This window comes from Actinomadura rubrobrunea NBRC 15275 (genome assembly GCF_001552235.1).
GTDB lineage: Bacteria > Actinomycetota > Actinomycetes > Streptosporangiales > Streptosporangiaceae > Spirillospora > Spirillospora viridilutea.
On sequence record NZ_BCQU01000025.1, the window covers coordinates 1 to 54,531 of the forward strand.

The window sequence follows — 54,531 nt, forward strand, 5'->3', positions numbered from 1 at the left end:
TCTGGACGAGCGGGGGATCATCCGGATCGGCGCGGATGTGGTGCCGGGTGACATCCTGGTCGGCAAGGTCACGCCGAAGGGTGAGACGGAGCTGACCCCGGAGGAGCGGCTGCTGCGGGCGATCTTCGGTGAGAAGGCGCGTGAGGTGCGCGACACGTCGCTGAAGGTGCCGCACGGTGAGCAGGGCAAGGTCATCGGTGTGCGGGTGTTCTCCCGGGAGGACGGGGACGAGCTGCCGCCGGGGGTCAACGAGCTGGTCCGCGTCTACGTGGCGCAGAAGCGCAAGATCACCGACGGGGACAAGCTGGCCGGGCGGCACGGCAACAAGGGCGTGATCGCCAAGGTGCTGCCGATCGAGGACATGCCGTTCCTGGAGGACGGCACCCCGGTCGACATCATCCTCAACCCGCTGGGCGTGCCCGGTCGCATGAACGTCGGCCAGGTCCTCGAAACCCACCTCGGCTGGGTGGCCAGCCAGGGCTGGAAGATCGAGGGCGACGACGCCGAGTGGAAGCGGACGCTGAAGGCGCTCGGCGCCGGCGAGGCGCCGCCGTGGACGCACACCGCCACGCCGGTGTTCGACGGCGCCCGCGAGGACGACGTCACCGGGCTCATCGAGAGCACGCTGCCCAACCGGGACGGGATGCGCCTGGTCGGCCCCGGCGGCAAGGCCCGCCTGTTCGACGGCCGCACCGGCGAGCCCTACAAGGACCCGATCTCGGTCGGCTACATCTACATCCTCAAGCTGCTCCACCTGGTCGACGACAAGATCCACGCCCGCTCGACCGGCCCCTACTCCATGATCACCCAGCAGCCGCTGGGCGGTAAGGCCCAGTTCGGCGGCCAGCGCTTCGGTGAGATGGAGGTGTGGGCGCTGGAGGCGTACGGCGCCGCCTACGCCCTCCAGGAGCTGCTCACCATCAAGTCCGACGACGTCCTCGGCCGCGTCAAGGTCTACGAGGCCATCGTCAAGGGCGAGAACATCCCCGAGCCCGGCATTCCCGAGTCCTTCAAGGTGCTCATCAAGGAGATGCAGTCGCTGTGCCTCAACGTCGAGGTCCTCTCCAGCGACGGCATGTCCATCGAGATGCGCGACACCGACGAGGACGTCTTCCGCGCCGCGGAGGAGCTCGGCATCGACCTGTCCCGGCGTGAGCCGAGCAGTGTCGAAGAGGTCTGATCAACTCAAGGGGAAAACTGTTGCTTGACGTCAACTTCTTCGACGAGCTTCGCATCGGTCTGGCGACCGCCGACGACATCCGCCAGTGGTCCCACGGTGAGGTGAAGAAGCCGGAGACCATCAACTACCGGACCCTCAAGCCGGAGAAGGACGGGCTCTTCTGCGAGAAGATCTTCGGTCCGACCCGGGACTGGGAGTGCTACTGCGGCAAGTACAAGCGCGTCCGGTTCAAGGGCATCATCTGCGAGCGCTGCGGCGTCGAGGTGACCCGCGCCAAGGTGCGGCGTGAGCGGATGGGCCACATCGAGCTGGCCGCGCCGGTCACCCACATCTGGTACTTCAAGGGCGTTCCGTCCCGGCTGGGCTACCTGCTGGACCTGGCGCCCAAGGACCTCGAGAAGATCATCTACTTCGCCGCGTACATGATCACCAGCGTGGACACCGAGCGCCGCGAGCGCGACCTGCCCACGCTGGAGGCGCACATCTCGGTCGAGCGCCAGCAGATCGAGCAGGCCCGCGACGCCCAGATCGAGGCCCGCCAGCAGAAGCTGGAGGCCGACCTGGCCGAGCTGGAGGCGGCCGGCGCCAAGGCCGACCAGAAGCGCAAGCTGCGCGACAGCGCCGAGCGCGAGATCAAGCAGCTGCGCGACCGGGCGCAGCGGGAGCTGGACCGCCTGGAGGAGGTCTGGACGAGGTTCAAGAACCTCAAGGTCCAGGACCTGGAGGGCGACGAGCTCCTCTACCGCGAGATGCGCGAGCGCTTCGGCAAGTACTTCGAGGGCGGCATGGGCGCCGCGGCCATCCAGAAGCGGCTGGAGAACTTCGACCTGGAGGCCGAGGCCGAGAAGCTGCGCGAGACGATCCGCACCGGCAAGGGCCAGAAGAAGGCCCGCGCCCTCAAGCGGCTGAAGGTCGTGTCGGCGTTCCTCAACACCCGCAACAGCCCGCTGGGCATGGTGCTGGACTGCATCCCGGTGATCCCGCCGGACCTGCGTCCCATGGTCCAGCTGGACGGCGGCCGGTTCGCCACCAGTGACCTGAACGACCTGTACCGGCGCGTGATCAACCGGAACAACCGGCTCAAGCGGCTGCTCGACCTGGGCGCGCCCGAGATCATCGTCAACAACGAGAAGCGGATGCTGCAGGAGGCCGTCGACGCGCTGTTCGACAACGGCCGCCGCGGCCGCCCGGTCACCGGGCCGGGCAACCGTCCGCTCAAGTCGCTGTCCGACATGCTCAAGGGCAAGCAGGGCCGGTTCCGGCAGAACCTGCTGGGCAAGCGCGTCGACTACTCCGGCCGTTCGGTCATCGTGGTCGGCCCGCAGCTGAAGCTGCACCAGTGCGGCCTGCCCAAGCAGATGGCGCTGGAGCTGTTCAAGCCGTTCGTGATGAAGCGGCTGGTCGACCTGAACCACGCCCAGAACATCAAGTCCGCCAAGCGGATGGTCGAGCGCGCCCGTCCGGTGGTGTGGGACGTGCTGGAAGAGGTCATCACCGAGCACCCGGTGCTGCTCAACCGCGCGCCCACCCTGCACCGCCTGGGCATCCAGGCGTTCGAGCCGCAGCTGGTGGAGGGCAAGGCGATCCAGATCCACCCGCTGGTCTGCACGGCGTTCAACGCCGACTTCGACGGCGACCAGATGGCGGTGCACCTGCCGCTGTCGGCCGAGGCGCAGGCCGAGGCGCGGATCCTGATGCTGTCCACCAACAACATCCTCAAGCCGTCGGACGGCAAGCCGGTCACCATGCCCACCCAGGACATGGTCATCGGCCTGTACTGGCTGACCACCGAGTCCGAGGGCGCGCTCGGCGAGGGCCGCGCGTTCTCCTCGGTCGCCGAGGCGATCATGGCCTACGACCGGGGCGAGCTGGACCTGCAGGCCAAGATCACGGTACGGCTCAAGGACGTCCCGCCGCCGCGCGGCTGGCAGGCGCCCGAGGGCTACGAGCCGGGCCGGCCGTACCGGCTGGAGACCACGCTCGGCCGCTGCCTGTTCAACGAGACGCTCCCGGACGACTTCCCGTTCGTCAACTACGAGGTCGGCAAGAAGCAGCTGTCGGCGATCGTCAACCAGCTGGCCGAGAACTACCCGAAGGTCGAGGTGGCGGCGGCGCTGGACGAGCTGAAGACCGCCGGCTTCCACTGGGCGACCCGGTCCGGGACGACCATCGCGATCGAGGACGTGGTGGTCCCGCCGAACAAGCAGGAGATCCTGGTCACCTACGAAAAGCGTGCCGAGAAGGTGCAGCGGGAGTTCAACCGCGGCCTGATCACCGACGAGGAGCGCCGCCAGGAGCTCATCGAGATCTGGAACAAGGCGACCGCGGACGTGGCCGCCGACATGGAGGCGGCGTTCCCCAAGACCAACCCGGTCTGGATGATGATCCAGTCGGGCGCCCGAGGGAACCCGCTGCAGCTGCGCCAGATCGCCGGCATGCGCGGCCTGGTCTCCAACCCGAAGGGCGAGACCATCCCGCGGCCGATCAAGTCGTCCTACCGCGAGGGCCTGTCGGTGGTGGAGTTCTTCATCTCCACCCACGGCACCCGCAAGGGTCTGGCCGACACCGCGCTGCGCACCGCCGACTCCGGTTACCTGACCCGGCGTCTGGTGGACGTGGCGCAGGACGTCATCGTCCGCGAGGAGGACTGCGGCACCGACCGCACCATCCCGATGCGGGTGGCCGAGCGGGACGCCGCGGGCAACCTGGTCCGGCCGGCCCACGCCGAGACCAGCCTGATCGGCCGGACCGTCGCCGAGGACGTCGAGGTCGACGGCACGGTGCTCGTGCAGGCCGGCGCCGACCTGTCCGACGCGGTGCTGACCCGGCTGATCGAGGCGGGCGTGGAGGAGGTGCGCACCCGCAGCGCCCTGGTCTGCGAGGCCAAGATCGGCGTGTGCGCCGCCTGCTACGGCCGCAGCCTGGCCACCGGCAAGCGGGTGGACGTCGGCGAGGCCGTCGGCATCATCGCCGCGCAGTCCATCGGCGAGCCCGGCACCCAGCTGACCATGCGGACCTTCCACACCGGTGGCGTCGCCGGCGCGGACATCACGCACGGTCTGCCCCGTGTGCAGGAGCTGTTCGAGGCCCGCGTCCCCAAGGGCGTGGCCCCGATCAGCGAGGTCGCCGGCCGGGTCAAGATCGACGAGACGGAGAAGACCCGCAAGGTCGTCATCGTCCCCGACGACGGCTCCGACGAGGTCGCCTACCCGGTGCCGATGCGCTCGCGTCTGATGGTCAAGGAGGGCGAGCACGTCGAGGTCGGCCAGCAGCTGATCCACGGTGTGGTCAACCCGCACGAGGTGCTGCGCATCCTCGGCCCGCGCGCCGTGCAGCTGCACCTGGTGCAGGAGGTCCAGGAGGTCTACCGCTCGCAGGGCGTGTCGATCCACGACAAGCACATCGAGGTGATCGTCCGCCAGATGCTCAAGCGGGTGAACATCCTGGAGTCGGGCGACACCGAGCTGCTGCCGGGCGACCTGGTGGAGCGTCCGGTGTTCGAGGAGACCAACCGCAAGGTGGTCGCCGAGGGCGGCACGCCCGCCGCGGGCCGTCCCGTGCTCATGGGCATCACCAAGGCCTCGCTGGCCACCGAGTCGTGGCTGTCGGCGGCCTCCTTCCAGGAGACCACCCGGGTCCTCACCGAGGCGGCCATGCACGCCAAGAGCGACCCGCTGCTGGGCCTGAAGGAGAACGTCATCATCGGCAAGCTCATCCCGGCCGGTACCGGCATGCCGCAGTACCGCAACGTCCGGGTCGAGCCGACCGAGGAGGCCAAGGCGGCGGTGTACTCCGTCGGCTCCTACGACGACGGCGCCGAGTACGCCTTCGGTCAGGGCTCCGGCGAGGCCGTCCCGCTGGAGGAGTACGACTTCGGCCAGTACAACCGCTAGTCGGTCGGTCAGGGGACGCGCGGTCCGCCGCGCGCCCCTGAGCGGTCCGCCCTCTTAGCAGCGCGAAGGCCCCTTCCGAGCGATCGGAAGGGGCCTTTCGCGTTCGCGGCGCACGCCCGCGCGCAGCGGCCACGGGGGCGACGCGCCGCCGTCTTCGAACGATCGGCGCGTGGTGGTGAAGCGGTGAGAGTCGAACCCGCCGTGCGACTCGGTGACCGCGAACGCCGTCGTCGCCGACCCGTCGGCGAACCGCGGCGGCCAGTGCTCCTTCTGCTCGGCCGTGCCGAACCGGGTGCGCGGTCACGGCGAGATCCCGGTTCGGGGTGCGCCCGGCCGTCGTCCGCTTTTATCGGCGCCGTGCGGGACTTTTCGGCGCCGTGCGGGCGCCCGGAGGCGGCGAGAGATGAGAAGATGGTCACGTTGCGCGCCCCGTCGTCGGCGGGCATGCGCACGGCCACGGACTCCGGGGCGCTGTTTGCTCGCGGCGCGGCGCCCCGGTTCCGCCAGGTCGCGGCGGTGCTCCGGTCGGCCGTCGCCCGCCGCCGGTGGCCGTGTGCGACGCCACTGCCACCACGCGTGGCGGTGATTTGCGATAGAGCGGCCGATCGGGGCAGGCTGTGGGCGGAAAGACCCGGCGCGGGCCGATGGTCACGTCCGGGAGAAGGCAGGTCCGGGCGTGGTCAGGTCCGGGACGACGGCACCGAAGGAGCCCCCCACGATGACCGAGCATGACGGCACGCAGGGACCGCAGCCGCCGTCGTCCGGCGAGGACGAGGCGCCCGAGGCGCCGGGCGGGCGGCCCGACCGGCAGGAACCGTTGCGGCCGATGGGCGACCGGACGGTGGTGTTCGGCGCTCCGCAGCCCGCGCCGCCCGGCGGCGCCGGCGGTCGGCACGCCGCGCCCCAGCCCTCGGACCAGGGACCCCAGCAGCAGCCTCCCGTGCAGCCGCAGCAGGGCGGCACGCCGCCGCCCCCTCCGCCGACCATGGTGGAGCCCATGCAGCAGTTCGCGCAGGGGCAGGAGGCCGCGCAGGGGCAGTGGGGCCAGCCGCAGCAGCCGCCCCAGCAGGCGCCGTACGGGCAGTCGGCCCAGGGGCCCGGCGGGTTCACCCCGCCCCAGGAGCCGCCGCAGCCTCCCTTCGGCCAGCAGCCGCCGTACCCGCAGCAGCCGTACACCCAGCAGGGTTACGGCCAGCAGGGCTACCCGCAGCAGGGGTACGGTCAGCAGGGCTACCCGCAGCAGCCCGCGCAGTCCCAGTTCGGCCAGCAGCAGGGCCAGCAGCCGGAGCAGCAGCAGGGTCAGCAGCAGGCGCCGTACAACCCCGCGCAGGACCTGTACTCTCCGCCGCCCGAGGTTCAGCAGGCGCAGCAGAAGCAGCAACAGCAGCAGGCGGACAGCGGTGAGGGCGCCGCGGACCGCACCTTGATCGTTCCAGGTCCGGGCACCGGCGTGCCCGAGGCCGACAAGCCGCGGCCCGCCGTCGACGACCAGGCCACCACGGCGTGGTCGCCCGGCACCGACATCCCGGTGGCGACCGGACCGGAGCGCAAGCCGTCGGAGCCGCAGGGCGAGCCGTGGCAGGCGCCGACGCCGCCGTCCACGCCCGAGCCCTGGCCGGCCCCCGGCGACCAGCAGGGCGTCGACGCCGACCGCACCATGACGGTGCCGCCGCCCGAGGCCGCCGGTGCGGGCGCCGCCTCCTCGGGCGAGGAGCCCCGGTACGGCGCGCCCCAGGGGCAGGAGCAGGCCGGCGGCGACGCGCAGGCGACGCAGGCGTTCGCCAACCCGCCCGGCGGCGGCAGCGAAGGCGCCACGCGCCTGGACCTCGGCCAGCAGCCGTGGGGGCAGCAGGCGCAGCAGGGCCAGCAGGGCTTCCCGCCGCAGGGGTACGGGCAGCCCGAGCAGCAGCAGTACGGCCAGCAGGCTCCGTACGGGCAGCAGCAGGGCGCCTTCGGGGGCCAGCCGCAGGCCCCCTACGGCCAGCCGGAAGGGCAGCAGCAGTACGGGCAGCCCGCGTACGGTCAGCAGCCGGGCCAGCCGGGCCAGTACGGCCAGCAGGCTCCCGCGCCGTACGGGCAGCAGGCTCCGTACGGCCAGCAGCAGGGCGGCTACCCCGGATACGGCGCCGCCTCGCCCGCCGGCGGGTCCGGGGAGAAGAGCGGCAAGAACGGCAAGGTGCTGTACATCGCCGTCGGCGCCGTGGTCCTCGTGGTGCTCCTCGCGGTGATCTACCTGGCGTTCCTGCGGTGACCGATCCGGCCGAGCCCCGCGCCCGGTGACGGGCGCCGGGCGAGACCGCCCGCGGAAGGACGACCGCAGCCCCCGGAGTCCGCGCCAGGCGGACCCGGGGGTTGATGGGGTGCGGGACCGTGATGCGGAGGGCGAGCGCCCCCACCCTGGTCTTTTGCGAGCCGGTCGGTCAAAATGAACGCACGGGAACAACTCCCGGACGGTCGGACGTCTTAACTGCGGGCGGATGATTTCCGCCTCGCGGACGCCGCCGTACAAGTCACACCGGTTCCCAGCCCTCGGTGCTTGCGCCGAATGGGGTCGGCGCGGTAGTGCGGTACTCGCTTTGCACTTTGCTCCGCGGGTGGGTAACCTCTTTCTTCGCGCCCGCCGGTGTGCGGGCCGAATCCGCGTGCGCTCCGGCAAGGCCCAGGTGCCAGGGCCGGCGCCGCGAATTTACTCCCCGGCTTGATTCGGCCCGGTTGGGCCGGGCGGTCACGTGTGGCCGAGCAGAGTGCGACACGCCCGACCGCGGGGGTCGGAGAGGTCGGGAAACCGGCAGGTCACAGCCTCGTCAGAGGTGGTGATGACGGGTCTCGCGCACGCGGGATCCAGCCCAGGAAGAACACTTACCGGCTCGGTACGAGGAAGACGGAGACGCGGTGCCCACGATCCAGCAGCTGGTCCGCAAGGGCCGCCAGGACAAGGTGACCAAGAACAAGACGCCCGCGCTGAAGGGCAGCCCGCAGCGCCGAGGGGTCTGCACGCGCGTCTACACCACGACGCCCAAGAAGCCGAACTCCGCGCTTCGCAAGGTCGCTCGTGTCCGGCTGACCAGCGGGATCGAGGTCACTGCCTACATCCCCGGCGTCGGCCACAACCTGCAGGAGCACTCCATCGTGCTCGTGCGCGGCGGCCGTGTGAAGGACCTCCCGGGCGTTCGGTACAAGATCATCCGCGGCTCGCTGGACACCCAGGGCGTGCGGAACCGCAAGCAGGCGCGCAGCCGCTACGGCGCGAAGAAGGAGAAGAGCTGATGCCGCGCAAGGGCCCTGCTGGCAAGCGCCAGCTCATCGCCGACCCGGTGTACAACTCGCCGCTGGTCACCGCGCTGATCAACAAGGTGCTGCTGGACGGCAAGCGCTCGCTGGCCCAGCGCATCGTGTACGGCGCGCTCGAAGGCTGCCGCGAGAAGACCGGCAACGACCCGGTCGTCACGCTCAAGCGCGCGCTGGACAACGTCAAGCCGACCATCGAGGTCAAGAGCCGCCGCGTCGGCGGTGCGACCTACCAGGTGCCGGTGGAGGTGCGGCCCGCGCGCAGCACCACCCTGGCCCTGCGCTGGCTGGTGCAGTACGCCCGGCAGCGCCGTGAGAAGACCATGACCGAGCGGCTGATGAACGAGCTGCTCGACGCGAGCAACGGCCTCGGCGCTTCGGTGAAGAAGCGCGAGGACACCCACAAGATGGCGGAGTCCAACAAGGCGTTCGCCCATTACCGCTGGTGACCCCGGTCACCGACCTACGACGACTTACGCGAGGACGAGAGTGGCTACCAAGACCGGTGTAGACCTGGCCAAGGTCCGCAACATCGGGATCATGGCCCATATCGACGCGGGCAAGACCACGACGACCGAGCGGATCCTGTACTACACGGGCATCAGCTACAAGATCGGCGAGGTCCACGACGGCGCCGCCACCATGGACTGGATGGAGCAGGAGCAGGAGCGGGGGATCACCATCACCTCCGCCGCCACCACCTGCACCTGGCCGGTCGACAACGTCAAGCACACCATCAACATCATCGACACACCGGGCCACGTCGACTTCACCATCGAGGTGGAGCGCTCGCTTCGCGTGCTGGACGGCGCAGTGGCGGTCTTCGACGGTGTTGCGGGAGTCGAGCCGCAGTCCGAGACCGTCTGGCGTCAGGCCGACCGCTACGGCGTCCCGCGGATCTGCTTCGTCAACAAGATGGACCGCGTCGGCGCCGAGTTCCACCGCTGCGTCGACATGATCAGGGACCGCCTCCAGGCCACCCCGCTGGCCATGCAGCTGCCGGTCGGGGCCGAGGCGGACTTCAAGGGCGTCATCGACCTGGTCACGATGAAGGCCCTGCTGTGGAACGACGAGGCCAAGCTCGGCGAGATGTACGACGTCGTCGACATCCCCGACACCCACGTCGAGGCGGCGCGAGAGTGGCACGACAAGCTCGTCGAGACGCTCGCCGAGAACGACGACGAGATCATGGAGCTGTACCTGGAGGGCAACGAGCCCACCGTGGAGCAGCTCTACCCGGCCATCCGGCGCGCCACCATCGCCGGCAAGGTGACCCCGGTGCTGTGCGGCACCGCCTTCAAGAACAAGGGCGTGCAGCCGCTGCTGGACGCGATCGTGCGGTACCTGCCCTCGCCGCTGGACGTGGAGGCCATCGAGGGCCACGCGATGCGGGACGAGGAGACCCAGCTGGCGCGCAAGCCCAGCGAGGACGAGCCGTTCGCCGCGCTGGCCTTCAAGATCGCCTCTGACCCGCACCTGGGCAAGCTGACCTTCATCCGCGTCTACTCGGGCGTGCTGGAGTCCGGCTCCCAGGTCCTGAACTCCGTCAAGGAGCGCAAGGAGCGGGTCGGCAAGATCTACCGGATGCACGCCAACAAGCGCGAGGAGATCGACCGCGTCGGCGCCGGCGACATCGTCGCGGTGATGGGCCTCAAGCAGACCACCACCGGCGAGACGCTGTGCGACGAGCGCGAGCCCATCGTCCTGGAGTCGATGAGCTTCCCCGCGCCGGTCATCCACGTGGCGATCGAGCCGAAGACCAAGGCCGACCAGCAGAAGCTGTCCACGGCGATCCAGCGGCTGGCCGAGGAGGACCCCTCCTTCCAGGTCCGCACCGACGAGGACACCGGCCAGACCGTGATCTCCGGCATGGGCGAGCTGCACCTGGAGATCCTGGTCGACCGCATGAAGCGGGAGTTCAAGGTCGACGCCAACGTCGGCAAGCCCCAGGTGGCCTACCGCGAGACGATCACCAAGAAGGTCGAGCGCGTCGAGTACACCCACAAGAAGCAGACCGGTGGCGCCGGCCAGTTCGGCCGGGTCATCATCGACTTGGAGCCGTTGGGCGAGGGCAACGACGGCTACGAGTTCGAGAACAAGATCACCGGTGGGCGCATCCCGCGCGAGTACATCCCGTCGGTGGACGCCGGATGCCAGGAGGCCGCCGAGTTCGGCGTGCTGGCCGGCTACCCCATGGTGGGGGTGAAGGTCACCCTGCAGGACGGCGCCTACCACGAGGTCGACTCCTCGGAGATGGCCTTCAAGGTCGCCGGTTCCATGGCGTTCAAGGAGGCCGCCAGGCGGGCGGCGCCGACGCTGCTGGAGCCGCTGATGGCCGTCGAGGTCACCACGCCCGAGGAGAACATGGGCGACGTCATCGGCGACCTCAACAGCCGCCGCGGGCAGGTCCAGTCGATGGACGAGCGCGCGGGGATGCGGGTCGTCAGGGCGCTCGTCCCCCTCTCGGAGATGTTCGGCTACGTGGGCGACCTGCGCAGCAAGACCCAGGGCCGGGCGGTCTTCACGATGCAGTTCGACTCCTACGCGGAGGTGCCCAGCAACGTCGCGCAGGAGATCATCGCCAAGGCGAGGGGCGAGTAGCACCCGAGCCCGAGGCCACCAGCCAGCAGCATCAGGCGGCCGGTCCAGCCGGCCGAGGATCGCAACAAGGAGCAACCAGTGGCGAAGGCCAAGTTCGAGCGGACCAAGCCGCACGTGAACATCGGCACCATCGGGCACATCGACCACGGTAAGACCACCCTTACCGCGGCGATCACGAAGGTGCTGCACGACGAGTACCCCGACCTCAACCCGTTCACGCCCTTCGAGGACATCGACAAGGCCCCCGAGGAGCGCGAGCGCGGTATCACCATCTCCATCGCGCACGTCGAGTACCAGACCGAGACTCGGCACTACGCGCACGTGGACTGCCCGGGTCACGCGGACTACATCAAGAACATGATCACCGGTGCCGCCCAGATGGACGGCGCGATCCTGGTCGTGGCCGCCACCGACGGCCCGATGCCGCAGACCAAGGAGCACGTGCTGCTGGCCCGTCAGGTCGGCGTGCCCTACATCGTCGTCGCCCTGAACAAGTGCGACATGGTCGACGACGAGGAGATCCTGGAGCTGGTCGAGCTCGAGGTCCGCGAGCTGCTCAACGAGTACGAGTTCCCCGGCGACGAGGTCCCGGTCGTCCGCGTCTCGGCCTTCCAGGCCCTGCAGGGCGACGCCAAGTGGGCCGAGTCCATCAAGGAGCTCATGAAGGCCGTGGACGAGAACGTCCCCGAGCCGCAGCGCGACACCGACAAGCCGTTCCTGATGCCGATCGAGGACGTGTTCTCGATCACCGGTCGCGGCACCGTGGTGACCGGCCGCATCGAGCGCGGCGTGATCAGCGTCAACGAGGAAGTCGAGATCATCGGCATCAAGGACGAGTCGCTCAAGACCACCGTCACCGGTGTCGAGATGTTCCGCAAGCTCCTCGACCAGGGCCAGGCGGGCGACAACGTCGGCCTCCTGCTGCGCGGCGTCAAGCGCGAGGAGGTCGAGCGCGGTCAGTGCGTCATCAAGCCGGGCACCAACACCCCGCACACCGAGTTCGAGGCGCAGGTCTACGTCCTGTCCAAGGACGAGGGCGGTCGGCACACGCCGTTCTTCAACAACTACCGTCCGCAGTTCTACTTCCGGACCACGGACGTCACCGGCGTCGTCAACCTGCCTGAGGGCACCGAGATGGTGATGCCGGGCGACAACACCGAGATGCGCGTCCAGCTGATCCAGCCCGTCGCCATGGAGGAGGGCCTGAAGTTCGCCATCCGTGAGGGTGGTCGGACCGTCGGCGCCGGTCGCGTCACCAAGATCATCAAGTAACACCACTCGTCGCGCGGCGGCCCGGCCGCGGACCCCCGTCACCGGGGGGCCCGGGGGCCCGTCCCCCGGGCAGGAACCACGCCGGGCCGCCGCGTCACGACTCCACCGATCCCCACGCACGTGGGGGTGGACCAGACACACTCAGCGGCACTACCAGCAAAGGACACCGAGGCCACCATGGCGGGACAGAAGATCCGCATCCGGCTCAAGGCCTACGACCACGAGGTCATCGACACCTCCGCGAAGAAGATCGTTGAGACGGTGACGCGGACGGGCGCCAAGGTCGCGGGCCCGGTGCCGCTGCCGACCGAGAAGAACGTGTACTGCGTCATCCGCTCGCCGCACAAGTACAAGGACTCGCGCGAGCACTTCGAGATGCGCACGCACAAGCGGCTGATCGACATCATCGATCCCACGCCCAAGACGGTCGACTCGCTGATGCGGCTCGACCTTCCGGCCGGCGTTGACATCGAGATCAAGCTCTGAGGGACGCACCGAAGATGAGTAGGACAAGGAAGGGCGTCCTGGGCGAGAAGCTCGGCATGACCCAGGTCTTCGACGATGAGGGCCGGATCGTTCCGGTGACCGTCGTCCAGGCCGGGCCGTGCGTCGTCACCCAGATCCGCACCCAGGACAAGGACGGCTACAGCGCCGTGCAGCTGGGGTACGGCCAGATCGACCCGCGCAAGGTGAACAAGCCGCGCGCCGGGCACTTCGAGAAGGCCGGCGTGACCCCCCGCCGCTACCTGGCCGAGATCCGGACCGACGACGCCTCCGAGTACGAACTCGGCCAGGAGATCACTGTCTCGGTCTTCGAGGCCGGGCAGAAGGTCGACGTCACCGGCACCAGCAAGGGCAAGGGCACCGCGGGTGTGATGAAGCGTCACGGCTTCGGCGGCCTGGGCGCCTCGCACGGTACCCAGCGCAAGCACCGCTCGCCGGGCTCGATCGGCGGCTGCGCGACCCCCGGTCGCGTCTTCAAGGGCCTCCGCATGGCGGGGCGGCACGGCAACGCCCGGACCACCGTGCAGAACCTGACCATCCACGCCATCGATCCGGAGAAGAACCTGCTGCTCATCAAGGGCGCGGTTCCCGGTCCGAACGGCGGCCTGGTCATGGTGCGCGACGCAGTGAAGGGAGCGGGCAAGTGACCAGCAAGCTGGACGTCGACCTGCCTGCCGAGATCTTCGACGCCAAGACCAACGTGCCGCTGATCCACCAGGTCGTGGTGGCGCAGCAGGCCGCGGCGCGGCAGGGCACCCACGCCACCAAGACCCGCGGCGACGTGCGCGGCGGCGGCAAGAAGCCGTACCGGCAGAAGGGCACCGGCCGGGCCCGCCAGGGCTCGACGCGGGCCCCGCAGTTCGTCGGCGGCGGCACCGTCCACGGCCCGCAGCCGCGGGACTACACCCAGCGGACCCCGAAGAAGATGAAGGCCGCCGCGCTGCGCGGCGCCCTGTCGGACCGGGCCCGCCACGGCCGCGTCCACGTGGTCGACCACCTCATCGAGGGCGACACGCCCAAGACCAAGACCGCGCTGGCCGCGCTGCGCAGCGTGACCGACGCCAAGCGGGTCCTGGTGGTCCTGGACCGCGACGACGAGGTCACCTGGAAGAGCCTGCGCAACGAGCCCAGCGTCCACCTTTTGGTGTCCGACCAGCTCAACACCTACGACGTGCTGGTGAACGACGACGTGGTCTTCACGAAGGCCGCGTACGACGAGTTCATCGCACGCGCGACCAAGAAGACCAGCGCTTCCCGCAACGGCGGGGGTGCTTCGGAGGCGGTGGACCAGTGAACAAGATCGCCGATCCTCGCGACATCATCATCGCGCCGGTCGTCTCGGAGAAGAGCTACGGGCTGCTGGACGAGAACAAGTACACGTTCATCGTCCGCCCGGACGCCAACAAGACGCAGATCAAGCAGGCCGTGGAAGAGGTGTTCAACGTCAAGGTGACGAACGTGAACACCCTGAACCGGCCGGGCAAGCGCAAGCGCACGCGGTACGGCTGGGGCAAGCGCAAGGACACCAAGCGCGCCATCGTCAGCCTCGCCGAGGGCGACCGGATCGACATCTTCGGGACGCCGGCCTGACGGCCGGGGCCGCCGGAGCAGACAAGGGATGAACGAAAGAGATGGGCATCCGTAAGTACAAGCCGACGACGCCCGGCCGTCGCGGCGCGAGCGTGGCCGACTTCGTCGAGATCACGCGCTCCGAGCCGGAGAAGTCGCTGCTGCGCCCGCTGCCGAAGAAGGGCGGCCGCAACAACCGCGGCCGCATCACCACGCGGCACCAGGGCGGCGGCCACAAGCGCGCCTACCGGATCATCGACTTCCGGCGGGACGACAAGGACGGCGTGCCGGCGAAGGTCGCGCACATCGAGTACGACCCGAACCGCACCGCGCGCATCGCGCTGCTGCACTACGTCGACGGCGAGAAGCGCTACATCCTGGCCCCCAACGGCCTCAAGCAGGGCGACCGGGTCGAGAACGGCCCGGGCGCCGACATCAAGCCGGGCAACTGCCTGCCGCTGCGCAACATCCCGACCGGTACCGTCATCCACGCCATCGAGCTGCGGCCGGGCGGCGGCGCCAAGATCGCTCGCAGCGCGGGCGCGGGTGTGCAGCTGCTGGCCAAGGAGGGCAAGTACGCCACGCTGCGCATGCCCTCCGGCGAGATGCGGATGGTGGACCTGCGGTGCCGCGCCACGGTCGGCGAGGTGGGCAACGCCGAGCAGTCCAACATCAACTGGGGCAAGGCGGGCCGCATGCGGTGGAAGGGCCGTCGCCCGACCGTCCGCGGTGTGGCGATGAACCCGATCGACCACCCGCACGGTGGTGGTGAGGGCAAGACCTCCGGCGGCCGGCACCCGGTCAACCCCAAGGGCAAGAAGGAAGGCCGCACGCGCCGGGCCAACAAGCCCAGCGACCGGCTGATCGTCCGTCGGCGCACGAAGAAGAAGCGGTAGGAGTCGCTGGTCATGCCACGTAGCCTTAAGAAGGGCCCCTTCGTGGACGACCACCTTCTGAAGAAGGTGGAGGAGCAGAACGAGAAGGGGACCAAGAACGTCATCAAGACGTGGTCGCGGCGCTCCATGATCATTCCCGAGATGATCGGGCACACGATCGCGGTGCACGACGGCCGCAAGCACGTCCCGGTGTTCATCACCGAGGCCATGGTGGGGCACAAGCTCGGCGAGTTCGCGCCGACGCGCACGTTCCGCAGCCACGTCAAGGAAGACCGCCGCAGCCGTCGCGGCTGAGCACCGGCAGATAACGGAGAGAGGAACTAGCGATGGAAGCCAGGGCCCAGGCGCGGTACATCCGCGTCACGCCCAGGAAGGCCCGCCGCGTGGTGGACCTCATCCGCGGCCTGCCGGCCACGGAGGCTCAGGCGGTGCTGCGGTTCGCCCCTCAGGCTGCGAGTGAGCCGGTGGGCAAGGTGCTGGCGAGCGCCATCGCCAACGCCGAGCACAACTTCAAGCTCGACACCGACACGCTGGTCGTGAGCCGCGCGTGGGTGGACGAGGGGCCGACCCTGAAGCGTTTCCGGCCCCGCGCCCAGGGCCGGGCTTACCGCATCAACAAGCGCACGAGCCACATCACCGTGGTGCTGGAGCCGCGTGACGAGGCTTCGGCGGGCGGCAGGAAGCAGAGGAGGGCCCGGTAGTGGGGCAGAAGATCAACCCGCACGGGTTCCGGCTCGGCGTCACCACCGACCACAAGAGCGTGTGGTTCGCCGACAAGCTCTACAAGGACTACGTCAAGGAGGACGTCCAGATCCGGCGCATGCTCTCCAAGGGCATGGACCGGGCGGGCATCTCCAAGGTGGAGATCGAGCGGACCCGTGACCGCGTCGAGGTCAACATCCACACCGCCCGGCCGGGCATCGTCATCGGCCGGCGCGGCGCCGAGGCCGAGCGCCTGCGCGGCGACCTGGAGAAGCTGACCGGCAAGCAGGTCCGGCTGAACATCCTCGAGGTCAAGAACCCCGAGGTGGACGCGCAGCTGGTCGCGCAGGGCGTGGCCGAGCAGCTGTCCAGCCGGGTGGCGTTCCGCCGCGCGATGCGCAAGGCCATCCAGTCGGCGATGAAGTCCGGCGCGAAGGGCATCAAGGTGCAGTGCTCCGGCCGCCTCGGCGGCGCGGAGATGTCGCGGTCGGAGTTCTACCGCGAGGGCCAGGTGCCGCTGCACACGCTGCGGGCCGACATCGACTACGGGTTCTACGAGGCCCGGACGACGTTCGGCCGGATCGGCGTCAAGGTGTGGATCTACAAGGGCGAGGCCGCGCAGACCCGCGCCGAGCGCGAGCAGCAGGCCGCCCAGCAGCGCGCCGCCGGCGGCGGCCGGGAGCGTCGCGAGCGCCGCGGGCGCGGCGGCCGGGGCCGCGGCGGCGGTCAGGGCCAGGGCGGCGGCGAGCGCGCGTCCAAGCAGCAGCAGAGCCAGGAGCAGTCGGCGTCGGCCGCCGAGTCCGCTCCCAGCGGTGAGGGGAGCTGATCGACCATGCTGATCCCCCGCAAGGTCAAGCACCGCAAGCAGCACCACCCCAAGCGCAAGGGGATGGCCAAGGGCGGTACGAAGGTGGCCTTCGGCGAGTGGGGCATCCAGGCCCTGGAGGGCTCGTACGTCACCAACCGGCAGATCGAGGCCGCGCGTATCGCCATGACCCGGCACATCCGGCGTGGCGGCAAGGTGTGGATCAACATCTTCCCGGACCGCCCGCTGACCAAGAAGCCCGCCGAGACCCGGATGGGTTCCGGTAAGGGCTCGGTCGAGTGGTGGGTGGCCAACGTCAAGCCGGGCCGGGTGGTGTTCGAGATCTCCTACCCGAACGAGCAGGTGGCCCGTGAGGCGCTGCAGCGCGCCATCCACAAGCTGCCGATGAAGTGCAGGATCGTGAAGCGAGAGGCCGGTGAGGGCTGATGGCCAAGGGTCTTACCGCCGACGAGCTGCGCACCGAGCCCCACGAAGAGCTGGTCAAGAAGCTCAAGGAGGCCAAGGAGGAGCTTTTCAACCTCCGCTTCCAGGCCGCGACCGGTCAGCTGGAGAGCCACGGGCGGCTGCGCACCGTCAAGCGTGAGATCGCCCGCATCTACACCGTGATGCGGGAGCGCGAGCTCGGCATCGTCACGGTCACCGAGGAGACGGAGTCCGCGGAAGGCAAGGGCGGCGATGACTGAAACCACGACCGGGCAGACGAAGCCGCGCGGCACCCGTAAGGTGCTGGAGGGCCTTGTGGTCAGCGACAAGATGGACAAGACCGTGGTCGTGTCCGTCGAGGACCGCGTCAAGCACCCCAAGTACCACAAGGTGATCCGCCGCACGAAGAAGTACAAGGCGCACGACGAGGCGAACGCGTGCGGCGTCGGCGATCGCGTCCGCCTCATGGAGACCCGCCCGCTGTCGGCGACCAAGCGCTGGCGCGTGGTGGAGATCCTCGAAAAGGCCAAGTGATCGAGGCCAGGTAAACCCATTGGTTCCGCCAGGCTCCTCCGGGCGCGTCCTGGAGGAGAACCGGTGTGACGAACAGGAGTTGACGTGATCCAGCAGGAGTCGCGACTCAAGGTCGCCGACAACACGGGTGCGAAGGAGATCCTGTGCATCCGCGTGCTCGGCGGCTCGGGTCGGCGCTACGCGGGAGTCGGCGACGTCATCGTCGCGACGGTGAAGGACGCCCTTCCCGGCGCGGGCGTGAAGAAGGGCGACGTCGTCAAGGCGGTCGTCGTGCGCACCCGCAAGGAGCGCCGGCGCCCGGACGGCTCCTACATCCGCTTCGACGAGAACGCGGCCGTGCTCATCAGGGACGGCGGCGACCCCCGCGGCACCCGAATCTTCGGCCCGGTGGGCCGCGAGCTGCGCGAGAAGAAGTTCATGCGAATCATCTCCCTCGCGCCGGAGGTGCTGTGATGAAGATCAGGAAGGGCGACGAGGTCATCGTCATCGCCGGCAAGGACAAGGGCGCGACCGGCAAGGTGCTGCGCGTCCTCCCGCGCGAGCAGCGCGTCGTCGTCGAGGGCGTCAACCTCGTCACCAAGCACATCAAGGCCGACCAGGCGCGTCCGGGCAAGCAGACCGGCCGCGTGACGGTCGAAGCGCCGCTGCACGTCAGCAATGTCGCGCTCGTCGAGGACGGCAAGCCGGTCCGGGTCGGATACCGCATCAACGAGGACGGCACGAAGGTCCGGATCTCGCGCCGCACCGGTAAGGAGATCTGATTTCGATGACCGAGACCGTTACCGAGCGGCCCGTGCCCAAGCCGCGGCTGAAGCTGCGGTACCGGGACGAGATCGCCCCGGCGATGCGCGAGCGCTTCGGCTACAAGAACGTCATGCAGATCCCCACGCTGACCAAGATCACGGTCAACATGGGGGTGGGCGAAGCGGCGCGCGACGCCAAGGTGATCGAGGGCGCGATCCGCGACCTGTCGATGATCACCGGCCAGAAGCCGAAGGTGAACCGGGCCCGCAAGTCGATCGCGCAGTTCAAGCTGCGCGAGGGCATGCCGATCGGGGCGCACTGCACGCTGCGCGGCGACCGGATGTGGGAGTTCCTCGACCGGCTGCTGACGCTGGCGCTGCCGCGCATCCGCGACTTCCGCGGGCTGTCCCCCCGGCAGTTCGACGGCAACGGCAACTACACCTTCGGGCTGACCGAGCAGGTGATGTTCCACGAGGTCGACCCCGACAAGGTGGACCGCCAGCGGGGCATGGACATCACCATCGTGACCACCGCCAAGACCGACGAGGAGGGCCGCGAGCTGCTCAAGCTCTTGGGCTTCCCGTTCAAGGAGGCCTGAGCTTCCGAGGCAGCCGGGCGTCCGGCTGAGGATCGCAACAAGGAGAGCTGAGCGATATGGCGAAGAAGGCGCTGATCGCCAAGGCGGCCCGCAAGCCCAAGTTCGCGGTGCGCGCGTACACCCGCTGCTCGCGCTGCGGGCGTCCGCGCTCGGTCTACCGGAAGTTCGGCCTGTGCCGGATCTGCTTCCGGGAGATGGCGCACCGGGGCGAGCTGCCCGGCATCACCAAGTCCAGCTGGTGACAGGCACCAGTTCGTAATAGCCACCGGGCGCCCGCGGCGAGCGGGTGCCCACGACCACGCCAAAGGTCCGCGGAGGAAACCGTGGCGAGGGAGGGCCACTAGGCCATGACGATGACCGACCCGATCGCAGACATGCTGACGCGTCTGCGCAACGCGAATGCGGCGTACCACGACACCGTGGCGATGCCGTACTCGAAGATCAAGGCGCACATCGCCGAGATCCTGCAGCAGGAGGGCTACATCTCCAGCTGGCACGTGGAGGACGCCGAGGTCGGCAAGAAGCTCGTGATCGAGCTGAAGTTCGGTCCGACCCGGGAGCGTTCGATCGCCGGCATCAAGCGGGTGTCGAAGCCGGGGCTGCGGGTGTACGCCAAGAAGGACAACCTGCCGAAGGTCCTGGGCGGCCTGGGCGTCGCGATCATCTCGACGTCCATGGGCCTGATGACCGACCGGCAGGCGGCTAAGCGCGGCGTGGGCGGCGAAGTCCTCGCCTACGTGTGGTGAGGGGGGTACACGGATCATGTCGCGTATCGGACGTCTCCCCATCACCGTGCCCAGCGGCGTCGACGTCAGGATCGACGGCCGGGAGGTCACCGTCAAGGGGCCCAAGGGCGAGCTGCGGCACACCGTCGCCGAGCCCATCGAGGTGAAGCTGGAGGACGGCAAGGTCACCGTGACCCGGCCGAACGACGTCAACACCGTTCGGGCGCTGCACGGCCTGACCCGCACGCTGATCAACAACATGGTGATCGGCGTCACCGAGGGCTACCGCAAGACCCTGGTCATCCAGGGCGTCGGTTACCGGGTGCAGCAGAAGGGCAAGGACCTGGAGTTCTCCCTGGGCTACAGCCACCCGATCACGGTCTCCCCGCCGGAGGGCATCACCTTCCGCGTGGAGAAGCCGACCCAGCTGGTCGTCGAGGGCATCGACAAGCAGAAGGTCGGCGAGGTCGCCGCCAACATCCGCAAGCTGCGCAAGCCCGACCCGTACAAGGGCAAGGGCGTGCGCTACGAGGGCGAGCAGATCCGCCGCAAGGTCGGAAAGGCTGGTAAGTAGTCGTGGCAGGCACCAAGCTCCTGGCCAGGAAGGCCACCTCGCCGCGGGTGAAGGCGCGCCGGCGCCGGCACCTGCGGGTCCGCAAGAAGGTCTTCGGCACCGCCGCGAGGCCTCGGCTGGTCGTGACCCGCTCCAACATGCACATCCGTGCGCAGGTCATCGACGACGAGCGGGGCCACACCTTGGTGTCGGCGTCCTCCATGGAGGCCGACCTGCGGGCCTTCGACGGCGACAAGACCGCCAAGGCCCGCAAGGTGGGCGAGCTGGTCGCCGCCCGTGCCAAGCAGGCCGGGATCTCCGCCGTGGTGTTCGACCGCGGCGGCAACAAGTACCACGGCCGCATCGCCGCCCTGGCGGACGGTGCGCGCGAGGGCGGGCTGGAGTTCTGAGACTCATGGCCCACGAACCGCAAGACGAGAAGAGGTACCACTGATGGCAGCGCAGAGGCGCGGTGGCGGTCAGGGTGGCGACCGTCGCGACGGCCGCCGCGACGACCGCCGCGGTGGCGCCGACAAGGGCCAGTCGTACATCGAGAAGGTCGTGGCGATCAACCGGGTCGCCAAGGTCGTCAAGGGCGGCCGGCGCTTCAGCTTCACCGCTCTGGTGATCGTCGGTGACGGCAACGGCACGGTCGGCGTCGGATACGGAAAGGCCAAGGAGGTGCCCGCGGCGATCGCCAAGGGCGTCGAGGAGGCCAAGAAGCACTTCTTCAAGGTGCCGCGCATCCAGGGCACGATCCCGCACGCGGTGCAGGGCGAGGAGGCCGCGGGCGTGGTCCTGCTGCGTCCGGCCAGCCCCGGTACCGGTGTGATCGCCGGCGGCCCGGTGCGCGCGGTGCTGGAGTGCGCGGGCATCCACGACGTGCTGTCCAAGTCGCTGGGCACCGACAACGCGATCAACATCGTGCACGCCACGGTGGCCGGGCTCAAGCAGCTCAAGCGTCCGGAGGAGATCGCGGCCAAGCGCGGTCTGCCGCTGGAGGACGTGGCCCCCGCCGCCATGCTGCGGGCGCGCGCCGCCGGCAGCGAGCCGCGGGCGGAGGTGGCGTCGTAATGGCTCGGCTGAAGATCACCCAGGTCAAGTCGGTGATCAGCGAGAAGCAGAACCAGCGTGACACGCTGCGCACGCTCGGCCTGAAGAAGATCGGGCAGAGCGTGGTCCGCGAGGACTCGCGGCAGGTGCGCGGCATGATCCGGACGGTGGACCACCTGGTCACCGTCGAGGAGGTCGACTGACCATGGCGACCGATCTGAGCAAGGACACGGCCGGCGCCGAGGGCGCTCCGCTCAAGGTGCACGACCTGCGTCCGGCCCCCGGCGCCAACCGCCGCAAGACCCGCAAGGGCCGCGGCGAGGCGTCCAAGGGCAAGACCGCCGGTCGCGGCACCAAGGGCACCAAGGCCCGCGACACCGTGCCCGTCGGGTTCGAGGGCGGTCAGATGCCGCTGATCCGCCGGGTGCCGAAGCTCAAGGGGTTCAAGAACCCCAACCGGGTCGAGTACCAGGTGGTGAACCTGGACAAGCTCGCCGAGCTGTACCCGCAGGGCGGCGAGGTGACCGCCGAGGACCTGGCCGCCAAGGGCGCGGTGCGCCGCGGCCGTCCGGTCAAGGTGCTGGGCCAGGGCGACATCTCCGTGGCCGTGCAGGTCAAGGCGCACGCCTTCTCCGCGTCGGCCAAGGAGAAGATCGAGGCGGCCGGCGGAAGCGCCGAGCAGCTGTAAAGAAGGACACCGTCACAGTGACACCGGGGCCGTCGACGGCACGGCCGAGCACTCGTGGAGGAGAGGCCCTCCACGGCCCCCTCGCCTCCGCGGGAGGGGCGACCTTCGGGTCGGTGTGGTCGGCGACACGGCCCCGGTGTCCTGTGCTGTTAGAGTCGGGGCGACGGTGGGTGGTATCTTTCGGCGTCCGCCGTCTACGACCTGAAACCGGCCCCTCGGCGGCCATGGATTCACCAGTCGCGCAGGAGGAATGGTGCTGACCGCGTTCGCTCGGGCATTTCGTACGCCTGACCTGCGTAAGAAGATACTGTTCACGCTGTTCATCATCGTGATCTTCCGCATCGGGTCGGTGCTGCCGTCCCCGGGCGTGAACACGGAGGTCCTGCGCGAGACCGCCGACAAGGCCAAGGAGAGCAACCAGCTCTACGGGCTGGTCGACCTGTTCAGCGGCGGCGCGCTGCTGAAGCTGTCGGTGTTCGCGCTGGGCATCATGCCCTACATCACCGCCAGCATCATCCTGCAGCTGCTGACCGTGGTGATCCCCAAGCTGGAGGCCCTGAAGAAGGAGGGCCAGGCCGGCACCACGAAGATCACACAGTACACCCGGTACCTGACGGTCGGGCTGGCGATCCTGCAGGCGACCGGCATCGTGGCCATGGCCGCCACCGGGCAGCTGTTCCAGGGCGTGGCCGGCGGCGGCGACGTCCTGTACAACAACGACCTCACCACGATCATCACGATCGTGATCTGCATGACCGCGGGCACCACGGTCATCATGTGGCTGGGCGAGCTGATCACCGACCGCGGCGTCGGCAACGGCATGTCCATCCTGATCTTCACCCAGGTGGTCGCGGTGTTCCCGGCCCAGTTCTGGGCGATCTACCAGGGGCAGCCGGAGGACCGCCGGGTCTTCGTGTTCTCGCTGGTGATCCTGGTGGGTCTGGCGATCATGGCGGGCGTGGTGTTCGTCGAGCAGGCCCAGCGCCGCATCCCGGTGCAGTACGCCAAGCGGATGGTGGGCCGGCGGATGTACGGCGGCACCTCCACCTACATCCCGCTCAAGGTCAACCAGGCCGGCATCATCCCGCTGATCTTCGCCTCGTCCCTGCTGTACCTGCCGGTGCTGGCCACCCAGCTGTGGCCCGAGAACAAGTGGCTGCAGAAGATCCAGCCCTACCTGCAGCAGGACAACCCCTGGCACATGGCGGTCTTCTTCGGCTTCATCATCTTCTTCACGTACTTCTACGTGGCCATCACCTTCAACCCCACTGAAGTGGCCGACAACATGAAGAAGTATGGTGGGTTCATCCCGGGTATCCGTCCGGGCCGGCCGACCGCCGAGTACCTCGACTACGTACTCACCCGGATCACCACGCCCGGCGCGTTGTACCTGGGGTTCGTGTCCCTCATTCCGATGGTGGCGTTCGCGCTGCTGAACGCCACGCAGGACTTCCCGTTCGGGGGCGCGAGCATCCTCATCGTCGTCGGCGTGGGACTGGATACCGTGAAGCAGATCGAAAGTCAGCTCCAGCAGCGCAACTACGAGGGCTTCCTCCGGTAGTGCGTATCGTCCTGGTGGGCCCCCCGGGCGCGGGCAAGGGGACGCAGGCCCAGTTCATCGCATCGCATCTGTCCATCCCGAAGATCTCGACAGGTGACATCTTCCGGGCCAACGTCAGCAGCGGCACGGAGCTGGGCCGTCGGGCCAAGGCGTACATGGACCGCGGCGACCTGGTGCCGGACGAGATCACCATCGCGATGGTGCGCGATCGGCTGGCCGCCGAGGACGCGCGCGACGGGTTCCTGCTGGACGGTTTCCCGCGCAACGTCCCGCAGGCCGAGACGCTCAAGAAGATCCTCGCGGAGTGGGACGCTCGGCTGGACATCGTGCTCGAGCTCGTGGTCGACGAGGACGAGGTGGTGCGGCGCCTGTCGGGCCGGCGCACCTGCTCGCGCTGCGGCCGCATCTGGCACGTCGACTTCGACGAGAAGCAGGACGACATCTGCGACGACTGCGGCGGCGAGCTGTTCCAGCGCGACGACGACCGCGAGGAGGTCGTCCGGCACCGGCTGGAGGTGTACCAGCAGCAGACCGCGCCGCTGGTGCAGTTCTACGCCGACGAGGGCGTCTTGGTGGGCATCGACGCGACCGGGCCGATCGAAGAGGTGACCAACCGGGCGCTGGCGGCGCTGCGTCCGCTGCAGCGCTGATCCGGGCGTCCGGCGCGGTCGCCGCGCCCGCGTAGGCTGGAGGCGCGGCCCCGGTGTGCCCGGGGCCGGTGGACGGGGCCGCGTTCCAGCACGGCCGGGGACCGCACGGCCGAGGACCGTCCGTCCCCGAAGGTCAGCCCGGCGCGCTTGGCGGTCCCTGCGCGCGGCACAGGGAGTGGAATGTTCCGACGGCGTAGGCCCGCGATTCAGATCAAGACGCCCGAGCAGGTCGAGCTGATGCGCGAGGCGGGCCTGCTGGTGGCCCGCACGCTGGAGCTGCTGCGCGAGGCGGTCAAGCCGGGCATCACCACGATGGACCTGGACGCGCTGGCCGAGGCGCACATCCGCGACCACGGCGGCGTGCCCTCGTTCAAGGGCTACCACGGGTACCCGGCGACGATCTGCGCGTCGGTGAACGAGGAGGTCGTGCACGGCATCCCGCGGGCCGACAAGGAGCTGCGGGACGGCGACGTGATCTCCATCGACTGCGGCGCGATCGTGCGGGGCTGGCACGGCGACGCGGCGATCACCGTTCCGGTGGGGGAGATCTCCGCCGAGCGGCGCCGGCTGCTGGAGGTCACCGAGGCGGCCCTGTGGGCCGGTCTGGCGGCCGGAGTGGTGGGGGCGCACCTGACCGACATCTCCCACGCGATCGAGTCCCATATTCGCTCTCAGGGCCGCTACGGCATCGTCGAGGGCTACGGGGGCCACGGCATCGGCACTGAGATGCACATGGACCCGCTCATCGCCAACCACGGCGAGCCGGGGTACGGGCCGGTGCTGGAGGCGGGGATGTGCTTCGCGGTGGAGCCGATGGTCAACCTCGGCGGCAAGGAGACCCGGGAGCTGGCCGACGGCTGGACGGTGGTCACCGTGGACGGCAGCGTCTCGGCGCACTTCGAGCACACCTTCGCGGTGACGCCGCAGGGGCCGCGCGTGCTCACGGCCATTGACGAGGGCCGGGAGTGGTTGACGAAGCTGAGGGGTAAGACTTCCTCCTGACCGCCGTAAAGGGGCTGGCATGCCGCCGAACCCTGACATCCGCGCCTCCGACGCCGACCGCGACCGCGTCGCCGAACTGCTGCGCGAGCACTGCGCGCAGGGGCGGATCACCGTGGACGAGCTGAACGAGCGCTTGGAGGCCGTCTACGCGTCCCGGACGCTGGGGCAGCTGCAGGAGGTCACCGCGGACCTGCCCGAGGAGGACCTGTACGAGCTGCCCGTCCCCGCCTCGCAACGGGCCTCCGTGGAGCCCGTGCGCGTCCCGCCGGGCGTGCCGGCGCGCAAGCTCGACCGGACGCTGTGGGGGACGTGGGCCGTCGTCAGCGCCGTCAACTTCGTCGTCTGGCTGATCCTCGCGGTGACGGGGAACACCGTGTACCCGTGGTGGATCTGGGTGGCGGGGCCGTGGGGCGCGGTGCTGCTCGTCAACGGCCTCCTGCGCGGCCGCGGGCGCTGAGGCGCGCCCGCGGGCTCAGTCGACCTGCATGAGGGGCCGGTAGTCGCCCGAGGGGGCGAAGTGCGTGGTGGCCATGCCGTCGGAGACCAGGTGCACGGCGAACCCGGCGGGTTCCCCGGTGACCGCGGCGCGTCCGGGGCGGGTCATGTCGAGGTAGAGCTGCCGGTAGGTGCTGGGGCAGGTGGTGCTGACCGTGCCCGCCAGCGATCCGACCGTCCCGCGGTGCACGAGCCCGCTGATGACGCGCACGACCTGCCGGTGCCGGGCGATGACGTCGGCGAACGCGGCCGCGTCGGTGAACCCGATGTCGTCGACGAACCGGATGCCGACCGGGTGCGGCGGGTGGTACGTGGCGACGATGGTGGGCGTGTCGGGGGCCTCGGCGAGGGTGCGGTCGAGCCAGTCCAGCCGCCCGCCGTCCATGGCCCCGTACGACTGGCCGGGGACGGTGGTGTCGCAGCACACCAGGCGGGTTCCGGCCACGTCGACGGCGTACTGCACGGGGTCCTGCGGCCTGCGGCCGCTCGCGGCGATCGCCGGGTGGTCGCGGAACGCGGCGCGCAGGGCGTCGCGGTCGTCGTGGGCGCCGGGGAGCGGGTAGACGGCCATCGGCAGGGGGGACAGCAGCGCGTGCAGCCGTTCGTATTCGGCGGGCCGGCCGCCGTCGGCCAGGTCGCCGGTGAGCACCACGGCGTCGGGACGCGCGGGCAGCGACAGCAGGCTCGACACCGCCGCCCGCAGCGCCCGGACGGGCCCCGAGGCGTCGTCGACCGCGCCGTCCCGCCCGGCCGCCAGGTGGATGTCGCTGAGCTGCGCGATGATCGCCACTGATCTCCCCCTCCTTCCGGCACCCCGCGAGACGCCCGGACCGCCCGACGGGGTCCAGGCTCCCGTACCGGACACTTGTTGATCTTCGCCGCCGTCCGGGCGTTCTGTCGACTCGCTCTCGGGAGAGCTGAGTCACCCGCGGCGCGCTCCCGCGCCCGGGCCCGTAGGGGCGGCGCCGGCCGCGCCGAGCGCCCGGGGACGGCGCGCGACCCGCCGTCGGCGGGCGGGCGTCAGGGCGGCCGCGGCCGGTCGGACGGGGGCGCTCTTCAAGCGACCTCGGCGATGACGGCCGACAGGGCGGAGGTGACGTCCTCGGGGGCGGGGGCGACGTCGGGGACGACGTCGCGCAGCGCCAGCCAGCCGTTGATGGCCTGGGCGGTCGGCCGCGCCTCGCGCAGCTGCGGGTCGTCGATGCCGTACCAGGCGGCCACCTTCGACCACCGCCACAGCCGGTGCCCGGCCCGCGACATCTCCGCCGCCGGGAACCCGCCGGGTCCGCGCGCGCCGGTGATCGACAGGCGGACCGAGTCGGGGGAGCGGCCGACCCGTTCGGCGATGTCCCGGATGGTCAGCAGCGGATCGGCCTCCACGCGCTGCACCCGCAGGCCCGGCGCGGCCTCCTCCAGGTGCGCCACCACCTCCATGATCGCGGCGGCCAGCGTCGGCCCCTGCCAGGTGCACGAGGCGCTGCCGGGCCGCTCGGAGTGGTGCGGCTCGGTGGCGATCGACACGGTGACCAGACCGTGGGTGCGGTCGAACAGCGGGTCCAGCTCGTCCTCGGAGAAGGGACGGCTGAGGATCAGCGCGAAGTCATAGCTCGGCATGCCGAGCCCCTCTCCGTGCCCCGCGCGTCCCGCCTGTTGTCACGACCGACGCTCCTTTGAAGCCCGCCCACCAGCCCCCATCAGCGACGCCTCCCTCAAGGGTTCCTCAAGGAAAGGTACAACGCGCGGGCCGCTGTATGCTTGAACGGCAGCGGTCTCCAGGGCCCAAACACGCGCTCGTTTCGCATTCGCGGTCCAGGTGCCGTAGACTCCTATGTCGGTCCACTTCCGGCCGCCGTTTCCCATGCCTCAGTGCCTCTGGCGCCTTGGCGACGGGCCGCGGCCATGCGCCGGACGGCGCCGGGCCGTATCCGATGAACCGATCAGCGAAGCGCGGAGGACATGCCCAAGAAAGAAGGGGCCATCGAGATCGAGGGCACCGTCGTCGAGTCCCTCCCGAACGCCATGTTCCGAGTGGAGCTGGACAACGGGCACAAGGTGCTCGCCCACATCAGCGGCAAGATGCGGATGCACTACATCCGGATCCTGCCGGACGACCGCGTCGTCGTGGAGCTGAGCCCCTACGACCTCACGCGCGGTCGGATCGTCTACCGCTACAAGTGAACCAGTCCCACTGAGGTTGCCTCTCCCGTGCGCGGCGGCGCGGGGGTGACCCTGGCAGTAGGAGACCCAGTGAAGGTCAAGCCGAGCGTCAAGAAGATCTGCAACAAGTGCCGGGTGATCCGGCGCCACGGCCGGGTCATGGTCATCTGCGAGGACCCGCGGCACAAGCAGCGTCAGGGCTGACGCCCGGGCGTGTCGCCCCGGGACGGGGCGGCCGCCGAGGACGGCCCGACAATCGAAGACAGCGCAGCGCGAGCCTTCACACTCCAGCCGTACGTCTCGCCGGGACGCTCCCCTGGGAGCCCCTGGAGGGTCGTACGGCATGGTCGTGTGAAGGGACCACCCCCGGACGGAGGCCGGGGCCGCCACCCGGGCAGGGTGTGAGCGGGACGCGCTGCGTCGACACCTCCGCGACAAGGAAAGGAACTGCCCAGATGGCACGCCTTTTGGGCGTCGACCTCCCGCGCGACAAGCGCGTGGAGATCGCTCTCACCTACATCTTCGGCATCGGCCGGACGCGCGCGAAGGAGACCCTGAGCGCCACCGGGATCAACCCGGACCTGCGCGTCCACCAGCTCGGCGACGACGAGCTGGTCAAGCTCCGCGACTGGATCGAGGCCAACTACAAGGTCGAAGGCGACCTGCGCCGGGAGATCCAGGCCGACATCCGCCGGAAGATCGAGATCGGGTGCTACCAGGGCATCCGCCACCGCCGCGGACTGCCCGTGCGCGGCCAGCGCACGCAGACCAACGCGCGCACCCGCAAGGGCAAGAAGAAGACGGTGGCCGGAAAGAAGAAGGCCGGCAAGAAGTAAGCAGCCGTCCGGTGCCCCGCCCTCGCGCAGGGCCGGGAGTCCGGATCGATGACCTCAGGAGTAGAGAGAGCAGATGCCTCCCAAGAGCCGCGCCGGCGCCAAGAAGGTGCGCCGCAAGGAGAAGAAGAACGTCGCGCACGGCCACGCGCACATCAAGAGCACGTTCAACAACACCATCGTCTCGATCACCGACCCGAACGGCAACGTGATCTCCTGGGCCTCGTCGGGCCACGTGGGCTTCAAGGGCTCGCGCAAGTCGACCCCGTACGCCGCCCAGCAGGCGGCCGAGGCCGCCGCCCGCCGCGCCATGGAGCACGGCATGCGCAAGGTGGACGTGTTCGTCAAGGGCCCGGGCTCGGGCCGCGAGACCGCCATCCGGTCGCTGCAGGCCACCGGCCTGGAGGTGGGCTCGATCCAGGACGTCACGCCCGTTCCGCACAACGGCTGCCGGCCGCCCAAGCGCCGTCGCGTCTGAGGCAGGCAGAGGAGATCAGGAGAGATGGCTCGTTACACCGGCGCCGACTGCAAGCTCTGCCGGCGCGAGAAGATGAAGCTGTTCCTCAAGGGCAGCAAGTGCATGGGTCCCAAGTGCCCGATCGAGATCCGGCCCTACCCGCCGGGCGAGCACGGCCGGGGCCGTCCCAAGGAGACCGAGTACCTGCTCCAGCTGCGCGAGAAGCAGAAGGCCAAGCGCATCTACGGCGTGCTGGAGAAGCAGTTCAGCAACTACTACGTCGAGGCCAACCGGCAGGGCGGCAAGACGGGTGAGAACCTGCTGCGCCTGCTGGAGCGCCGCCTCGACAACGTGGTCTACCGGGCGGGCTTCGCCAAGTCCCGGGACATGGCCCGGCAGCTGATCCGCCACGGTCACTTCCTGGTCAACGGCAAGAAGGTCAACATCCCCTCGTACCTGGTCAGCGAGGCCGACATCGTCGAGGTCCGGCAGAAGTCGCTGCCGCTGGCCCCGTTCGAGGTCGCCCGCGCCGAGGCCGGCGAGCGCCAGGTCCCGGCCTGGCTGGGGGTGCAGACCGAGGGCCGGATGCGGATCTTCGTGCACGCGCTGCCGGTCCGCCAGCAGATCGACGCTCCCGTCCAGGAGCAGCTGATCGTCGAGCTCTACTCCAAGTAAGGGCTCGCCTCGGGTCCGCGCCGGACCAGCGGCCCGGCGCGGGCCCGGCCCATCGGGGTACCACTGCAACGCGGTCGTCATATAGCGGGCACCGCGGAAAGAAGGTTCTGACATGCTCATCGCTCAGCGTCCCACCCTCACCGAGGAGCAGGTCGACGAGTACCGGTCGCGGTTCACCATCGAGCCGCTGGAGCCGGGCTTCGGCTACACGATCGGCAACTCGCTGCGCCGCACCCTGCTGTCCTCGATCCCCGGCGCCGCCGTCACCAGCATCCGCATCGAGGGGGTGCTGCACGAGTTCTCCACCGTCCCGGGGGTCAAGGAGGACGTCACCGACATCATCCTGAACCTCAAGGAGCTGGTCGTCTCCTCCGAGCACGACGAGCCGGTGGTGATGTACCTGCGCAAGCAGGGCCCGGGCGAGGTGACCGCGGCCGACATCGCGCCGCCGGCGGGGGTCGAGGTGCACAACCCCGACCTGCACATCGCCACGCTGAACAGCAAGGCGAAGCTGGAGATGGAGCTGACGGTCGAGCGCGGCCGCGGCTACGTCTCGGCGGCCCAGAACAAGCAGCCGGGCCAGGAGATCGGCCGGATCCCGATCGACTCGATCTACTCGCCCGTCCTGAAGGTCACCTACAAGGTCGAGGCGACCCGCGTCGAGCAGCGCACCGACTTCGACCGGCTCATCCTGGACGTGGAGACCAAGCCCGCCATGCTGCCGCGCGACGCGGTGGCGTCGGCCGGCAAGACCCTGGTCGAGCTGTTCGGGCTGGCCCGCGAGCTCAACGTCGAGGCCGAGGGCATCGACATGGGCCCGTCCCCGACCGACGCGGCCCTGGCCGCCGACCTCGCGCTGCCGATCGAGGAGCTCAACCTGACGGTGCGCTCCTACAACTGCCTCAAGCGCGAGGGCATCCACTCGGTCGGCGAGCTGGTCGCCCGCAGCGAGCAGGACCTGCTCGACATCCGCAACTTCGGCGCCAAGTCCATCGAGGAGGTCAAGCAGAAGCTGGCCGACATGGGCCTGTCGCTGAAGGACTCCCCGCCCGGGTTCGACCCGAGCACGGCCGCGGACACCTACCACGGCGGCGACGACGACTCCAGCTACGCCGAGACCGAGCAGTACTGATCCGCGTCACCGATCCGTGACCGATCCCCGTTCCGACGGGGCGGGACGCGGGCCCGTCCACCGCGGTGGCCGGACCCGCGTCCCGGCATACCGGTAACCGATACGACGATCCCGCCGCGTGCTCCACGACGGCGGGCGACTGACGCCGGTACCTGATACGGCCGGCGCAGGAAGGACACGACGATGCCCAAGCCCACCAAGGGTCCCCGCCTCGGCGGCAGCCCCGCGCACCAGCGGCTCATCCTGGCCAACCTGGCCACGGCGCTGTTCGAGCACGGGCGCATCACCACCACCGAGGCCAAGGCCCGGCGGGTGCGCCCGCTGGCGGAGAGGCTGATCACCAAGGCCAAGAAGGGCGATCTGCACAACCGCCGCCAGGTGCTGCGGGTCATCCGGGACAAGAGCGTGGTGCACGAGCTGTTCACCGAGATCGCGCCGCGCTACCAGAACCGCCCCGGCGGCTACACCCGGATCACCAAGATCGGTCCGCGGCGCGGCGACAACGCGCCCATGGCCGTGATCGAGCTGGTGCAGGAGCCGATGGCCGCGTCCACCGGCACCGCCCCGGCGGCGAAGCCGGCCGAGAAGAAGGCCGAGGAGAAGACCGAGGAGAAGGCCGACCTGACCAAGGGCGAGGCCGCCGAGTCCGCGGACGAGGCGAAGGAGGAGGCCGCGTCGGAGGTCGAGGCCAAGGACGAGGCCAAGGAGTCCGAGGGCGACGCCAAGTGAGCCGTCGCTGACCAGGGCGTTCCCGCGTTCGGGGACGTGGTCGGCCGGTTCTCGGCGACATTGTGCGGGCCCGCCGCCCCGCTACGGGACGGCGGGCCCGATCTTTGCCAGACTGGATCTATGGTCAGGTCAGGCGAGGTGTATTCGACCGGGAGAAGCGATCGGCAGCGTTGGACAAGGACACTCAGCCTGACATGACCGCATTGGTACGGCTCCGTCTCGACATCAGCTACGACGGGAGCGATTTCGCGGGCTGGGCGCGTCAGCCCGGGCAGCGCACCGTCCAGGGCGTCATCGAGGACGCGTTGGCGCGCGTGCTGCGCCTGGACCCGGCTCCGGTGCTGACCGTCGCCGGGCGCACGGACGCCGGCGTGCACGCGCGCGGCCAGGTCGCCCACGTGGTCGTTCCGCACGCCGCCTACACGGCCGTCAACGGGACCCTGCCGCGCAGGTTGGCGGGCGTGCTGCCGCCGGATGTGCGGGTGTGGCGCATCGCTCCGGCGCCCGACACCTTCGACGCGCGCTTCTCGGCGCTGTCGCGCCGGTACGAGTACCGGGTGTGCGACGACCCGGTGGGCGTCGAGCCGCTGCGCCGCCGGGATGTGCTCTGGCATCCGCGCCCGCTCAATTTGGACCGTATGAACGCCGCGTGCGCGCTGCTGCTGGGCGAGCACGACTTCGCCGCGTACTGCCGTCGGCGCGAGGGCGCGACCACCATCCGCAAGCTCCTCAGGTACGAGTGGACGCGCGAGGAGCCCCGCCTGGCCGTGGCCACCGTCGAGGCCGACGCGTTCTGCCACTCCATGGTGCGCGCCCTGGTGGGGGCGCTGCTGATGGTGGGGGACGGGCGCCGCGACATCGAGTGGCCGGCCCAGGTGCTGGCGGCCGGGGTGCGCGACTCCTCGGTGAACGTCGCGCCCGCGCACGGGTTGTCGCTGGAGGAGATCCGCTACCCCGACGCCGGCGACTTCGCCCGGCGGGCCCAGGAGACGCGGCGCGTCCGCACCCTCAACGCCACCGGCGGCGGCAGCGCTCCGGCGGAGGCGGCGGGCGAAGGCGCCGACGCGAGCGAGTCGTCCTCCGCGCGCGTCTCCTAGGCCGCGTCCGCGGCCGGGACCGCCCGCTCGGCGGGCGGTGCGCTACGGGCGTCGTTTGGCGCGCGCGTCGATGGGGCGCACGGCGTAGTCGATGAACTGGTGCGCCACCTGCTGCAGCATGTCGCCCGGCTGGGGCCGTTTGCCGTTGGCGTACTGGGCGTAGGCGTAGATGATGTATCGGCCGCGCACGGTGGAGGCCGCGTAACCGCCCGCCCGGTCGATGTCCCGGGACCGCGAGCCCGCCATGCCGCGGAACCATTCGTACCGGCTCGGGTCCCCGGCGCGGCTCACCTTGAGAGCGATGTTCCGGTTGGGCAGCACCGCGACGCCGGACGTGACGGCAATGGACCGCTTCCGGTCCAGGAACGTGACGCGGACGACGCTGGTGCATCCGCCGCGCTGCAGGGCCTTGGCCATGGCGCCGCGCGCGGTCAGGGTGCACTGGTGGTTGACCGAGGCCTTGTCCTGCACATAGACGCGGCCGCCCAGAGTGATGGTCTTGGACGGGAAGACCTCGATGAGCGCCAGCGGCTTGGGGTCGGTCTTGACGTTGTTGATGCTCGCCTGCGGCGGCAGCGCCGGCGTCGTCGGGGTGGCGGGCCGCGAGGGCGGCGGCGTCGACGGCGGTTGCGCGGCCGCCGGGGTGCGGGCGGTCGACGCGGCCTTGCGGCCGTCATCGGATGTGCCGCCGGCCAACGCGAACACGCCCGCGGCGACGATCGCCGCACCGGCGACGCCGCCGACGGCCAGCAGGGCCTTGCGGCGGCCGCCCTTACCGTCGCCGGACGGGGACGCGCCCGCGGGGACGTGGGCGACGGGGAGCGTCTGCGTCGACCCGTCGAAGGACGGTCCGCCCTGGGCGGGGAGCGCCGGCGTGACGACCGTGGGGGCGTCCGAGGACATCTCGTGGCCGGGGGCGGGCGTGTCCGGGATCGGCGCCTCCGTTCGAGGAAGCGGTGCGGTGTCGTCGCCGGCTGGTCCGTCGCCGGAGGCCGATGCGAGGGCGGGCGGCGGCGTCTGGACTGTCGCGTCGTTCGCGGCGGTGCGGTCGGATTCTTCGGGCCGACCGGGGGCGCCGGTCGGCGCGGCATCGGAGGGCCGGTCCGGCTCGGCCGCGCTGGGGGCGTCGTCCGTCTTCCCGGTGTCCGCGGGCTTCTCGCCCGTGGCCCTTCCGCCCGTGGCGCCGGCGTCAGCAGTGCCGTCGTCCGCAGTGCCGTCGTCCGCAGCCCGGTCCGCTGCGGCCGCGTCGCCCTCGGGCTTACCGTCCGCGGGCATGTCGTCGAGACGAATGCGCGGAATGCCGTCGGACGCGGTGTCCGCGGCGGGCGGCGTGGACGGCGAGGCGATCGGTTCGGCGGGAACGGCGCCGCGGGTGTCGACGCTCGGAACGCCGACGCCCGCCACCAGCGTGCCCGGCGCCGGGTTTGGAGCGGTCCCCGCCGGGTCGGAGCCGGGCTCGGACGGCTCGGTCGCGTCCGCCTTCGGCTCGTCCTCGGCCCCGGATCGGGCCTGCTGGTCCGACTCGTCCTCGTCGGCGGCCCACCAGGGACGCTGGATCAGGAACGGAGGCAGCCCGATGGTGCCGGGCTTGCCGGCGGGACCCTCCTCGGAGGTCTTCTCGGAGCGCTCTGGGGAGGCCTGCGCGGACGGTGTCTCGGACTCGTCCTCGGCGGGGGCGCTGCCGGCGGGGGCGTCGGCGACGGAGGAGTCGGTGACGGGGGAGTCGGTGACGGGGGAGTCGGTGGCGGGCTCGTCGTCGCCAGGGTCGGCGTTGCCGAAACTGGGCGGCGCCGCGGAGGCGGGGGCGGGGGGCGCACCCGTCTCGGCAGCCGAATCCCTGGTCTCGTGAGGTCCAGACATAAGAAGTGAGGGTATTCAGTTCCGGAAGGGCTTCCCCTCGGTCGCCCGGTAGGCCAGGGCGAAGCTGAGGTTGCTGTTCTTGATGACCTGGCGGCCGAAGACGGTGACGGCCGGGTGGGACGCCTCCGGGATCTTCTTTCCGTCGGGGCGCTGGACCCAGGTCATCACCAGGTAGTGGCCGCGGGCCTCGGCGGTGCCGAGGGCCTCGCCCTTGCCGATCTTCTTGGTGATGCCCGGGCCGGGCAGGGGCCGCAGCGCGGAGCTCTTGGCGCTCGCGGCCTTGGCGGCGACCTTGGCGGCCGCGTCGGTGCGCAGGTTGAACACCCCGACCGAGCCGATGAGCGCGCCGTCGCCCCGCACGTAGGTGGCGCGCAGCGCCTGCGAGCAGCCGCCCTTGCGCAGGGCGCTGACCAGGGCGGTGCCGGTCACCGCGTCGGCGCAGTCGCGCTTGGCGTGCCAGGCGACCCGGCCGTACTTCTCGCCGCCCGCGGTGAAGGTGCGCTTGCCGAAGATCTCGTTGAGCGTGAGCGGGGCGGGGTCGGTGGTGCGGCTCTTGAGCTTCACCGGCTCCAGCGGGGGGACGGTCGGGGACGCGGGGGGCGTCGAGGCGGCCTGCGTCGGCGTCGTCGGGGCGGCGGCGGGCTTGGCCCCGGAGTCGTCCTCCAGCATGGAGGACACCAGGAAGCCGCCGCCGACCAGCAGCAGCCCGGCGACCGCCGCGCCGACGGTGATCAGCACGGGGTGGGGGCGGCGCTGCCGCGGCGTGTCCGGGCCGTCCGGGGCGCCGGCGTCGCCCGGGCCGCCGGGACCGGGCCCGAACGCGGCGGACTCGCCGTTCGGTCCCGCTCCCGGCGGCTCCCCGAACCCTTGGTCGAAGCCCGGGTGGTAGGCCTGGGTCTCTCCCGGGGCGCCGTGCGGTCCCGGGCCCTGCGGGGCCTGCTCGAAGGACGGCATGGTCTGGGTTCCGGACGGACCGCCCTGCTGCGGCGCCGAGGCCTGCCAGGGGTCGTCTCTCCACGGCTCGTCCTTCCAGGGGTCGCCGTCCCAGGAGGGCGTGCCGTCCGAGACCGCCTCGGGCCGCTCCGGTGCGGGACCGTACGGCGTGAACGGCGGCTGCGCGGACGCTCGGCCGCCGGATTTGCCTTGATCGCCCGGATAACCCATGGCTTGGACCTTACCGTTCCCTTCGTCGTGCCTCCGGAGCCGCGGGAAAGCGCTCGGGACTTTCGGACCACCTACCTTGACATGGGGGCGAACCGGACGTCGCCGGTTTGCGGAAGGACCCGTCGGGAGGGACGGGCCGCCGTCACCGGCCGAAGTCCTGCGTCCAGTACGGTCCGCGCGGGCTCTTGGCCACGCCGACGCCGATGGTGCGCAGGCTGCAGTCGAGGATGTTGCGCCGGTGCCCCGGGCTGTTCATCCAGCCCTTCATGACCGCCTCGGGCGAGGAGTATCCCATGGCGATGTTCTCGGCCGCGGGGTTCGGGTATCCGGCCGCCCTCATGCGCTCGAAGGGGTCGGTGCCGTCCCGGGAGTCGTGCGAGAAGTAGTTGTTCGCCGCCATGTCCGCCGAGTGCTTGCGGGCGGCGGCGACCAGTCGGTCGTCCACCTTCAGGGCGCTGCAGCCCGCCTTGGCCCGCTCCTGGTTGGTGAGCGTGACCACGGCGCTCTCATCGCTGGTCAGCGAGCCGGACGAGTCCGAGTCGGACGAGCCCGACCCGGAGGAGCCCGAGCCGGAACCGGACCCGGACGACGGCGCGCCGTCGTCGTCGCTCTCGGAGGGCGACGAGCTCGGCTGCGACGAGGGGTCCTTCGGCCACTTGATGTGCTTGCGCTCCAGGGGAGGCGGGCTCTGGTCCCACTTCTCCTGCCACCGCTGCTTCCACCAGTCGGACGAGGGGCTCTCGCCCTGGGCGGGGGCGCCGCCCCGGTGCCAGCTGTGCGAGGCGCGCGGCTTCGGCCCGAACGCGGTCGACGCGCTGGCGTTCTCCGCGTCCAGGTCGGGCTGCATGGCGTGCTGGAGCGCGACGCCCGTGCCGAAGGCCATGGCCGACGCGGTGACCGCCGCGGCGAGGACGGCGATCTTCTTGCCCGCGCGGCCTTTCCGGCGCGCCTGCGGGGCGGAGGAGGCGGAGGGCGGCCGGTGCGGCCGTCCGGAGGGATGACGGGGGTCGTCTGGCTGTCGTGTCGCTCGGGGAGTGTTCAGCGGGGGCTCCCTTGGGTCGGGCCGGCGGCGCCGGCGGTGCCTACCAGATGGCACGGCACCATAGCCCCAAAAATTGGGATAAGACTCCTCAAGTCTGGCAAATTTTACCTGGTCACCGGGGGTGAAACGATCGACACGGACCCCGCCAGGATGTGCGCGGACCTGCCCGAACTCACCTGTCATAAGGTCGGACCGGGGCCCTGAGCGGGGCGCGACGGCGTCCACGGCGTCCGACTGGTCGAGGCACCCTCGCGCGTAAGGCATACTGGAGGGTGGCGGGGCTGCACGACGTTCCCGCTTTTGACCCGTGCCCGCGAGGCTCGATATTCTGCGGGTTCGTTGTGTCTTTGCTGTGCCTGTCTGATGGCGGGCCAACGCAACCGCTGAGAAGTCGACGAGGAAACGAAGGTCTACGACCGTGCGCACGTACACCCCTAAGCCCACTGACGTGCAGCGTCAGTGGTACGTCATCGATGCGACCGATGTCGTGCTGGGTCGGCTCGCCAGTCAGGTCGCGCAGCTGCTTCGGGGTAAGCACAAGCCGATCTACGCGCCGCACTTGGACACCGGTGACTTCGTCATCGTCGTGAACGCCGAGAAGGTCGCGCTGACGGGCAACAAGCGCCAGCAGAAGCGCGCCTACCGGCACTCCGGCTACCCGGGCGGCCTGCGCTCGATCGCCTACAGCGACCTTCTGGACAAGCACCCTGAGCGCGCGGTCGAGAAGGCGATCAAGGGCATGCTGCCGAAGAACTCGCTCGGCCGGAAGATGTTCCGCAAGGTCAAGGTGTACCGCGGCCCCGAGCACCCGCACCAGGCGCAGAAGCCGATCCCGTTCGAGATCACGCAGATCGAGCAGTGACCCCGTAACCGTCCAGCGCCCGCCGGACGGTAACGCTCATTCACGGTGGATCCGGGCCGAGCGCGCCGATCCGCCGGTCGGTCGCCGAAACCGATTCCGTGGCCGCCGGGGCACCCGAAGACCGACCGGGCCCGCCGCCCTGGCCAGAAGACCCTTGGAGAATCCGTGGACGAGTCCACCGGCTTGGAGACGCCCGCCGAGGGCGTCGCGTACGACTCCTACGACGAGGACGTCCCGTCGGAGTACAGCACCGAGACCCCGCAGGCCGCCGAGGCCGGCTACCTCGGCCAGCCGGTGGCGGCCGGCCCGGCCGCCGGCACCGGCCGTCGCAAGAAGGCCATCGCGCGGGTGCGGATCGTCCCGGGCAGCGGCAACTGGAAGATCAACGGGCGCACCCTCGACCAGTACTTCCCCAACAAGGTGCACCAGCAGCTCGTGAACGAGCCGTTCGTGCTGCTGGGCCTGGACGGCCAGTTCGACGTGCTGGCGCGGGTCAACGGCGGCGGCGTCAGCGGGCAGGCGGGCGCGCTGCGCCTCGGCATCTCCCGGGCGCTGCAGGTCGCCAACCCCGACCACCGTCCGGCGCTGAAGAAGGCCGGCTTCCTGACCCGCGACGCGCGGTCCACCGAGCGCAAGAAGGCCGGTCTGAAGAAGGCCCGCAAGGCGCCGCAGTACAGCAAGCGCTGATCGTCAACGGTGCGAGCCGTCGCACCCCGCACGAGGTCCGGTGCGCGATCCGGGGTCACCGGATCGCCCGGCCGCGCGGGGGCGGCGGCTCGTCCGCGTTGTGGGGCGCCCGTCCGGCCCGGGGGCCCGCGACGCGAAGATCATGAACGCGGCGCGGCGGCCGCCGCGGCCGGGCCGGCGCACTACATTTGACCGCGCGGAGCGGCGGGGGCGTGCGGCCCCGTCCGCCTGCCGCGCGGTCCTCTTTTTGATCGGGAGTGGGAAACTGTGGGTCGTCTCTTCGGGACCGATGGCGTACGCGGGCTCGCCAACCGCGATCTGACCGCCCCGCTGGCCATGGACCTGTCCGTCGCCGCGGCGCGGGTCCTCGGCGAGGCCGGCGCCTTCACCGGGCACCGGCCGGTGGCCGTGGTCGGCCGCGATCCACGGGCGTCGGGCGAGTTCCTGGAGGCCGCGGTGGTGGCCGGGCTGGCCAGCGCCGGCGTGGACGTGCTGCGGCTGGGAGTGCTGCCGACGCCCGCCGTGGCCCACCTCACCACCGCGCTCACCGCCGACCTGGGCGTGATGCTGTCGGCCTCGCACAACCCCGCTCCCGACAACGGGATCAAGTTCTTCGACCGCAGCGGCCACAAGCTTCCCGACGAGATCGAGGACCGCATCGAGGAGAGCCTCGGCCGGGCGTGGGAGCCGCCGACCGGCGCGGGCGTCGGCCGCGTCCGCGAGGCCCAGGGCGCCGTCGAGCACTACGTCGCCCACCTGGTCTCCACCCTGCCGGTGTCGCTGGCCGGGCTGCGCGTGGTGGTGGACTGCGCGCACGGCGCGTCCTGGAAGGTGGCGCCGGAGGCGCTGCGCCGCGCGGGCGCCGAGGTGATCACCATCGGGGCGGCGCCGGACGGGCTGAACATCAACGACGGCTGCGGATCGACCCATCTGAACGCGCTGCGGGCCGCGGTGCTGGAGCACGGCGCGGACGTCGGGATCGCCAACGACGGCGACGCCGACCGCTGCATGGCCGTCACCGCCTCCGGCGAGCCGGTCGACGGCGACCAGATCATGGCGATCCTGGCGCTGGAGCTGCGCGAGGCGGGGCTGCTCGCGGCGGACACGGTGGTGGCCACGGTCATGTCGAACCTGGGCTTCAAGCTGGCCATGCGGGAGGCCGGGATCACCGTGGTGGAGACCGCGGTCGGCGACCGGTACGTGCTCGAGGCCATGAAGGAGGGCGGCTACACGCTCGGCGGCGAGCAGTCCGGCCACGTGATCATGCGGCACCACGCCACCACCGGCGACGGCGTGCTGACCGGGCTGCACCTGCTGGCGGCGATGGTGCGGCGCGGCGTCGCGCTGGACGAGCTGGCCAAGGTGATGACGCGGCTGCCGCAGGTGCTCGTCAACGTCCGCGGCGTGGACAAGACGCGGGTCGGCGACAGCCCCGAGCTGGCCGAGGCGATCGCCGCGGCCGAGTCCGAGCTCGGCGACACCGGGCGGGTGCTGATCCGCCCCAGCGGCACCGAGCCCATGGTGCGGGTGATGGTCGAGGCGGCGTCGCAGGAGCAGGCGCAGGCGGTCGCCGAGCGGCTCGCGGAGGTCGTCCGCACCGCGCTGGGCTGACCGGACCGATCGGGCCGACCGGCCCGGCCGAGCCGCCGATCGCGGCCGCCCCCGCCGCCGATCGTCGACGTTCGACGGCGCGTCCCCGGACCTGCGCACGAGGCCGGGGACGCGCCGTCGCGCATCGCGGGTCAGTCCTCCGTGATCTCCAGGCGGCCGACCTTCAGGTGCCCGATCTCCACGGTGCCCGCCCGCAGGTGCTCCACCACGGCTCGCTTGACGACCAGCCTGCCGATGGCGACGGCGCCGACGGCGAGGGCGCCGAGCGCCATCGCGCCCAGCGCCATCGACCCGAGGGCGCCGCCGGCGCGCACCGCCACTCCGGTCGCCGAGGCGCCGGTGACCTCGGCGCCGGTGGCGCGGGCCCCGATGCCGCGTTCGGTGCGGACGCGCGGCCTGGCGTCCCGCGCGCGTCCGTCGTCGTGAGGCGCCCGCCCGTCCGTCGGGGCCGCGTGTTCGTTGGGCTCGTTGGGCTCGCTGCTCATGCGGTCACCCTATGCCCGCGCGGCGTCGGGCTCCCCGTCAACAGCGGTCGAGGAAGCCCCGCAGCGCGTCGAGGTCGGCGCGGGTCACCGGCAGGGAGTACTTGCGGGCGACCGTGACGTACCTGACCCCGTAGGCGCACTGGAACGCCTTCTGCGGCTTCCACTCGCCGGGCCCGGAGTCGCCCTTCTGCTGGTTCGGAACGCCCCACACCGCGAGCAGGTTGTCGGGGTCGTTGGCGAACCGTTCCCGCTGTTGCTCGGTCCACCGGTCGGCGCCCATGCGCCACGCCAACGCCAGCGGGTACACGTGGTCGATTTGCACTTTCGCGGCGTCGGACTTGCTGAACGTGATCTCCTTGCCCGTGTAGGGGTCGCGCAGCAGTCCGGAGAGCACCACGCAGCCGTCGCGCCTGCGCACCTGCTGCAGGTCGCGGGCGAGCACGTCGTTGCGCTGGTCGCAGCCGTTGCGGTCGATGTCCTTCCAGCGGATGCCGAAGCGTTCGCGCGCGTAGCCGTCCCCGCGGTTCTCGGCCGCCACGCGCAGCGTCCCCAGGTCGTCGCGGGCCTGCGCGACCGTGCGCGCGGCCGGGCTGGAGGCGCTCGCCGCGCCGGCCCCCGGACCGCCGCCCGGAGAGGGGGAGGAGTCCGTCAGGCCCACGTCCACGCCGCATGCGGCGGTGGACGCGGCCAGCAGGGCGCCCGCGAGCGCCGCCGCCGACCGCCGCGGCCCTCGACGCCGTCGCCACGAGGTCATCCCGGCACACCGTCCTTTTAGTCGAGCCTTATCCGCCTTTGTCGGTACTTGGCGGGTCGCAGGGTACGGCGTCCGCCGTCCCCCGGGGGAGGGGCAGGGAACGCTGTGCGCGTGCCGCACGTCAAGATGATCGTCACCGAGGCGTGCGCGGACGCGGGGACGCGCCGCGCCGGCCGGAGGCCGCTGAGGCGGCGGACCCGGCGATGCCACCGTGCGTTCGTACGCCGCAAGGTGGAGCGCGGGCACGGACGTAACACCTAAGGGGGACGTGCCGCACCCGCACGAACCGCTAGGTTCGTGCGCATGCCGATCATCGCCACCCAGGGACTGACCATGCGGTTCCCGAGGGTGACCGCCCTGGACGACCTGACCGTTGCCGTGGAGCCCGGCATCATCGGGCTGGTCGGGGCCAACGGCGCCGGCAAGTCGACGCTCATCCGCATCCTGCTGGGCCTGCAGCGCCCCACCTCCGGCCGAGCCAGCGTGCTGGGCCTGGACATCGCCCGCGACGGCGCGCGCATCCGCGAACGGGTCGGGTTCATGCCCGAGTACGAATGCCTGCCGCCCGACGTGTCGGCCACCGAGTTCGTCGTGCACATGGCCCGCATGTGCGGGCTGCCGCCCACGGCCGCGCGCGAACGCGCCGCCGACACGCTGCGGCACGTCGGCCTCTACGAGGAGCGCTACCGCCCCATCGGCGGCTACTCCACCGGCATGCGGCAGCGCGTCAAACTGGCGCAGGCCCTCGTCCACGACCCGCAGCTGGTGTTCCTGGACGAGCCCACCAACGGGCTGGACCCCGCGGGCCGCGACGAGATGCTCGGACTCATCCGCCGCATCGGCACCGAGTTCGGCATCAGCGTGCTCGTCACCTCGCACCTGCTGGGCGAGCTGGAGCGGATCTGCGACCACGTCGTGATCATCGACGGGGGGCGGCTGCTGCGCTCCCAGGCGGTCGAGGCGTACACCGCGGCCAGCGGCTCGCTCACCGTCGAGGTGGACGAGGGCCGCGACCGGCTGGCCGCGCTGCTGGCCGAGGCGGGTCTGGCCGTGCGCGCCGAGGGCCGGCAGCTGGTCGTCGACATCGCCGACGAGTCCACCTACGACCTGATCCGCGACGGCGTCGCCGACCTGGGGCTGCGGCTGGTCCGGCTGGAGCAGCGCCGCCACCGCATCGAGGAGGTCTTCGCGCCCGCCTCGCACCAGGCCGCCGCGCCCGGCGCCCCGCCCGCACCGCCCGGGGCGTACCCGCAGGGAGGCGTCCGATGACCACCAGCATCATCCACGACATCGGGTACCGGCACTACGAGGGCCGGCGCCTGGGCCGGGGGTACGTGCTGCGCTCGCTGTACGTGCACAACCTGCGCGCCGCCTTCGGCCTGGGCCGCCCCGCCCGGGCGAAGGTCATGCCGTTCCTGCTCGCCGCGATCATGCTGCTGCCCGCGGTGGGCGTCGTGGCCGCGGTCGGGCTCGCCGGCCTGGACCGGCCGCCGATCCGCTACTCCCAGTACGCGGTCAGCCTCCAGGTGATCATCGCGATCTTCCTGGCGACGCAGGCGCCGGTGCTGGCGTCCCGGGAGCTGCGCCACCGCGTGGTGCCGCTGTACTTCTCGCGGCCCGTCGGGCACCTGGACTTCGTGCTGGCCAAGCTGGCGGCCCTGGCCACCGCGCTGTTCGCCCTGATGGCGGTGCCGATCACGGTGATGTACATCGGCAGCCTGGTCAACAAGATGCCGAACGCCTCGCGGCACCTGGCCGACTACCTGACCGCGCTGCTCGGCTGCGTGCTGTTCGCGCTGGTGCTGGCGGCGATCGGGATGGTCGTCGCGGCGTTCACCCCGCGCCGCGGCTTCGGGGTGGCGGCCGTCATCGCGGTGTACTCGCTCAGCGCCGGGTTCGTCCTGATCGTGCAGGGACTGGCCGAGGCGCACACCAACTTCACGCTGGCCGGCTGGATGGGGTTGTTCACGCCGTTCAACCTCGTCGACATCGTGCAGGTGCGGCTGCTGGGCGCGGAGCCCTCGGCGGTGGCGGTGGCGCCCGGCGTGCTCGGCGGCCTGGTCGCGCTGCTGCTGTGCGGCGTGCTGGTGGCCGGCTCGATCCCCGTCCTGTACCGGCGGTTCCGGAAGGCGGGGCTGTCATGAGCGGACCGGACGGGCGCGGCGGCCCCGCCCGCGACGCCGGCGGGCGCACGAGGAGCGAGGAGGCAAGGCGGCGCCTCGTCGGCGCCCCAGAGGCGAGCGGGGGGCAGGCATGAGCGTGCTTCGGTTGGAGAACGTGTCGCGCTGGTACGGCAACGTGGTCGCCGTCAACGGCATCTCGATGACGATCGGCCCCGGCGTGACCGGACTGCTCGGGCCGAACGGGGCGGGCAAGTCCACCCTGATCCACATGATGGGCGGCTTCCTGGCGCCCTCGTCCGGCACGGTGGAACTGGACGGCGCGCCGGTCTGGGGCAACCCCGACGTCTACCGGTCCCTCGGCCTGGTGCCCGAACGGGAGACCGCCTACGACTTCCTCACTGGCTGGCAGTTCGTCCACGCCATGGCCAAGCTGCACAAGCTGCCCGACCCGGCGGCCGCCGCGCGCCGCGCCATCGCCCTGGTGGAGATGGAGCACGCGCAGGAACGCGCCATCGGCACCTACTCCAAGGGCATGAAGCAGCGCATCAAGATGGCCTCCGCGCTGGTGCACGACCCGCCCGTGCTGCTGCTGGACGAGCCCTTCAACGGCATGGACCCGCGGCAGCGGCTGCAGCTGATGGACCTGATCCGCGCCATGGCCGCCGAGGGTCGCACCATCCTGTTCAGCTCGCACATCCTGGAGGAGGTGGAGCGGCTCGCCGGGCACATCGAGGTGGTCGTGGCGGGCCGGCACGCCGCCTCCGGCGACTTCCGGGCGATCCGGCGGCTGATGACCGACCGGCCGCACCGGTTCCTGGTCCGCTCGAGCGACGACCGCCGGCTCGCCGCCGCGATCATCTCCGACGGGTCGTCCCGCGGCGTCCACCTGACCGACCAGGGCCTGGAGGTCGAGGCCGTCGACTTCCAGCGCTTCACCTGGCTGCTGCCGCGCGTCGCGCGGGACGCGGGCGTGCGCCTGCTGGAGGTCTCCCCGTCCGACGAGTCCCTGGAAAGCGTCTTCTCCTACCTGGTGGCCCAATGAACGCGACGATCGCGGCAATCACGTTCCGCGCCATGCTGGGGCGGCGCCGCGCCCTGCTGCTCCTGGTCCTGCCGTTGCTGCTGCTGACGCTGTCGGTCGGGCTGCGCGCCGCGGACGTCGCCGACCTGGAGGTGTCGGCGGGCGTGCTGCAGCAGTTCGCCCTGGCCACGCTGCTGCCGCTGCTGGCGCTGATCGCGGGCACGGGGGTGATCGGCCCCGAGATCGACGACGGGCAGATCATGTACGTGCTGACCAAGCCGACGCCCCGGCACGTGATCGTGTTCAGCAAGCTGGCGGTGGCGATCGCGCTGGTCGTGGCGTTCGGGGTGGTGCCGACGCTGGCGGCGGGACTGGTGCTGACCGGGAACACGGCCGGGGTCACCGCGGCGTTCACGATCGGGGTGCTGGCGGCCGGGATCGCCTACACCTCGGTGTTCGTGGCCCTGGCCGTGCTGAGCCGCAACGCCGTCACGATCGGGCTGCTGTACGCGCTGGTGTGGGAGTCGCTGCTCGGCTCCGTGGCGCCGGGGGCGCGGTCGGCGTCCGTCCAGCAGTGGGCGCTGTCGGTCGCCGACGCCTTCACCGACGCGTCGGTGGTGACGTCCACGGTCAGGCTGCCGGTCGCGGTGGCGCTGCTCGCCGCCGTCACCGTCGTGGGCGCTCTGCTGGCGGTGATGCGGCTGCGCAGGCTGCCCGTCACCAGCGCGGAGTGACCGCCGTCCCGCGCCCGGCCGCGTCGCGCCGTCCGTGGCCGCGGGCCGGGCGGCGGGGCCGGGCGGCGGGCGTCAGATGCGGCGCAGGCGGACGCGCTGCACCCTGTGGTCGCGGGCCTTGTGCAGCACGAGGGTGGCGCGGGCCCGGGTCGGCAGGATGTTGGACACCAGGTTGATCTCGTTGACGTCGCGCCAGACCCGCAGCGCGAACGCCGCGGTCTCGTCCTCGTCGATGTGGGCGTACCGGTGGAAGTACGAGCGGGGGTCGCCGAAGGCGGTGCGGCGCAGCGCGAACAGGCGCTCCACGAACCAGTGCCGGATGTCCTCGACGCGGGCGTCCACGTAGATGGAGAAGTCGAAGAAGTCGGCGACGGCGAGCGTCCCGGCGGGAGAGGGCTGCAGCACGTTGAGCCCTTCGACGATGAGGATGTCGGCGCGGCGCACGGTCTGCCGGGCGCCCGGGACGATGTCGTACTCCAGGTGCGAGTACACCGGGATGTCCAGTTCGTCCGCGCCGGCCTTCATGGACGACACGAACCGCACCAGCGCCCGCCGGTCGTAGGACTCGGGGAACCCCTTGCGGTCCAGCAGGCAGCGTTCGCGCAGCACGGCGTTGGGGTACAGGAAGCTGTCGGTGGTGACCAGCTCCACGGTGGGATGCTCCGGCCAGCGCGCCAGCAGCGTCCGCAGCAGCCGCGACGTGGTCGACTTGCCCACCGCCACGCTGCCCGCCACGCCGATGACGAACGGGGTGGGCCGCACCGGCTCGCCCAGGAAGCCGCCGACGGTGTCGCGCAGCCGTCCGTCGGCCACGAAGAACAGGTTCAGCAGCCGCGACAGCGGCAGGTAGACCTCCTCGACCTCGGTGATGTCGATCGGGTCCCGGACGCCGCGCAGCGCGTCCAGCTCGTCGGGGGTCAGCGTCAGCGGGGTGTTCTCGCGCAGCGCCCGCCACTGCTCCCGGGACAGCTCCACGTAGGGGCTCGGCACCGCGTCCCATCCGCTCGTCATGGGCCGAAACCTTAACCCCGCTCGGCGGCGCGGCGCCTCGTGGAGGACGACATACCGGAAGGCCGCCGGCGGTTCACCCGCCGTCCACGCTGTAGCCGCTCACTTTGGCATTTGCTGGTGGGGGCCATCAACCGGCAGGCAATAGAGTGGCCGGCATGTGCGGAATCGTTGGGTACGTCGGCAACCGGCCGGCGTTGGACATCGTGGTGGAAGGGCTCGCGCGTCTGGAGTACCGCGGCTACGACTCCGCCGGGGTGGCCGTGCTCGCCGACGGGAAGCTGGCGACGGCCAAGCGCGCGGGCAAGCTGGTGAACCTGCGCGGCGCCCTGGAGCAGGACCCGCTGCCCGACGGGACCGTCGGCATCGGACACACCCGGTGGGCCACCCACGGACCGCCCAACGACCGCAACGCCCACCCGCACACCGACTGCGCCGGAGCGGTCGCGGTCGTCCACAACGGGATCATCGAGAACTTCGCGCGGCTGCGCGCCGAGCTGGACGAGGGCGGGCACGCCCTGGACTCCGACACCGACACCGAGGTCGTCGCGCACCTGCTGGAGGACGAGCTGCCGCGGGCCGGCGGCGACCTGGCCGAGGCGATGCGCCGGGTCTGCCGCCGCCTGGAGGGCGCGTTCACGCTGGTGGCGGTGCACGCCGACGATCCCGACGTGGTGGTGGGGGCCCGCCGCAACTCGCCGCTGGTCGTCGGCGTGGGCGACGGGCAGAACTTCCTGGCCAGCGACGTGGCCGCGTTCATCGCCCACACCCGCGACGCGATCGAGCTGGGCCAGGACCAGGTGGTGGAGCTGCGCCGCGACGGCGTGACCGTCACCGACTTCGACGGCCGCCCGGCCGAGACCCGCCGGTACCACGTCGACTGGGACGTGTCGGCCGCCGAGAAGGGCGGCTACGACTACTTCATGCTCAAGGAGATCGCCGAGCAGCCGCGCGCGGTCGCCGACACCCTGCTCGGCCGGATCGGCGCCGACGGCAGCCTGGTGCTGGACGAGATGCGGCTGACCGACGAGCAGCTCCGCGAGATCGACAAGATCATCATCGTGGCCTGCGGCACCGCCTACCACGCCGGGCTGATCGCCAAGTACGCCATCGAGCACTGGGCCGGGCTGCCCTGCGAGGTGGAGCTGGCCAGCGAGTTCCGCTACCGCGACCCGATCCTGACCCGGACCACCCTGGTCATCGCGATCTCCCAGTCCGGCGAGACCATGGACACGCTCATGGCGGTGCGGCACGCCCGCGAGCAGCACGCCCGGGTGCTGGCGGTGTGCAACGTCAACGGCTCGACGATCCCGCGCGAGTGCGACGGCGTGCTCTACACCCACGCCGGACCCGAGGTCGGCGTCGCGGCCACCAAGACGTTCCTCACCCAGCTGGTCGCCGTGTACCTGATCGCGCTGTACCTGGCGCAGGTGCGCGGCACCAAGTGGGGCGACGAGGTGTTCGCGATGGTCCAGCTGCTGGAGCGGATGCCGGAGAAGGTGGAGAAGGTCCTGGAGACCATGGAGCCGGTGCGCGAGCTGGCCCGCTCCCTGGCCGGCGGCCACTGCGTGCTGTTCCTGGGCCGGCACGTCGGCTTCCCGGTGGCGCTGGAGGGCGCGCTCAAGCTCAAGGAGCTGGCGTACATGCACGCCGAGGGGTTCGCCGCCGGCGAGCTCAAGCACGGCCCGATCGCGCTGATCGAGAAGGACCTGCCGGTCGTGGTGGTGGTGCCGCCGCGCGCCCGCGCCGTGCTGCACGACAAGATCGTCTCCAACATCCAGGAGATCCGCGCGCGCGGCGCCCGCACCATCGTGATCGCCGAGGAGGGCGACGCGTCGGTGGAGCCGTACGCCGACACGGTGATCCGCGTTCCGGCCGTGCCGACGCTGCTGCAGCCGCTGGTGACCACCGTGCCGCTGCAGGTGTTCGCGTGCGAGCTGGCCACCGCCAAGGGCCACGACGTCGACCAGCCGCGCAACCTGGCCAAGTCCGTCACCGTGGAGTGAACCCGCTCGCCGCACCGCTGGGGAGCGCGTGCGGTGACACCGCCGGCGCCGCGAGACCGGCCGCCGCCGCGCCGCGTCGCACGGGCGTCGTCAGGGACGTCCCGTCACGCGAAGAGGCGGCGGCGTGCGGCCGGACGGCGACGCGGTGCCGGCGGCCGCGGCCGGCCACGAGGCGCACCCGGCCCCGCGGCGGCGCCCCGCCGGGTGGCCCTCCACGGGAGCCGGCGTTCGAGGGACGGCCGGCTGCGCGACCGGGTCCCGCTGAACGTGACGGTTCCCGCGGTGGAGCCGAGATGTGCCGTCTCGCATCGCCTGACGCGCAGAGACGCGTGCAGCGGACCCCGGCGGGATCCGGGACGCGGACGGGCCCCGGGCGGGACGCGGTGCGGACGCGTCAGGTCGCGGCCGCCGACTTGATCGCGGTGGCGAAGGCGCGCCACTCGTCGGGGGTGAATCTCAGCACGGGCCCGGACGCTCCGAGCACGCCGTCGCGGACGCCTATCGCGCCGCCGTCGAGGCGAGCGACCTCGACGCACGTCCCACTGGCGCCGCACCGACGGCTGCTCCTCCAGTGCGCCGTCGCCCCCTGCTGCTGCCCCATCACGCCTCCCGGCGAACATCCTCATATAGGGCTGACGGCCACAATGCCGACATTGCCTTATATACCCTTTGATATACGACACGCCGTAGGGGCGGGCGGGACAGAAAGCTGTGTCCTGCCGGTGCCGCCGTACGCGCCGACGGCACCGGCCGTGCGATCAATGGGGCCCGTCGCCCCGGACGAGGTCGAAGCGGCCCCGCTTGACCTCCGTGACGAAGGAGCCCCATGCGGCCGCGGAGAAGGTCAGCTCCGGGCCGCCCTCGCCGTTGGCGGAGTCGCGGGCGCCGATCCCGCCGCCGGGCAGCGCGGCCACCTCGACGCAGGTCGTGCTCCCGCCGCAGCGCGAGCTCTTCCGCCAGCGGCTCTCGTTACTGATAACTGACGCCACTTTGCGCCTTTCGGAATTGATGTCCGTTTCGAGATGCGCGGTTCGCGAATGCGCTTCGAGCGTCGCAGCGTCCGTCGCGGTGAACGGACCGGGAACTGCGCGGCTCGATGTCCGGAGGTGTGCTGCCGGACGCCAGACACGGCGACCCTAGCAGAAATGCCCAGGGGGATTCATGATTCCCGCGAGTAACGTAACGTGGCTTTGACCATATATGCGGAACACATGCTGACCTGTGGGAACGTCAGGTCAGGCGCGGCTGCTCCACATGTCTCTGGCGGCCGCGAGGTGGATGCGGGATTCCACCGGGTCGAGCGCGTCCTCCCGCAATTGGCGGTGCGCCAGCCGGGCCCGGAACGAGACCGCCTCGTCGGTCAGGTAGTCCATCGTGAGAGTCTCCGAGTAGACGATGTCCGGGAACTGCACATCGTAGATATCGGAGAACTCCAGCAGGGTGAAGGACGGCTCCATGACGGCATGGAATCCGTCCAGCGGCAGAATGCGCAAAGAAATGTGCGGCAACTCGGCCGAGCGGCGCAGATGTTCCATCTGCTCGGCCATCACCGCGGCGTCCCCGACCCGGCGGTGCAGCACCGCCTCGTCCAGCACCAGGTCCAGCCGCATCGGGTTCGGGCGGTGCAGCACCTCCTGGCGCCGGATGCGCAGCTCGATCCGGCGCTCGATCTCCTGCGGGGAGATGCGGCGGTCCAGGTAGTTCCAGCCGCCCACGACGTGCCGGGCGTAGGACTCGGTCTGCAGCAGGCCGGGGACCACCACGTTCTCCCACTGCAGCTCGGCGTCGGCCTCGGTCTCCAGGGAGATCAGCTGCGCGTACCCCGGGTCGAGCCAGGGGTAGTCCTCCCACCAGCCGCGCTGCGCCGCGTCCCGGGCCAGCGCGATCAACTCGGCGCGACGGCGCCCGTTGACCCCGTACAGCTCGAGCAGCATCTCCACGTCGCTCAGCCGTGCGCCGGTGCGGGCGTTCTCCAGCCTGCTGACCTTGGCGGTCGACCAGGACAGCCGTTCGGCGACCTCGTCGCCGGTGAACCCGCTCTGCGCGCGCAGCCTGCGCAGCTCGGCGGCGAGTCGCTGCTGCCGGACGGACGGACGAGGGCTTGCGCTCATGCTGCGTGTACTCCGCCCCAACGAGGACCCAGGAACCCTTTGTCAAGAACACCTTTGTTCAGCAGTCTGCCTTACCTGGCGCCCGCTGGGCAGCGGCCGGGGCCGCGATTCCGGGCCTCGTGGCACTCTTGGAGGATGATCGTTGGTGTGGGCGTCGACGTCGTGGACGTCGCCCGGTTCGAGCGCTCGCTCGCGCGCACGCCGGGCCTGCGCGACCGGCTGTTCACCGAGCGCGAGCGCGGGCTGGCGGTCCAGTCCCTGGCCGCCCGGTTCGCCGCCAAGGAGGCGCTGGCCAAGGCGCTGGGAGCGCCGCGCGGGCTGCGCTGGACCGACGCCGAGGTGCGGCGCGCCGACGACGGACGGCCCGCCCTGCGGGTGACCGGAACGGTCGCGCGGGCGGCCGCAGACCGGGGGGTGACCCGCTGGCACGTGTCGCTGAGCCACGACGGCGGGATCGCCACCGCGGTGGTGATCGCCGAGTCCCTCGCCCCCGCCGGGGACGGCCGGGACGGCGCCGACGAATGATCCACTCCGGCGTGAGCGGGGCGCGCGTACGGGGCAGGGGTACTCGGGGACGGCAGGTTTCCTGGCGACGGCGGAGAGGAAGCTGGGGATGAGGTACGCGCACGAGGTCGGCAAGGTCCGCGCCGCGGAACGGGCCCTGATGGCCCGGCTGCCCGAGGGCGCGCTGATGCAGCGCGCCGCCGCCGGGCTGGCCGCGGTCTGCGCCCGGATGCTGCCGCGCGTGTACGGGGCGGACGTGGTGCTCCTCATCGGCAGCGGCGACAACGGCGGCGACGCCCTGTACGCGGGCGCCCGGCTGGCCCGCCGGGGCGCCCGGGTGACCGCCGTGCCCGCCGGGTCCCGCATCCACGCGGGAGGGCTGGCCGCGCTGCGCAAGGCCGGCGGCCGCGTGCTGGACCGCCCGGACGACGGGACGGTCTCCGAGCGGGCCGCCGCGGCGATCGAAACGGCCGACCTGATCGTCGACGGGCTGACCGGGATCGGCGGGACGGGCGCGCTGCGCGAGCCGTACGCGACGCTGGCCGAGCTGGCCTCCCGCGCCACGGGGGCCGTGGTCGCCTGCGACGTGCCGAGCGGGGTGGACGCGAGCTCGGGCCGGGTGGACGGGGCGGCCGTGCACGCGGACGTGACCGTCACCTTCGGCACCTACAAGCCCGGCCTGCTCATCGACCCCGGCGCCTCCCACTGCGGGGTGGTCGAATTCGTCGACATCGGCCTCGGCCCCGACCTGCCCGACCCGGACGTGGTGGCGGCCTGGCCGGTGGACGTGCAGCCGCCCGAACCGGGGCCCGCGTCGGACAAGTACCGGCGCGGCGTGGTGGGCGTCCTGGCGGGCGGCGAGGACTTCACCGGCGCGGCGGTGCTGTGCACGGGCGGGGCGGTGCACGGGGGAGCGGGCATGGTGCGCTTCGCGTCCGTCGAGCACCCGGTGGAGCTGGTGCGGCACCGCTGGCCCGAGGCCGTCACGACAGTGATCGAGCCGGGCGTCGGCGGGGCCAAGGCCCTCGAACGCGTCGGCCGCGTCCAGGCGTGGGTGGCGGGCCCGGGGCTGGGCACCGGGGCCGAGGCCGAGTCCCTGCTGGAGGCGGTCCTGGCCACCGACCTTCCCGTGCTGGTGGACGCCGACGGCCTGACCGTCCTGGCCCGCCGCCGCGACCTGCTGCGGCGCGAGGCGCCCACCGTCCTCACCCCGCACGCCGGGGAGCTGAGCCGCCTCCTGGGCGTCGAACGGGAGCTGATCGAGGCCCGGCGCCTGGAGCATGTCCGGAGGGCCGCCGTGGAGCTGTCGGCCACGGTGCTGCTGAAGGGCTCGACCACGCTCGTCGCCGAGGAGGACCGCCCCGTCCGCGTCAACCCGACCGGGTCCCCCAGGCTGGCGACCGCGGGCACCGGGGACGTGCTGTCCGGGCTGATCGGGGCGCTCCTGGCCGGAGGGATGCCCGCGCTGGACGCCGCCGCCGCGGGCGCGTACCTGCACGGCCTGGCCGCCCGTTTCGCCTCCCGAGGGCCGGCCGGGGCCGAGGCCGCCCGGTCCGCCGAGGCGCCCATCAGCGCCTTCGACGTCATCGAGGGCCTGCCCGAGGCCTTCCGCGCCGTGCACGAGGCGAGCGTGCACTGAAGGGCGATTCGCGAATCGAAGATCGTCCATCGTGCCGCTTATCGGGCGTAGACCCCCAAATGCGGGTAGGAAACCCTTAGGTGTTCGCTGGGACGCGCCCATCACCGTCGATGGGCGAGAACGGAACGCAGGATGCCGCCGTACGACGCCGTGAGCAGCCGCGCAGGGCAGCGATATGGTCCGGTCACGGCCGAGGGGGCGGCACACTGGGTAACCATGGGAGTTCCAGCTCGGGCACGCATCGATCTCGACGCCATCAGCGCCAACGTCGCCCTCCTGCGCGACTACGCGGGCGGCGCCGACGTCATGGCCATGGTGAAGGCGGAGGCGTACGGGCACGGTCTGGCGCCCGCCGCGCGCGCGGCGCTGGCGGGCGGGGCCACCTGGCTGGGCGTCGCCAAGCTCGCCGAGGCGCTGCGGCTGCGCGAGGAGGGCGTGACCGGGGTCCGGACGCTCGTCTGCATCGGCGTGCCGGGCGAGCCCTACGAGCAGGCGATCGCCGCCGACATCGATCTGGCCGCCGGGAGCGTCTGGCTGGTCCAGGAGATCGCCGAGGCCGCGGCGCGCGCTGGACGCCCCGCGCGCGTGCACCTCAAGGCCGACACCGGCATGTCCCGGGGCGGCGCGGCCCCGGACGACTGGCCCGCCCTGGTGCAGGCCGCGCTGGCCGCCGAGGCGTCCGGGCACGTGCGCGTGGTCGGGCTGATGTCGCACCTGGCGTGCGCGGACGAGGTCGGCCACCCGTCGATCGGCCGCCAGGTCGCCGCGTTCCGGGAGATGGTCGAGCACGCCGAGGCGGCGGGGCTGCGGCCCGAGGTGCGGCACATCGCCAACTCCGCGGCGACGCTGACGCTGCCGGAGGCCCGCTTCGACCTGGTCCGTCCGGGCATCGCCACGTACGGGCTGACGCCGGTCCCGCAGCTCGGCGACTTCGGGCTGCGGCCCGCGATGACCCTGGTGGCCGACGCGGCCCTGGTGAAAAGGGTCCCGGCGGGCAGCGGCATCTCGTACGGGCACACCTACGTCACCGAGCGGGAGACCACCCTGGCCGTCGTGCCCGTGGGCTACGGCGACGGCGTCCCCCGGCACGGCTCCAACCTGCTGGAGGTGCTGGCGGGCGGGCGGCGGCGCCGCATCGCGGGCCGGGTCTGCATGGACCAGTTCGTCATCGACCTGGGCGACGACACCCTGACCCCCGGAGACGAGGTCGTCCTGTTCGGGCCCGGCGACCACGGCGAGCCGACCGCGCAGGAGTGGGCGGACGCGCTCGGCACGATCTCGTATGAGATCGTCACCCGCATCGGCTCCCGGGTGCCCCGGGTGTACGCGGGGCGGCCCGCGGCGCGGCCGCACGAAGGGGTCAGGCATGGGTAGCAGACGAAGGCTCGGCATCGCCGGAACCATCGCGGGCATCGGCGCGGCGGGGATCGGCGCCGCGGTGGGGCTGCGGCAGCTGGCCGTGGGGCGCCGCCGTCTGCGCCCCGACCCCGACGCGGGCGAGCCGTTCGGCGAGCTGCGCGGCCGTCCCCTCACCGTGCTCGCCGACGACGGCCTGCCGCTGTACGTGGAGGTCGACGGACCGGACGACGCGCCGCTGACGGTGGTGTTCTGCCACGGCTACACGCTGAACCAGGACTCCTGGCACTACCAGCGCCGCGACCTGCCCACGCCGCGTCCGGGCACGCCCCGGCCGCGCATGGTCTTCTGGGACCAGCGCAGCCACGGCCGGTCCGGACGCAGCAAGCCGTCCCACGCCACCGTCGAGCAGACCGGCGAGGACCTGTACGCGGTGCTGCGCGCGACCGTGCGGCCGGGGTCGCCGGTGGTGCTGGTGGGCCACTCCATGGGCGGCATGTCGATCATGGCGCTGGCCGACCGGCACCCGCAGCTGTTCGGCGCCCAGCGCGGCCGGATCCGCATCGCCGGGGTCGCCTTGATCAACACCGCCTGCGGCGACATGGCCGAGCTGACGCTGGGGCTGCCCATGGTGCTGGCCAAGGCGCTGCGCCCGCTGGCCGACGGCGCGCTGCGCAATCTGGGCCGCCGGGCCGAGCTGGTCGACCGCGCCCGCGGCCTGGCCGGC

63 protein-coding genes (1 of these 63 only partly in view) are annotated in these 54,531 nt (G+C 71.2%); 52 read left to right on the forward strand and 11 right to left on the reverse strand.

All coding sequences use genetic code 11. The annotated features are described in order from the left end of the window. The 32 genes from AR3_RS10230 to AR3_RS10385 all read left to right on the forward strand — a co-directional run. A partial coding sequence (locus AR3_RS10230; RefSeq protein WP_451916692.1) for a DNA-directed RNA polymerase subunit beta occupies nt 1–1,180 on the forward strand: 1,180 nt, incomplete at its 5' end. 20 nt (nt 1,181–1,200) lie between these two features. Then, a complete protein-coding gene (locus AR3_RS10235; protein WP_067912118.1) occupies nt 1,201–5,073 on the forward strand; it encodes a DNA-directed RNA polymerase subunit beta' in 3,873 nt (1,290 codons plus the stop codon). Nucleotides 5,074–5,791: 718 nt separating this feature from the next. Further along, entirely contained in the window at nt 5,792–7,324 is a 1,533-nt protein-coding gene (locus AR3_RS31490; protein ID WP_067912121.1) for a hypothetical protein, read from the forward strand. A 641-nt stretch (nt 7,325–7,965) separates the two neighbouring features. Then, complete coding sequence (gene rpsL / locus AR3_RS10245; protein WP_019632621.1) at nt 7,966–8,340, forward strand: 30S ribosomal protein S12; 375 nt, start codon at nt 7,966–7,968, stop codon at nt 8,338–8,340. Beyond that, on the forward strand, nt 8,340–8,810 hold the full coding sequence (gene rpsG / locus AR3_RS10250; RefSeq protein ID WP_067912124.1) for a 30S ribosomal protein S7: 471 nt from the start codon (nt 8,340–8,342) through the stop codon (nt 8,808–8,810). Before rpsL ends, rpsG begins: the two co-directional genes overlap by 1 nt. Before the next feature lie 40 nt (nt 8,811–8,850). Continuing rightward, entirely contained in the window at nt 8,851–10,962 is a 2,112-nt protein-coding gene (gene fusA / locus AR3_RS10255) for an elongation factor G (RefSeq protein WP_067912126.1), read from the forward strand. A gap of 78 nt (nt 10,963–11,040) precedes the next feature. Further along, nucleotides 11,041–12,234 carry an elongation factor Tu gene (gene tuf / locus AR3_RS10260; RefSeq protein ID WP_067912129.1) on the forward strand — a complete coding sequence of 398 codons (1,194 nt, stop codon included), beginning with the start codon at nt 11,041–11,043 and terminating at the stop codon, nt 12,232–12,234. Between the two features lie 177 nt (nt 12,235–12,411). Continuing rightward, nucleotides 12,412–12,720: a 30S ribosomal protein S10 gene (gene rpsJ / locus AR3_RS10265; protein WP_018657599.1), complete on the forward strand. Its 309-nt coding sequence runs from the start codon at nt 12,412–12,414 to the stop codon at nt 12,718–12,720. Between the two features lie 14 nt (nt 12,721–12,734). Then, nucleotides 12,735–13,385 (forward strand): 50S ribosomal protein L3, encoded by a 651-nt coding sequence (gene rplC / locus AR3_RS10270; RefSeq protein ID WP_067912132.1) that lies wholly within the window; start codon nt 12,735–12,737, stop codon nt 13,383–13,385. After that, nucleotides 13,382–14,032, forward strand: coding sequence for a 50S ribosomal protein L4 (gene rplD, locus AR3_RS10275; protein ID WP_067912135.1), 651 nt, complete (start codon nt 13,382–13,384; stop codon nt 14,030–14,032). The genes rplC and rplD overlap by 4 nt, the downstream gene beginning before the upstream one ends. Then, on the forward strand, nt 14,029–14,328 hold the full coding sequence (gene rplW / locus AR3_RS10280; protein ID WP_067912139.1) for a 50S ribosomal protein L23: 300 nt from the start codon (nt 14,029–14,031) through the stop codon (nt 14,326–14,328). Before rplD ends, rplW begins: the two co-directional genes overlap by 4 nt. A 41-nt stretch (nt 14,329–14,369) precedes the next feature. Continuing rightward, complete coding sequence (gene rplB / locus AR3_RS10285; protein WP_067912142.1) at nt 14,370–15,203, forward strand: 50S ribosomal protein L2; 834 nt, start codon at nt 14,370–14,372, stop codon at nt 15,201–15,203. Between the two features lie 12 nt (nt 15,204–15,215). After that, the gene (rpsS, locus tag AR3_RS10290; RefSeq protein WP_067912145.1) at nt 15,216–15,497 is read left to right on the forward strand and encodes a 30S ribosomal protein S19; all 282 of its coding nucleotides are present in this window, start codon (nt 15,216–15,218) and stop codon (nt 15,495–15,497) included. Between the two features lie 32 nt (nt 15,498–15,529). Further along, complete coding sequence (rplV, locus tag AR3_RS10295) at nt 15,530–15,904, forward strand: 50S ribosomal protein L22 (protein ID WP_067912148.1); 375 nt, start codon at nt 15,530–15,532, stop codon at nt 15,902–15,904. Further along, nucleotides 15,904–16,731 (forward strand): 30S ribosomal protein S3, encoded by an 828-nt coding sequence (gene rpsC, locus AR3_RS10300; RefSeq protein ID WP_067912151.1) that lies wholly within the window; start codon nt 15,904–15,906, stop codon nt 16,729–16,731. The genes rplV and rpsC overlap by 1 nt, the downstream gene beginning before the upstream one ends. 6 nt (nt 16,732–16,737) lie before the next feature. After that, the gene (gene rplP / locus AR3_RS10305; RefSeq protein WP_067912153.1) at nt 16,738–17,157 is read left to right on the forward strand and encodes a 50S ribosomal protein L16; all 420 of its coding nucleotides are present in this window, start codon (nt 16,738–16,740) and stop codon (nt 17,155–17,157) included. After that, on the forward strand, nt 17,157–17,414 hold the full coding sequence (gene rpmC / locus AR3_RS10310; protein ID WP_067912156.1) for a 50S ribosomal protein L29: 258 nt from the start codon (nt 17,157–17,159) through the stop codon (nt 17,412–17,414). The genes rplP and rpmC overlap by 1 nt, the downstream gene beginning before the upstream one ends. After that, nucleotides 17,407–17,688, forward strand: coding sequence for a 30S ribosomal protein S17 (gene rpsQ, locus AR3_RS10315; protein ID WP_067912158.1), 282 nt, complete (start codon nt 17,407–17,409; stop codon nt 17,686–17,688). The genes rpmC and rpsQ overlap by 8 nt, the downstream gene beginning before the upstream one ends. A gap of 84 nt (nt 17,689–17,772) precedes the next feature. Continuing rightward, on the forward strand, nt 17,773–18,141 hold the full coding sequence (gene rplN / locus AR3_RS10320; RefSeq protein ID WP_067912161.1) for a 50S ribosomal protein L14: 369 nt from the start codon (nt 17,773–17,775) through the stop codon (nt 18,139–18,141). After that, nucleotides 18,141–18,449 (forward strand): 50S ribosomal protein L24, encoded by a 309-nt coding sequence (gene rplX, locus AR3_RS10325; RefSeq protein WP_067912163.1) that lies wholly within the window; start codon nt 18,141–18,143, stop codon nt 18,447–18,449. The genes rplN and rplX overlap by 1 nt, the downstream gene beginning before the upstream one ends. A 5-nt stretch (nt 18,450–18,454) precedes the next feature. Next, a complete protein-coding gene (gene rplE / locus AR3_RS10330) occupies nt 18,455–19,030 on the forward strand; it encodes a 50S ribosomal protein L5 (RefSeq protein WP_067912166.1) in 576 nt (191 codons plus the stop codon). Between the two features lie 56 nt (nt 19,031–19,086). Beyond that, complete coding sequence (locus AR3_RS10335) at nt 19,087–19,272, forward strand: type Z 30S ribosomal protein S14 (RefSeq protein ID WP_067912170.1); 186 nt, start codon at nt 19,087–19,089, stop codon at nt 19,270–19,272. 105 nt (nt 19,273–19,377) lie between these two features. After that, nucleotides 19,378–19,776 carry a 30S ribosomal protein S8 gene (gene rpsH, locus AR3_RS10340; RefSeq protein ID WP_067912173.1) on the forward strand — a complete coding sequence of 133 codons (399 nt, stop codon included), beginning with the start codon at nt 19,378–19,380 and terminating at the stop codon, nt 19,774–19,776. 16 nt (nt 19,777–19,792) lie between these two features. After that, complete coding sequence (gene rplF / locus AR3_RS10345) at nt 19,793–20,329, forward strand: 50S ribosomal protein L6 (RefSeq protein WP_067912176.1); 537 nt, start codon at nt 19,793–19,795, stop codon at nt 20,327–20,329. A gap of 2 nt (nt 20,330–20,331) precedes the next feature. Beyond that, a complete protein-coding gene (gene rplR / locus AR3_RS10350; RefSeq protein WP_067912179.1) occupies nt 20,332–20,718 on the forward strand; it encodes a 50S ribosomal protein L18 in 387 nt (128 codons plus the stop codon). Nucleotides 20,719–20,761: 43 nt separating this feature from the next. Next, the gene (gene rpsE / locus AR3_RS10355) at nt 20,762–21,382 is read left to right on the forward strand and encodes a 30S ribosomal protein S5 (RefSeq protein WP_067912183.1); all 621 of its coding nucleotides are present in this window, start codon (nt 20,762–20,764) and stop codon (nt 21,380–21,382) included. After that, a complete protein-coding gene (rpmD, locus tag AR3_RS10360) occupies nt 21,382–21,564 on the forward strand; it encodes a 50S ribosomal protein L30 (RefSeq protein ID WP_067912187.1) in 183 nt (60 codons plus the stop codon). Before rpsE ends, rpmD begins: the two co-directional genes overlap by 1 nt. Before the next feature lie 2 nt (nt 21,565–21,566). Further along, nucleotides 21,567–22,049, forward strand: coding sequence for a 50S ribosomal protein L15 (gene rplO / locus AR3_RS10365; protein ID WP_067912190.1), 483 nt, complete (start codon nt 21,567–21,569; stop codon nt 22,047–22,049). A gap of 253 nt (nt 22,050–22,302) precedes the next feature. Beyond that, entirely contained in the window at nt 22,303–23,610 is a 1,308-nt protein-coding gene (gene secY / locus AR3_RS10370) for a preprotein translocase subunit SecY (RefSeq protein ID WP_067912336.1), read from the forward strand. Beyond that, nucleotides 23,610–24,260: an adenylate kinase gene (locus AR3_RS10375; RefSeq protein WP_067912193.1), complete on the forward strand. Its 651-nt coding sequence runs from the start codon at nt 23,610–23,612 to the stop codon at nt 24,258–24,260. The genes secY and AR3_RS10375 overlap by 1 nt, the downstream gene beginning before the upstream one ends. Before the next feature lie 180 nt (nt 24,261–24,440). Then, the gene (gene map, locus AR3_RS10380; RefSeq protein WP_067912196.1) at nt 24,441–25,262 is read left to right on the forward strand and encodes a type I methionyl aminopeptidase; all 822 of its coding nucleotides are present in this window, start codon (nt 24,441–24,443) and stop codon (nt 25,260–25,262) included. A 19-nt stretch (nt 25,263–25,281) separates the two neighbouring features. Beyond that, nucleotides 25,282–25,719 carry a DUF1707 SHOCT-like domain-containing protein gene (locus AR3_RS10385; RefSeq protein WP_067912199.1) on the forward strand — a complete coding sequence of 146 codons (438 nt, stop codon included), beginning with the start codon at nt 25,282–25,284 and terminating at the stop codon, nt 25,717–25,719. Between the two features lie 15 nt (nt 25,720–25,734). Here the strand turns inward: AR3_RS10385 and AR3_RS10390 are convergent, their stop codons facing one another. Beyond that, nucleotides 25,735–26,547 carry a phosphodiesterase gene (locus AR3_RS10390; RefSeq protein WP_067912203.1) on the reverse strand — a complete coding sequence of 271 codons (813 nt, stop codon included), beginning with the start codon at nt 26,545–26,547 and terminating at the stop codon, nt 25,735–25,737. Nucleotides 26,548–26,813: 266 nt separating this feature from the next. After that, nucleotides 26,814–27,371: a hypothetical protein gene (locus AR3_RS10395; protein ID WP_067912206.1), complete on the reverse strand. Its 558-nt coding sequence runs from the start codon at nt 27,369–27,371 to the stop codon at nt 26,814–26,816. 342 nt (nt 27,372–27,713) lie between these two features. Here AR3_RS10395 and infA point away from each other — a divergent pair, with 342 nt between their 5' ends. The 8 genes from infA (at nt 27,714) to truA (ending at nt 32,837) form a co-directional block, all read left to right on the forward strand. Further along, nucleotides 27,714–27,935 (forward strand): translation initiation factor IF-1, encoded by a 222-nt coding sequence (gene infA / locus AR3_RS10400; RefSeq protein WP_067912209.1) that lies wholly within the window; start codon nt 27,714–27,716, stop codon nt 27,933–27,935. Nucleotides 27,936–28,004: 69 nt separating this feature from the next. After that, nucleotides 28,005–28,118 (forward strand): 50S ribosomal protein L36, encoded by a 114-nt coding sequence (rpmJ, locus tag AR3_RS10405; protein WP_012854604.1) that lies wholly within the window; start codon nt 28,005–28,007, stop codon nt 28,116–28,118. Between the two features lie 251 nt (nt 28,119–28,369). Further along, entirely contained in the window at nt 28,370–28,750 is a 381-nt protein-coding gene (gene rpsM, locus AR3_RS10410) for a 30S ribosomal protein S13 (protein ID WP_067912212.1), read from the forward strand. A 73-nt stretch (nt 28,751–28,823) separates the two neighbouring features. Beyond that, the gene (gene rpsK, locus AR3_RS10415) at nt 28,824–29,225 is read left to right on the forward strand and encodes a 30S ribosomal protein S11 (protein WP_067912217.1); all 402 of its coding nucleotides are present in this window, start codon (nt 28,824–28,826) and stop codon (nt 29,223–29,225) included. A 24-nt stretch (nt 29,226–29,249) separates the two neighbouring features. Further along, entirely contained in the window at nt 29,250–29,879 is a 630-nt protein-coding gene (gene rpsD / locus AR3_RS10420) for a 30S ribosomal protein S4 (protein ID WP_067912221.1), read from the forward strand. A 112-nt stretch (nt 29,880–29,991) separates the two neighbouring features. Beyond that, nucleotides 29,992–31,011, forward strand: a complete 1,020-nt coding sequence (locus AR3_RS10425; protein ID WP_067912224.1) for a DNA-directed RNA polymerase subunit alpha — start codon at nt 29,992–29,994, stop codon at nt 31,009–31,011. A 183-nt stretch (nt 31,012–31,194) separates the two neighbouring features. Further along, entirely contained in the window at nt 31,195–31,740 is a 546-nt protein-coding gene (gene rplQ, locus AR3_RS10430) for a 50S ribosomal protein L17 (protein ID WP_067912227.1), read from the forward strand. Nucleotides 31,741–31,934: 194 nt separating this feature from the next. After that, nucleotides 31,935–32,837: a tRNA pseudouridine(38-40) synthase TruA gene (gene truA / locus AR3_RS10435; protein ID WP_174545440.1), complete on the forward strand. Its 903-nt coding sequence runs from the start codon at nt 31,935–31,937 to the stop codon at nt 32,835–32,837. A 42-nt stretch (nt 32,838–32,879) separates the two neighbouring features. On the opposite strand, the gene AR3_RS10440 is transcribed toward truA, so the two are convergent. From AR3_RS10440 to AR3_RS30425, 3 genes are all read right to left on the reverse strand, one after another. Continuing rightward, nucleotides 32,880–34,697 (reverse strand): hypothetical protein, encoded by a 1,818-nt coding sequence (locus tag AR3_RS10440; RefSeq protein ID WP_067912233.1) that lies wholly within the window; start codon nt 34,695–34,697, stop codon nt 32,880–32,882. Between the two features lie 15 nt (nt 34,698–34,712). Then, nucleotides 34,713–35,861, reverse strand: coding sequence for a hypothetical protein (locus AR3_RS10445; RefSeq protein WP_067912235.1), 1,149 nt, complete (start codon nt 35,859–35,861; stop codon nt 34,713–34,715). A gap of 142 nt (nt 35,862–36,003) precedes the next feature. Beyond that, a complete protein-coding gene (locus AR3_RS30425; protein WP_217998509.1) occupies nt 36,004–36,744 on the reverse strand; it encodes a CAP domain-containing protein in 741 nt (246 codons plus the stop codon). Nucleotides 36,745–37,321: 577 nt separating this feature from the next. Between AR3_RS30425 and rplM the strand changes: the two genes are divergently transcribed. The 3 genes from rplM (at nt 37,322) to glmM (ending at nt 40,063) form a co-directional block, all read left to right on the forward strand. Beyond that, complete coding sequence (gene rplM / locus AR3_RS10460; protein WP_067912244.1) at nt 37,322–37,765, forward strand: 50S ribosomal protein L13; 444 nt, start codon at nt 37,322–37,324, stop codon at nt 37,763–37,765. 165 nt (nt 37,766–37,930) lie between these two features. Continuing rightward, a complete protein-coding gene (gene rpsI / locus AR3_RS10465) occupies nt 37,931–38,452 on the forward strand; it encodes a 30S ribosomal protein S9 (RefSeq protein ID WP_067912245.1) in 522 nt (173 codons plus the stop codon). A 267-nt stretch (nt 38,453–38,719) separates the two neighbouring features. Further along, the gene (gene glmM / locus AR3_RS10470; RefSeq protein ID WP_067912248.1) at nt 38,720–40,063 is read left to right on the forward strand and encodes a phosphoglucosamine mutase; all 1,344 of its coding nucleotides are present in this window, start codon (nt 38,720–38,722) and stop codon (nt 40,061–40,063) included. A gap of 131 nt (nt 40,064–40,194) precedes the next feature. Here glmM and AR3_RS10475 read toward each other — a convergent pair whose 3' ends face one another. Further along, nucleotides 40,195–40,548 carry a hypothetical protein gene (locus AR3_RS10475; RefSeq protein ID WP_227023214.1) on the reverse strand — a complete coding sequence of 118 codons (354 nt, stop codon included), beginning with the start codon at nt 40,546–40,548 and terminating at the stop codon, nt 40,195–40,197. A 37-nt stretch (nt 40,549–40,585) separates the two neighbouring features. After that, entirely contained in the window at nt 40,586–41,302 is a 717-nt protein-coding gene (locus AR3_RS10480; protein ID WP_083951251.1) for an HNH endonuclease family protein, read from the reverse strand. Nucleotides 41,303–41,605: 303 nt separating this feature from the next. On the opposite strand from AR3_RS10480, the gene AR3_RS10485 reads away from it, so the two are divergent. The 4 genes from AR3_RS10485 (at nt 41,606) to AR3_RS10500 (ending at nt 45,180) form a co-directional block, all read left to right on the forward strand. Further along, nucleotides 41,606–42,571, forward strand: a complete 966-nt coding sequence (locus AR3_RS10485; protein ID WP_067912250.1) for an ABC transporter ATP-binding protein — start codon at nt 41,606–41,608, stop codon at nt 42,569–42,571. Continuing rightward, the gene (locus AR3_RS10490) at nt 42,568–43,446 is read left to right on the forward strand and encodes an ABC transporter permease (RefSeq protein WP_067912252.1); all 879 of its coding nucleotides are present in this window, start codon (nt 42,568–42,570) and stop codon (nt 43,444–43,446) included. The genes AR3_RS10485 and AR3_RS10490 overlap by 4 nt, the downstream gene beginning before the upstream one ends. A 109-nt stretch (nt 43,447–43,555) precedes the next feature. Then, nucleotides 43,556–44,467 (forward strand): ABC transporter ATP-binding protein, encoded by a 912-nt coding sequence (locus tag AR3_RS10495; RefSeq protein WP_067912255.1) that lies wholly within the window; start codon nt 43,556–43,558, stop codon nt 44,465–44,467. Then, nucleotides 44,464–45,180, forward strand: coding sequence for an ABC transporter permease (locus tag AR3_RS10500; RefSeq protein ID WP_067912257.1), 717 nt, complete (start codon nt 44,464–44,466; stop codon nt 45,178–45,180). The genes AR3_RS10495 and AR3_RS10500 overlap by 4 nt, the downstream gene beginning before the upstream one ends. Nucleotides 45,181–45,252: 72 nt before the next feature. On the opposite strand, the gene coaA is transcribed toward AR3_RS10500, so the two are convergent. Then, nucleotides 45,253–46,191 (reverse strand): type I pantothenate kinase, encoded by a 939-nt coding sequence (gene coaA / locus AR3_RS10505; RefSeq protein ID WP_169803811.1) that lies wholly within the window; start codon nt 46,189–46,191, stop codon nt 45,253–45,255. Nucleotides 46,192–46,346: 155 nt separating this feature from the next. Here coaA and glmS point away from each other — a divergent pair, with 155 nt between their 5' ends. Continuing rightward, nucleotides 46,347–48,194: a glutamine--fructose-6-phosphate transaminase (isomerizing) gene (gene glmS / locus AR3_RS10510; RefSeq protein ID WP_067912260.1), complete on the forward strand. Its 1,848-nt coding sequence runs from the start codon at nt 46,347–46,349 to the stop codon at nt 48,192–48,194. Nucleotides 48,195–48,588: 394 nt separating this feature from the next. Here glmS and AR3_RS10515 read toward each other — a convergent pair whose 3' ends face one another. The 3 genes from AR3_RS10515 to AR3_RS10525 all read right to left on the reverse strand — a co-directional run bounded on the left by AR3_RS10515 (nt 48,589) and on the right by AR3_RS10525 (nt 50,305). Beyond that, on the reverse strand, nt 48,589–48,795 hold the full coding sequence (locus tag AR3_RS10515) for a DUF397 domain-containing protein (RefSeq protein ID WP_067912349.1): 207 nt from the start codon (nt 48,793–48,795) through the stop codon (nt 48,589–48,591). 157 nt (nt 48,796–48,952) lie between these two features. After that, on the reverse strand, nt 48,953–49,183 hold the full coding sequence (locus tag AR3_RS10520) for a DUF397 domain-containing protein (protein ID WP_067912263.1): 231 nt from the start codon (nt 49,181–49,183) through the stop codon (nt 48,953–48,955). Between the two features lie 246 nt (nt 49,184–49,429). Further along, on the reverse strand, nt 49,430–50,305 hold the full coding sequence (locus AR3_RS10525; RefSeq protein ID WP_067912267.1) for a helix-turn-helix domain-containing protein: 876 nt from the start codon (nt 50,303–50,305) through the stop codon (nt 49,430–49,432). A 135-nt stretch (nt 50,306–50,440) separates the two neighbouring features. Between AR3_RS10525 and AR3_RS10530 the strand changes: the two genes are divergently transcribed. The 4 genes from AR3_RS10530 to AR3_RS10545 form a co-directional block, all read left to right on the forward strand. Continuing rightward, entirely contained in the window at nt 50,441–50,830 is a 390-nt protein-coding gene (locus AR3_RS10530) for a holo-ACP synthase (RefSeq protein WP_067912269.1), read from the forward strand. 88 nt (nt 50,831–50,918) lie between these two features. Next, nucleotides 50,919–52,448, forward strand: a complete 1,530-nt coding sequence (locus AR3_RS10535; protein WP_067912275.1) for a bifunctional ADP-dependent NAD(P)H-hydrate dehydratase/NAD(P)H-hydrate epimerase — start codon at nt 50,919–50,921, stop codon at nt 52,446–52,448. A 216-nt stretch (nt 52,449–52,664) separates the two neighbouring features. After that, nucleotides 52,665–53,822, forward strand: coding sequence for an alanine racemase (alr, locus tag AR3_RS10540; protein WP_067912279.1), 1,158 nt, complete (start codon nt 52,665–52,667; stop codon nt 53,820–53,822). Further along, nucleotides 53,815–54,531: the 5' portion of an alpha/beta fold hydrolase gene (locus tag AR3_RS10545; RefSeq protein ID WP_067912284.1), read on the forward strand. Its footprint extends 384 nt past the window's final position; 717 of the gene's 1,101 nt are visible here — the first part of the coding sequence; the start codon lies at nt 53,815–53,817; its stop codon lies off the right edge, out of view. The genes alr and AR3_RS10545 overlap by 8 nt, the downstream gene beginning before the upstream one ends.

What these genes read in the sequence shown, in the direction of transcription:
- AR3_RS31490 (WP_067912121.1), top strand. Translation starts at nt 5,792, where the DNA reads ATGACCGAGCATGACGGCACGCAGGGACCGCAGCCGCCGTCGTCCGGC.
- rpsG (WP_067912124.1), top strand. Translation starts at nt 8,340, where the DNA reads ATGCCGCGCAAGGGCCCTGCTGGCAAGCGCCAGCTCATCGCCGACCCG.
- rpsJ (WP_018657599.1), top strand. Translation starts at nt 12,412, where the DNA reads ATGGCGGGACAGAAGATCCGCATCCGGCTCAAGGCCTACGACCACGAG.
- rplC (WP_067912132.1), top strand. Translation starts at nt 12,735, where the DNA reads ATGAGTAGGACAAGGAAGGGCGTCCTGGGCGAGAAGCTCGGCATGACC.
- rplB (WP_067912142.1), top strand. Translation starts at nt 14,370, where the DNA reads ATGGGCATCCGTAAGTACAAGCCGACGACGCCCGGCCGTCGCGGCGCG.
- rpsS (WP_067912145.1), top strand. Translation starts at nt 15,216, where the DNA reads ATGCCACGTAGCCTTAAGAAGGGCCCCTTCGTGGACGACCACCTTCTG.
- rplV (WP_067912148.1), top strand. Translation starts at nt 15,530, where the DNA reads ATGGAAGCCAGGGCCCAGGCGCGGTACATCCGCGTCACGCCCAGGAAG.
- rplP (WP_067912153.1), top strand. Translation starts at nt 16,738, where the DNA reads ATGCTGATCCCCCGCAAGGTCAAGCACCGCAAGCAGCACCACCCCAAG.
- rpmC (WP_067912156.1), top strand. Translation starts at nt 17,157, where the DNA reads ATGGCCAAGGGTCTTACCGCCGACGAGCTGCGCACCGAGCCCCACGAA.
- rpsQ (WP_067912158.1), top strand. Translation starts at nt 17,407, where the DNA reads ATGACTGAAACCACGACCGGGCAGACGAAGCCGCGCGGCACCCGTAAG.
- rplX (WP_067912163.1), top strand. Translation starts at nt 18,141, where the DNA reads ATGAAGATCAGGAAGGGCGACGAGGTCATCGTCATCGCCGGCAAGGAC.
- rplE (WP_067912166.1), top strand. Translation starts at nt 18,455, where the DNA reads ATGACCGAGACCGTTACCGAGCGGCCCGTGCCCAAGCCGCGGCTGAAG.
- AR3_RS10335 (WP_067912170.1), top strand. Translation starts at nt 19,087, where the DNA reads ATGGCGAAGAAGGCGCTGATCGCCAAGGCGGCCCGCAAGCCCAAGTTC.
- rpsH (WP_067912173.1), top strand. Translation starts at nt 19,378, where the DNA reads ATGACGATGACCGACCCGATCGCAGACATGCTGACGCGTCTGCGCAAC.
- rplF (WP_067912176.1), top strand. Translation starts at nt 19,793, where the DNA reads ATGTCGCGTATCGGACGTCTCCCCATCACCGTGCCCAGCGGCGTCGAC.
- rpsE (WP_067912183.1), top strand. Translation starts at nt 20,762, where the DNA reads ATGGCAGCGCAGAGGCGCGGTGGCGGTCAGGGTGGCGACCGTCGCGAC.
- rpmD (WP_067912187.1), top strand. Translation starts at nt 21,382, where the DNA reads ATGGCTCGGCTGAAGATCACCCAGGTCAAGTCGGTGATCAGCGAGAAG.
- rplO (WP_067912190.1), top strand. Translation starts at nt 21,567, where the DNA reads ATGGCGACCGATCTGAGCAAGGACACGGCCGGCGCCGAGGGCGCTCCG.
- map (WP_067912196.1), top strand. Translation starts at nt 24,441, where the DNA reads ATGTTCCGACGGCGTAGGCCCGCGATTCAGATCAAGACGCCCGAGCAG.
- AR3_RS10385 (WP_067912199.1), top strand. Translation starts at nt 25,282, where the DNA reads ATGCCGCCGAACCCTGACATCCGCGCCTCCGACGCCGACCGCGACCGC.
- AR3_RS10395 (WP_067912206.1), bottom strand. Translation starts at nt 27,371, where the DNA reads ATGCCGAGCTATGACTTCGCGCTGATCCTCAGCCGTCCCTTCTCCGAG.
- infA (WP_067912209.1), top strand. Translation starts at nt 27,714, where the DNA reads ATGCCCAAGAAAGAAGGGGCCATCGAGATCGAGGGCACCGTCGTCGAG.
- rpsM (WP_067912212.1), top strand. Translation starts at nt 28,370, where the DNA reads ATGGCACGCCTTTTGGGCGTCGACCTCCCGCGCGACAAGCGCGTGGAG.
- rpsK (WP_067912217.1), top strand. Translation starts at nt 28,824, where the DNA reads ATGCCTCCCAAGAGCCGCGCCGGCGCCAAGAAGGTGCGCCGCAAGGAG.
- rpsD (WP_067912221.1), top strand. Translation starts at nt 29,250, where the DNA reads ATGGCTCGTTACACCGGCGCCGACTGCAAGCTCTGCCGGCGCGAGAAG.
- AR3_RS10425 (WP_067912224.1), top strand. Translation starts at nt 29,992, where the DNA reads ATGCTCATCGCTCAGCGTCCCACCCTCACCGAGGAGCAGGTCGACGAG.
- rplQ (WP_067912227.1), top strand. Translation starts at nt 31,195, where the DNA reads ATGCCCAAGCCCACCAAGGGTCCCCGCCTCGGCGGCAGCCCCGCGCAC.
- truA (WP_174545440.1), top strand. Translation starts at nt 31,935, where the DNA reads ATGACCGCATTGGTACGGCTCCGTCTCGACATCAGCTACGACGGGAGC.
- AR3_RS10440 (WP_067912233.1), bottom strand. Translation starts at nt 34,697, where the DNA reads ATGTCTGGACCTCACGAGACCAGGGATTCGGCTGCCGAGACGGGTGCG.
- AR3_RS10445 (WP_067912235.1), bottom strand. Translation starts at nt 35,861, where the DNA reads ATGGGTTATCCGGGCGATCAAGGCAAATCCGGCGGCCGAGCGTCCGCG.
- AR3_RS30425 (WP_217998509.1), bottom strand. Translation starts at nt 36,744, where the DNA reads ATGGCCTTCGGCACGGGCGTCGCGCTCCAGCACGCCATGCAGCCCGAC.
- AR3_RS10475 (WP_227023214.1), bottom strand. Translation starts at nt 40,548, where the DNA reads ATGAGCAGCGAGCCCAACGAGCCCAACGAACACGCGGCCCCGACGGAC.
- AR3_RS10480 (WP_083951251.1), bottom strand. Translation starts at nt 41,302, where the DNA reads ATGACCTCGTGGCGACGGCGTCGAGGGCCGCGGCGGTCGGCGGCGGCG.
- AR3_RS10485 (WP_067912250.1), top strand. Translation starts at nt 41,606, where the DNA reads ATGCCGATCATCGCCACCCAGGGACTGACCATGCGGTTCCCGAGGGTG.
- AR3_RS10490 (WP_067912252.1), top strand. Translation starts at nt 42,568, where the DNA reads ATGACCACCAGCATCATCCACGACATCGGGTACCGGCACTACGAGGGC.
- AR3_RS10495 (WP_067912255.1), top strand. Translation starts at nt 43,556, where the DNA reads ATGAGCGTGCTTCGGTTGGAGAACGTGTCGCGCTGGTACGGCAACGTG.
- AR3_RS10500 (WP_067912257.1), top strand. Translation starts at nt 44,464, where the DNA reads ATGAACGCGACGATCGCGGCAATCACGTTCCGCGCCATGCTGGGGCGG.
- coaA (WP_169803811.1), bottom strand. Translation starts at nt 46,191, where the DNA reads ATGACGAGCGGATGGGACGCGGTGCCGAGCCCCTACGTGGAGCTGTCC.
- glmS (WP_067912260.1), top strand. Translation starts at nt 46,347, where the DNA reads ATGTGCGGAATCGTTGGGTACGTCGGCAACCGGCCGGCGTTGGACATC.
- AR3_RS10515 (WP_067912349.1), bottom strand. Translation starts at nt 48,795, where the DNA reads ATGGGGCAGCAGCAGGGGGCGACGGCGCACTGGAGGAGCAGCCGTCGG.
- AR3_RS10525 (WP_067912267.1), bottom strand. Translation starts at nt 50,305, where the DNA reads ATGAGCGCAAGCCCTCGTCCGTCCGTCCGGCAGCAGCGACTCGCCGCC.
- AR3_RS10530 (WP_067912269.1), top strand. Translation starts at nt 50,441, where the DNA reads ATGATCGTTGGTGTGGGCGTCGACGTCGTGGACGTCGCCCGGTTCGAG.
- AR3_RS10535 (WP_067912275.1), top strand. Translation starts at nt 50,919, where the DNA reads ATGAGGTACGCGCACGAGGTCGGCAAGGTCCGCGCCGCGGAACGGGCC.
- alr (WP_067912279.1), top strand. Translation starts at nt 52,665, where the DNA reads ATGGGAGTTCCAGCTCGGGCACGCATCGATCTCGACGCCATCAGCGCC.